Here is a 53,030-nt window from a genome sequence, read left to right as displayed (position 1 = left end):
TGTTGCTTGCGGTGGCGTGAGCTGGGTATGCGGGTGAATATCCGAAAGAGGTGTCTGTTTTCTATAAAGGGAACCACTTCCCAAAAGGTGGGTTGAATGGAGGGTACATGAAGATCGCGTACATAGCACACGTTAATTTTTCAAGAAGCAGTGGGGTTGTAAAGAAAATACTGTCACAGGCTACTTGGTGGAGGCAGTTTGGGCATCTCGTGCGGGTATTCTGGCTGACCAGGAAGGAGGAATTGCAGGCCGGAGCTTCGGAGTGGGAAGAGTTTATTGTGTATAAGGGTGGCCCCATGTCTGCTTCGCGCCATCTGGCATTAAGGGACCTGGGGTACCGCGTCCGAAGCTGGTCCCCAGACTTGGTATATTTGAGAAGAGACATGGTGTACCCCACCTATGTGGCTCTAGCGGAGGCATTCCCAACGGTAGTTGAGATTAACTCCGATGAGCTTGCAGAGTTACGCTTATACAAGCAGTTTGCCCACTACGTCTACCACTCTTTATCGCGGCCTCTCTTGGACAGGAGGGTAAAAGGATTTGTATTCCCTACAAGAGAGCTTGCATATTCCTCTTATTACAGGAGAGTCTTGGCTCATAAGAAAGTTATTGCCAATGGCATTGATTTTAGGGTTATCCCAACCCTACCCCCAGCGGTGAATGAGAAGCCTGTGCTGGTATTTCTTGGGGAGGTTGCACCGTGGCACGGCATAGATAAGATTTGCCGGTTAGCCCTTGCATTTCCTGATTGGAAGTTCCACTTGATCGGGGTGGAGAAGGTGGTGTGCGCTTCGGCAAATGTAGTTGCCCACGGCTTTCTCACAAAAGAACAGTATTTGCCTATAATTGCCACAGCCGATGTGGGGATAGGTACCCTTGCCCTTCATCGGAAGGGTATGAACGAAGCATCACCCCTAAAGGTGCGTGAATACCTGGCTTTAGGACTGCCAGTTATCATCGCTTATGACGATACGGATTTTCCAGAGGGTGCCCCCTTTATTTTGCGCTTGCCGAATACGGAAAATAATATAGAAGGCTCTTTAACGGAGATTAAAAGGTTCGTGGAAGAGTGGAAAGGTAGGCGAGTTTCAAGGAGTGCGATTTCCCACTTGGACCTAGCAGTTAAAGAGAAAGAAAGGCTTTTGTTTTTTGAACAGGTGCTTGCATCGAGTGATCGCACCTAAGAGACGGTTGTAAAAGTCTTGCACCCTTGAAGGGCGCAGAGGACACGCCCATCCCACCCCAGCGACCTCAGCGATGAGGAATGGGCCATCCTTGAGCCCCTGATCCCCGCTCCCAAGCCCGGGGGTCGCCCCGCCAAGGTGCCTCGCCGAGAGATCGTCTTTGGGGCCCCCACCCCAAAGGAACCGCAACTACTTCCGCAAGGGGCAAAAAGGTCAGCCGAAGGCTAGCTTGTAAGGGTTTGGGAGAGGGCAGCTCAGGCCCTGGTCCGGCGGGACCGGGAGAGAGAAAGGCGGTATGCCTCTCCCAGCGCCCTGGTGGTGGACAGCCAATCGGTGAAGACCACGGAAAAGGGGGGCCCCGAGGCAACGACGGGGCCAAGAGGGTGAAGGGGCGGGTCAGCCGAAGGCTAGCTTGCAACGCCAGGTGGTGGTGGATACCGGGGGGAGGATGCTCTGGGCGTACGTTCGCCCTCCTTACGCCAGGCTATGCCCGTGACCAAGCCGTTGCCCAAGCGGTGGGGGATGGGGCGGACGTTGGCGTGGTTGGGGAGGAACCGGAGGTTGAGCAAGGATTACGAGCAGCATCCTTCCGTCAGCGAGGCGTGGTTGTACTTGGGCATGCTACGCTTGCTGGTGAAGCGGCTGGCGAGGGCCGCGTAAGGTGTGGTGGGGGACTTTTACGACAGCCGCTGGTGATGGAAGCTTATACTTTACTTTCCTGTCGAGGGGCAGTGCCCGCACCCATGCATGGTGCGCTTATTGGCGGTACGGCTAGGTAGGTTCAATAGGGAGGTGCTGCGTGGTGTACATTGCTGGGTGGTTGCTGAGTTATTGGGGTGCGATGCTGTGGTATATGGGCTTGCGGAGTAAGTTGGTTTTCCTGCCTGCCCTTCTTTATGTAACAATCGTAATTGTAATACGCTACAGCGGTACTGATACCTTTGGAATCTATGAGCAGTTGCTGGGGCAACTTTTAAGGGGTGAGCAATCTCTTTTCCTTAGCGGGTGGGAGCCTGCCTTTGTAGCGGTTTCGAAAATTTTCTTGCATATAACCCAATCTGAGGTCTGGTCGGTACGTGCCATTGGGTTGCTCTTTATGGCTATGTTGACTCTCTTTTACATGAGAGCCGACAAAACAGAACAAAAAGTCTTTTTCCTTTACCTTTTCCCTGCTTTTGTGTATCAGCTGGGTATGAACGCTGTTCGCTTTGGGCTTGCTTTTACCTTCATTTTATTGGGGTGGCAAGCCTTAAGGCGAGGAAAGTTTTGGGCATATGTTGTTCTTAGTTTGACAGCCACTTTGTTCCACTACTCTGCTGCTGTTATCGCCCTTTTGCTCTTTCTATTGGAAATAAACTTGAAAAGGCCGGCAGTTGTGGCTGGAGCGACGGTCTTTTTGGTTGGGCTGCTTCTTTTAGCGGTAAGTAGGCAGGAGTATTTGGAAGCAAAGCTATTTCTATATGCGGATTACGCCTCACCATCCGTGTGGTCGGGCTTGTCCCGCTCGTTTGCAGTCACTACAATCCTTTTTGGATTCATTATGCCATTTGATGTACGGAGAATGAAGGTAGCGACCTTGCTGCTTATGCTAACCCTTTTGGGGCAAGGTCTTGCTCTTTTCTCCTACGCCGGATTGCGCATCCTGGACATATTGGCTGCTAGTATCCCCCTAGTTCTTTTACGCTGGCTTGATCGTAACGGACTAGCCCCCTCTAAAGCCTTTTGGTTAGGTTTGACCCTAGCAGGTATAGCAAGTTGCTTCTTCTTGTACAGGAATTTCCTTTCCGATTACGATGGCCAGCTGACGGGTACGTTAACACCCTTCTTGCCGTATAGGACGGTTTTCAACTACAATCCCTGAGGGGTCGCCATGAGACCTGACATAGCTGTTTTAATCCCCGTATATAACAACCAGGAAGGTCTCGAGCGCAGCCTAGCTTCCATAGACGAGAACTTTCCCCTCGATGTCGTAGTGGTGGACGACGGGAGCGATCCCCCGATTCAGTTGAGGGGGCTTCCTCAGCCGCACCGAGGGTTTGTCTTACGGTTAGATGCAAACATGGGCATAGAACACGCGCTCAATTATGGTTTAAGTTGGATTCTACAAAGGGGTTACCGTTATGTGGCTCGCTTGGATGCAGGCGACCTTTGCTATCCGGGAAGGTTTTTCAAGCAGAGAGATTTTCTAGAAAAAAACCAAGAATACGCCCTTGTTGGGGGCCAGGTGCGATTTGTGGATGACAGCGGCGTTGAATTGTTCCCCGAAAAGTTCCCGACGAGCCACGAAGAAATTAGCCGAATTATGCATGCTAGAAGCTGCTTCATTCATCCAGCGGTGATGTTGCGGTCGTCCGCCCTTCAGGAGGTGGGTTTTTACTCCGAGCATTTTCCTGCGGCTGAGGATTATGAGCTGTTTTTCAGACTGACCAAGCGTTACAAAGTTGCTAACCTGCCCGACGTGGTGCTGACATACCACGTGAATCCAAGGGGTATTTCGCTGACCAAGCGTAGGCGGCAGATTTTGAGCCGAATAAAGGTTATGTTGAAGTACTTTGAGCCTCGCTACAAAGAAAGCTGGCTTGGCTTGATGAAAAGCATCATTCTTTTAGCCGTGCCTGTACCTGTGGTGCAGTTCTTGAAAAGGCGTTTGGCAAGGTGGCGCGGGTGGCTATAATGCGAGTGCTTCACATCTTGGAAGCTACTGCGGGTGGAACGGCCCGGCACGTGGCGCAGTTGTTGCCCGGGCTTGCGAGGGAGGGGGTAGAGAACCACTTGGCCTACTCCCTCCTGCGGGCGGACGCCTTTATGTTGGAGGCTCTGAACGCCCTGCGGGAGGCGGGGGTTTCCCTTGTGGAGATCCCTATGCGTCGTTCTCCCCATCCTTCAGACCTGCGGGCTTGGGCGGGGCTGGTGGGGTATGCCCTGCGTCGCGGCCCCTTTGACATCGTCCACGGGCACAGCTCCAAGGGGGGTGCTCTGGTGCGCCTTCTTAAGCTGGCTTTCCCTCGGTCTAAGGTAGTGTACAACCCGCATGCGTTTGTAACGCTGTCCCCCTACCTAAAACCCGCAGAGAGGTGGCTTTACACCGCAGCAGAAAGCGCCCTAGCCCGCCTTACCGATGGCTTCATCCTGGGTTCAACCTATGAGCACCGGGAGTACGAGCGCCTAGGGTTTTCCAAGGTGCCCTTCAGGATCATTCCGCCAGCTGGTTTATCCCTAGAGCCCCCATCCCCGGTCGAGCGAGAGTTCCTCCGCCGTTCCTGGGGCCTCCAAGGGGACGAGGTGGTCTTCGGCTTTGTAGGGCGCTTGGACCTTCAAAAGGCCCCTGAGGTGGCCCTAAGGGCTTTTGCCGAGTTTGTCCCTCGCTTCCCGGGAAGGGCTAAGCTGGTGCTCGTGGGGGATGGGCCCCTTCGCCCCTCCCTCGAGGCCATGGCCAAGGACCTCGAGATTGCGCACGCCACGCTTTTCCTGGGCTATCAGGAGGGGCGTTTGGCCATGCGCGGATTTGACGCCTTCGTGCTCTCTAGCGCTTATGAATCGGCGGGCATTGTGCTGTTGGAGGCTGCCGGTGCGGGCTTACCCATACTCACCACCCCGGTGGGATGGGCTACGGATATCGTTACGCAAGGGGTTAATGGGTTTATCTATCCGGTTGGCGACGCTGTATCCCTGGCCCGTTTCATGGGCATTCTAGCGGCAGATCCAGCCCTGCGGCGAAGGATGGGGGAGGAGAGCCGAAAAAAGGCTTCGGGTTTCACCGTGGAGAGGATGGTACAGGAAACCCTGGCCTTCTATGGGGAGGTGCTGGAAGCATGCAGCAGGGACCGGTTGTGATGGCGCCTCGGAGGGCGCCTTTGGCGGAGCGCTTTGGGATCGTGAGGCGGGTGGCCCCGCTTTTGGGACTGCTGGTGGCGGACCTTCTGGCCCTGGAGCTTTCCCTTTTGCTCGGCTACACTCTGCGGCTGGCCTTAGATGCATTTCTGCCCGCCAAGGTGCCCCCCCAAATCCCGGGTTCCCTTGCCTTGGCCCTTCTCCTCTTCCCCCTGGGCTACGCCCTGGCGGGCCTCTACCCCGGGTACGGGCTTCCCCCGGTGGAGCGGATGCGCCGGAAGGTGCAGGTGACCTTGCTCATGTTCCTGGCCCTCATCGCCTGGGAATGGCTGTTTCTGCGGGAGGGGTGGTCTCGAGGGGTCCTGGCCTTTGCCTTTGCCTTTGCCCTGGTCCTGCCCCCCTTAGCTGAAGCACTGATGAGGGAGGGGCTCGTGCGCCTGGGCCTTTGGGGAACGCCGGTCCTTATCCTGGGGGCGGGCAAGACGGGGGCGTTGGTGGCCCAGGCCCTCCTGCGGGAAAAGGCCTTGGGGCTGAGGCCCGTGGGTTTCCTGGACGACGACCCCGCAAAGCGGGAGAAGGAGGTGGAGGGCCTGCCCGTCTTGGGGACCTTGGCGGAAGCGGAAGCGTGGGCCCGGCGGGGGGTGAGGACGGCCGTCTTGGCCATGCCGGGGGTGGGCAGGAGGCGCTTATTGGAAGTCCTGGAAGGCCTCTCCTTTCCGCAGGTGATCTTGGTGCCGGACCTTTTGGAGATGCAAAGCCTCTGGGTCTCTGCGCGCGATTTGGGAGGTACTTTGGGGCTGGAGATTAAGAAGAATTTGCTTTTACGCCGCAATCAATTGACAAAGCGTGTTTTAGATTTGAGTTTGAGTGTGCCCTTGTTTCTGCTTAGCCTGCCCCTCATGGCCATACTGGGCCTTCTGATTATCCTCGTGGACAGAGGACCCTTCTTGTTTTTCCAAGAGCGCATTGGCTACGGGGGCAAGCCCTTTCGTATTTGGAAGTTGCGCACCATGTATTTAGATGCGGAGGAGAGGCTGAAAGTTCTTCTAGAAGAAGACCCCAAAGCCAAGGAAGAATGGGAAAGATTTCGCAAACTAAAAAACGACCCGAGGGTGTTGCCGGTGATAGGCAAGGTTTTGCGTAAAGCGAGTTTGGACGAGCTACCCCAACTGTGGAACGTAATACGCGGGGATATGAGTTTGGTAGGACCTCGCCCAGCTTTTAAGGAAGAGCTCGAGACATATTATGGTCCTCTTGCGAAGCTGTATGAAAGTGTGCGTCCAGGGATAACGGGACCATGGCAGGTAATGGGGAGGAATCAACTTGAATTTGCTGACAGGGTGGCCCTAGAAGCGTATTACGTTCGCAACTGGTCCCTTTGGCTGGACTTTTATATTCTGGCCCGTACGGTCTGGGTGCTTCTGACGCGCAAGGGTGCCCACTAAGGGTATACTGGCCCGAGTATGCTGCAGGCGCCTCAGGACGAGCTTTCCCTTCGGGACGTGGTGGCCATTCTCGGGCGGCACCGCCGTCTGCTTTGGGCTTTTCCCTTGGTCTTGGCTGTGGTGGCCCTCATCTACGCCTTCTTCATCGCCGAGCCCCGCTACGCCTCCACCGCCACGGTGAACGTGGCCCCGGTGCAGGTGCAGGCCCAGCTGGAGCAGCGCATCCAGGTGCAGGGGCAAAACCTCCTCACCTTTGAGGGCCTGAAGGCCATCGCCTTCTCCGAGGAGGTGACGCGGGAGGTTTGGGAGGCCCTGAGGCGGGAGGGCAAGCTCCCCACCGCCTGGCAGGACCAGGGGAGCACCCCGGGCCTGGAGCGGATGGTGAAGGACTTCAAGATCAAGAACGAGTCCCCCAGGCAGCAGGCGGTGCCCCAGGGCCAGGTGCCCCCGGTGGTGGCTTCCCTCACGGTGGAGGCCCCTGCCCCCGAGGTGGCGGCCCGGGCGGCCAACCTGTGGGCGGAGGCGGTCACCAAGCGAGTGAACCGCATTCCCTTGACCCGCCTGGAGGCCAACCTCCAAGCCCTGGAGGAGCAGATCGCCCCGGCGGAGAGGGCCTACCGGGAGGCCCAGGGCCGCTGGGAGGCCTTTCAGCGCGCCACCACCTTGGCTCAGGACAAGGCGGAGCTGGATGCCAAAACGGGGGAGCGGGTGAGCCTGGACCAGGAGCTTTCGGCCCTGGATAGGGACCTGGCGGCGGTGCGGGGAAGGGTGGAGGCCCTGCGGGCGGAAGCCCGGAGGCAGGCCGCCTTGGTGCCCATCGGCACCAGTCCCGAGCAGCTGGCCATCATCGGCAGGCAATTGGAGGCAGCCAAGGCCAACCTGAAGCGGGAAACGGAAAGAGCGCAGCAAAGCTATGCCGCCGCCGCCCAGTCCTTAGAGAAGTTCAAAGGGCGTGAGCGCATTCCCGTGTGGCAGGCAGAGCTCAGCGCTTATGTGGAGGGTTTTGCCTCCGCCCAATCCCGGTTGCTGGGCATCCGCAAGGAGCTGGCTGTCCGGGAAACCCAGCTGCGGGAGGCGCAGGCCCGCCTGGAGGAGTATAAGGCCGAGCTTCCGGGCCTATCGCTGGAGAACCTGGTGGCGGGTTTGACGGTAAAGGAGGCGGAGGCTTTGGTGGCGGAGCGCCTCCGGGAGGCGGATGGTCGGCTGAAGGCGGCGGAGGCTGCGTGGCAGGCGTACCAGCGTGAGAGCCAGTTGGCGGTGTTGAAGCAGCAGCTGGGGGGCTTTACCGACCGGGTGGCGGGGATCAGGCAGCGCCTTGAGAGGATCCCCACGGAGCGAGCCGTGCTCCAAAGGCGCCTTGCGGAAGCGGAAGCGGAACTCGCTAAAGAGCCCAAGCTTCTGGCCTTGGAAAGGGAAGTGGTGGCGGATCCGGCGGTGGCTGCGGTCCTGGCCCGTGGGGGAGATCTTCAGGCCTTGGTGGGGTTGAAGTTGCGGAACCAGGAGCTGAACCCCACCCATCAAAAGCTTCTCTTTACCGCTTTGGACCTTCGGGCCGATCTGGCGGCTTTGGAGCGTGAAGAGGCGGCTTTGCAAGACGAGGCCTCGCGGCTTGAGCCGCAGGTGCAGTCGTTGCAGGAGCGGATAGCGGAGGAGGAGGCGAGGCGGGCGCGTTTGGCCACGGAGTTGGACGTGGCGCGGGACATTTACAATGCGGTTTACCGGTATGCGGAGAACCTGAAGCGGTTGGCGGCGAAGCCGGACACGCGGCTTCGGGAGGTGAGCCCGGATGTCCTGCGCTTCCGGGACCAGGTGGTGGCCCTCGAGGCCGAGCGGGCGGCTTTGGAAGCCGAGCGCCAGGCGCTGGAGCGCAACCTCCAGGAGTACGAGCGCCGCATCCAGAGCCTGCGGACCCAGATCGCCGTTCAAGAGCGGGAAAAGGAGGCTATTCTTCTGGAATACAACACCAAGAAGGCGGCCTACGAAGCCTTCCGTTCACGCTACGACCAGATCGCCAACCTCACCGCGCAGGACCTGGCCTTTGACAACCCCAACCCCGAGTACCAACGCCTGCGCTCGGCCCTCATCGACGCTAAGGCGGAGGAGGCGAGGCTTTTGGCCCGGAGGGCGGCCCTTCAGGCCCGTATTGCCCAGGTGGAAAGCCGCATCAACCTCCTCAAGGAGCGGGTGGCCCGGGCCCAGGTGGAGCAGGACCGGCTCAGCCAGGCCTTGGAGCTGGCCAAGAACGCCTACCTGGCCCTTTCCCAGAAGAAAACCGACCTGCAGATCGAGCTGGCGAGCTCCCAGAACGCCCTGGCCCAGGTCATCGCCCCGGCCTATCCCGTCTACGAGAAGGTGGCCCCCAAGCGGGGCCTCATTTTGGCCTTGGCGGTGGCCCTGGGGCTCATGCTGGGGGTGATGGCGGCCTTCGTGGCGGAAGCCCTGAAGTCGCCCAAGCCGGAGGCGGCAGGGTAGCCTGGGGGGCCTTGCTTGAAGGAAGGCCCAGGGTTGGGTATAGTGGAAAGCCGGTAGCCCCTTCGGGGGCTTTTGGGAAGGGGAAGCCATGTTCGCGATCGTCAAGACCGGCGGCAAGCAGTACCGGGTGGAGCCCGGGCTGAGGCTTCGGGTGGAGAAGCTCGAGGCCGAGCCCGGAAGCCTGGTGGAGCTTCCCGTCCTCCTCCTGGGGGGCGAGAAGGCGGTGGTGGGGGCTCCCGTGGTGGAGGGGGCCAAGGTGGTGGCCGAGGTCCTGGGCCACGGGAAGGGCAAGAAGGTGACCATCTCCCGCTTCAAGGCCAAGGTCCAGTACCGCAGGAAGAAGGGGCACCGCCAGCCCTACACGGAGATCCTCATCAAGGAGATCCAGGGGTGAGCCATGGCACATAAAAAGGGTTTGGGTTCCACCAAGAACGGCCGCGACTCCCAGGCCAAGCGCCTCGGGGTCAAGTGCTACGGGGGCCAGGTGGTGAAGGCCGGGAACATCCTGGTCCGCCAGCGGGGCACCCAGTTCAAGCCCGGGAAGAACGTGGGCATGGGCCGGGACTTTACCCTCTTTGCCCTGGTGGACGGGGTGGTGGAGTTCCAGGACAAGGGGCGGCTGGGCCGCTTCGTGAGCGTGCGCCCCTTGGCGTAGGCCCAAGGGGCGTGCCCGGATGTTCCAAGACGTCCTGCTGATCACCGTCGCCGCCGGAAGGGGTGGCGACGGTGCCGTCTCCTTCCGGCGGGAGAAGTTCGTGCCCAAGGGGGGCCCGGACGGGGGGGATGGGGGGCGGGGGGGGAGCGTCTACCTCCGGGCCAAGGGGAGCGTGGACTCCCTTTCCGAGCTTTCCCAGCGCACCTATAGGGCCGAGGACGGGGAGCACGGCAAGGGAAGCGGCCAGCACGGACGCGCGGGGCGGGACCTCTACGTGGAGGTGCCCCGGGGCACCCGGGTCTTCGATGCGGACACGGGGGAGCTTCTTGGCGACCTCACGGAGGAAGGCCAGGTCCTCCTGGTGGCCCGTGGGGGAGAGGGAGGGCGGGGTAACGCCCACTTCGTCACCCCCACCCGCCAGGCGCCCCGCTTTGCCGAGGCGGGGGAGGAAGGGGAGAGGCGCCGCCTGAGGCTGGAGCTCATGCTCATCGCCGACGTGGGGCTGGTGGGCTACCCCAACGCGGGGAAGAGCAGCCTCCTCGCCGCCACCACCCGGGCCCACCCCAAGATCGCCCCCTACCCCTTTACCACCCTGAGCCCCAACCTGGGGGTGGTGGAGGTGGGGGAGGTGGAGAAGGAGCGCTTCACCCTGGCGGACATCCCCGGCATCATCGAGGGGGCAAGCCAGGGAAAGGGCTTGGGCCTGGAGTTTTTGCGCCACATCGCCCGCACCCGGGTGCTCCTTTACGTCCTGGACGCTACCCAGGAGCCCCTCAAGACCCTCCATACCCTGCGCCAGGAGGTGGGGGCCTACGACAAGGACCTCCTCAGGCGGCCAAGCCTCATCGCCCTCAACAAGGTGGACCTCCTTTCCCCGGAGGAGGTGAAGGAAAAGGTGGCGGAGCTGGCGGGAGAGGGGCTTCCCGTCCTGCCGGTGAGCGCCCTCACGGGGGAGGGCCTGGAGGCCCTGAAGGAAGCCCTTTTGAGCCTGGTGAAGGCCACCCCTGCCCCCGAGCTTCCCAAGCCTGCGCCAAAGGCGGTGGTGGAGGCCGGGGTGGAGGTGGTGCCGGTGGCGGAAGGGGTCTACGAGGTGCGGGCCCCGCAGGTGGAGCGCTACCTGAGGCGGCTCAAGGGGGACCTGCAGGAGGCGGCGGGCTACCTTCAGGAGGTGTTCCGGCGCCACGGGGTGGAGGCGGCCCTCAAGGCCAAGGGGGTGCGGGCGGGGGACCTCGTGCGCATCGGGGACAAGGAGTTTGAGTACATCCCGGAGGTTTAGCGGTGCGCATTGGCCTTTTCGGCGGCAGCTTTGACCCCATCCACCTGGGGCACCTCCTGGCCGCCAGCGAGGCCGCAAGCGCCTTGGGGCTGGACCGGGTGCTCTTCGTGGTGGCCGCCAGGCCGCCCCACAAGACCCCGGTGGCGCCCCCAGAGGCCCGCTACGAGATGGTCCTCCTGGCCACGGCGGAGGAGGGGCGCTTCTTCGCCTCCCGCCTCGAGCTGGACCGCCCCGGGCCCAGCTACACCGTGGACACCCTGGAGGAGGCCCGGAGGCTTTTCCCAGGGGACGAGCTCTTCTTCATCACCGGGGCGGACGCCTACCGGGACGTCCTCACCTGGAAGGAAGGGCACCGGCTTCCCGAGCTGGCCACCCTGGTGGCCGTGGCCCGGCCCGGCTACCCCTTGGAAACCATGCCGGTGCCCGTGGTGCCCCTTCTGGTCCCGGAGGTGGGGATATCCAGCAGCGAGATCCGCAGGCGCATCCGGGAGGGGAAAAGCGTGCGCTTCTGGGTGCCCAGGCCCGTGGAGGTGTACCTTGAACGGCACGGTCTCTACCGCTGAGCTTCTGGAGAAGGTCAAGGCCTTGGTCCGTCCCGAGCGGTGGGCCCACATCCAAAGGGTGGCGGCCCTGGCCCGGGAGATCGCGGAGAAAAACGGCCTGGACGGGGAAAGGGCCTATCTGGCGGGGATCCTGCACGACGCCGCCCGGGACCTTCCCCTGGAGGAGCTGGCCCGCCTGGCCCCTCCGGAAAACGAGGTGGAGGAGGCCCATCCCCTATCCCTCCACGGCCGGGCGGCCCGGGTTTTGGCCGAGGCCTGGGGGGTAGAGGACAAGGAGGTCCTCGAGGCGGTGGAGGGGCACGTGTACGGGGTGGACCCAAGAAACGGCCTCGGCATGGCCCTTTACATCGCCGACGTCTCTGAGCCCGGCCGGGGGGTGAACGGGGAGATCCGGGAGCTCGCCCTTTCGGGAAACCTCCTCGAGGCCTACCGCCAGGCGGTGCGCAACAAGGTGGAGTACCTGAAGGGCAAGGGGATCCCCGTCCACCCGAGGACCCTGGCGGTGTACCAGAGCCTGCTCCATGCGTCCTAGGACCTCCTTCCTCCTGTTGGCCCTGAGCCTTTTCGCCCTGGGATTGGCGCTTTCCTGGCCCCGACCGGGGGAGGAGGAAGGGGTGCGGCCCAGGAGGGTTGGGGCCTTGCCCGAGATGGGAGTGGTGGTGGCGGCCCGGGACATCGAGTACTGCGGCTACCACACCCCTTGCGGCCCGGGAAGCCGCACGGACACCATCTTTTACGTGCGCCTAAGGGGAGGGGAGGCCAGGGCCTTGGCCATTCCCCGGGACCTCTATAGCCCCATGGTGGGGGGCAAGATCAACGCCGCCTACGCCCGGGGCGGGGCAGAGCTCCTCAAGCGGGCGGTGGAGGAGGCCACGGGCCTGGTGGTGGAAAGGCACGTCATCCTCACCCTGGAAAGCGTGGCCCGGATGGTGGATGCGGTGGGAGGGGTGGAGGTCTACCTGGAAAGGCCCATGCGCTACACCGACCGGGCGGCGAAGCTTTTCATCGACTTCCCCGCGGGAAGGCTTCACCTAAATGGGGAGGACGCGGTGAAGTACATGCGCTTCCGCATGGACGCCCTGGGGGACTACGCCCGGCTGGACCGCATCAAGGGGGTGGTCTCCCAGGTGCTCAAAAAGGCCCAGGACCCCCGCACCTGGCCGGCCGTGACCCTGGCCCTAAGGGAGGCCTGGCGGGAGCTGGACACCGACCTTTCCCTGGAGGAGGTTTTGGCCCACCTCCCCGGAATCCGAGGCCTTAGGCTTTCCCTTGCCACCCTGCCCACCCAGGAGGGGAAGGGGACCTTCCTCTATGTGGACGAGCGGGCCAAGGCCCAGTTCCTGGCCGCATGGATGGGCATGGCCCTGCCCTCATCCCCGCCGCAGGTTCCCGTGCGCCTACGGGGGGAAAGGGACCTGATCCTTTGGGGCCAGGCCCTTTTGGCCCGGGAGGGGGTGGAGGTGCAGGTGGAGGAGGCGGAGGTGGCGCGGAGCGCCGTGTACGCCAAGGACCTCGAGGCGGGAGGCTACTTTGCGGAGCTCTTTCATCTGCCTCTTTTGGTCCCCCACCAGCCGGTTCCCGGGGTGGTGGTGGAGCTCGGGCGGGACCTGCTACAATAGGGGTAGATGGTAAAGACCCTCGAGGCAGTGGAGCTGGTAGCCAGGATCAAGGATCTCCTTTGGGAAAAGAAGGCGGAAAAGGTGGTGGCCCTGGACCTCCGGGCGGTGTCCGAGAGCCTGGACTACTTCGTCCTGGCCAGCGCCACCAGCACCCCTCACCTGCAGGCCCTGGAGCGGCACGTGCAGGAGAAGCTGGAGGAGGAGGGCCTCCGCCCCCGGCCCACGGAGGGGCAGAGCCCCCGCTGGGTGGTCCTGGACTACGGGGAGGTGGTGGTCCACCTCATGACCCCGGAGGCCCGGGAGTACTACGACCTGGAAGGCTTCTGGGCGGACGCCGAGAGGATCTGACTACCCCAGGGCCGAGTAGAGGGCCTCGAGGTCCAGGGAAGTGTCCAGACAGGGCAGGGGCACCTGGCCCCCGCGGTAGCGCCTTAGGCTGAACCCCTTTCCCTCGCGGAAATACCCCTCGAGGCCTTTCCGTTCGGGGTCCAGGAGCAGATAGGCCTGGAGGGTTTCCAGGCCCAGATAGGCCCGCATCTTCTCCCAGCGGTCCTGGGCCTCTGTGGAAGGGGAGAGGACCTCCAGGACCAGGCAGGGGCGCTCTTCCCAGAAGGGGTTTTCCCCGGGGGGGCCGCAAACCACCATGACGTCGGGGTAGTAGACGGTGTCGGGGGCCACCTTGAGCTTGAAGGTTTCCGCATGGACCCGACACCCCTTTTCCCGGGCTCTGGGGAAGAGGGCCGCCACCAGGGCCACCACCAGGAGGTTGTGGCGGCGGCTGGCCCCAGCCATGGCCCTGGGGAAGCCCCGGACCAGCTCGTGGCGCACGGGGCTTTGGGCTTCCTCCTCCAGGTAGGCCTCGAGGGTCAGGGGGCGCTGGACCTCCGCGGGCTCAGCCATCGGCCCTCATTTTATCCGGGGTGGGGCCAAGGGCCCCATGATGAAGCGCTGGAAGAGCAGGTAAAACCCAAGGTAGATGAGGATCTGGAACCACGTGCTCTGAGCCCAGGGGAGGCCTATGGCGGCGGTAAAGAGGATGAGGGTGGTGGCCGCCATCACCACCAAGGTGGTGCGAAGGAAGAGGCCGGGGAAGTACCTCAGGGCTTCCCGGAAGGTCTTGGGCCGCCTCTCCTCCCATTCCTTAAGGGCCTTTTTCTTGAGCCTTTCCTCCCGCTTCTTCTTGCCCACGGGGAAAGTATACTGAGCCCCGTGAACGTGGTGGGCACCGTGGCGGAACTCCGGGCGGCCCTGCCCCGGGAGGGGGTGGGCTTTGTCCCCACCATGGGCTACCTCCACCGGGGGCACCTGGCCCTGGTGGAACGGGCCCGGAAGGAAAACCCCTTCGTGGTGGTTTCCATCTTCGTCAACCCCCTGCAGTTCGGCCCGGGGGAGGACTACCACCGCTACCCCAGGGACCTGGAGCGGGACCGATCCCTTTTGGAGGAGGCGGGAGTGGATCTCCTCTTCGCCCCCAGCATGGAGGAGATGTACCCGGCAGGCTTCGCCACCCGGGTTTCCGTGGAGGGGCCCCTCACCGCCTTGTGGGAAGGGGAGGTGCGCCCCGGCCACTTCCAGGGGGTGGCCACGGTGGTGGCCCGCCTCTTCCTCCTGGTGCGCCCGGAGCGGGCCTACTTCGGGGAAAAGGACTACCAGCAGCTCCTGGTGATCCGCAGGATGGTGCGGGACCTGGGGTTCCCCCTCGAGGTGGTGGGGGTGCCCACGGTGCGGGAGGAGGACGGCCTGGCCCTTTCCAGCCGTAACGTCTACCTCTCCCCGGAAACCCGCGGGAAGGCCAACCTCCTTTACCGGGCCCTTTCGGCCATGCGGGAGGTGGCCCAGGCGGGCGGGAGTGTGGCCGAGGCCCTGCGGGCCGGGGAGGGGGTTTTGGCCGAGGTGCCCGGGTTCCGCAAGGACTACCTAGCCCTGGTGCACCCGGAAACCCTCCTTCCCCTTGCCGACTGGGTGCCTGGGGCCCGGGGGATCGCTGCCGGGCGCTTTCCCGAGGTGCGCCTGATCGATAACCTGGAGGTGTACCCATGAGCGAGGCTTCTCCCCAGGAGGGCAAGCAGAGCCTCTTGGAGATGTTCAAGGCCATGGTGCAGGCCCGGGCCTCGGACATCCACCTGCAGGCGGGGGCCCCGCCGGTGATCCGGGTGGATGGGAAGCTCCGCCCCTTCGGCAACCGCCCCCTCACCCCCAAGGACACGGAGGCCATCGCCAAGGCCCTCCTCACCCCGGAGCAGTGGGAGGAGATGGAGTACCGCAAGGAATTGGACTTCGCCTACACCATCCCCGGGGTGGCCCGCTTCCGCTGCAACCTCCTGAGGCAGAGGGGAAGCTTCGGCTTGGTGATGCGGGTGGTTTCCGAGGTCATCCCCAGCTTCGAGGCCCTGGGCCTGCCCCGGGAGGTGATGGAGGGGCTGGCCGCCAAGGAGCGGGGGCTTATCCTGGTGACCGGGCCCACGGGTTCAGGGAAGAGCACCACCCTGGCGGCCCTCATCGACCACATCAACCTGCACTACGCCAAGAACATCATCACCATCGAGGACCCCATCGAGTTCTTGCACAAGCACAAGAAGAGCCTGGTGGTCCAGCGGGAGGTGGGGCTGGACACGGACAGCTTCTACTCGGGCATTAAGTACGCTATGCGCCAGGACCCGGACGTGATCCTCATCGGGGAGATGCGGGACAAGGAGACGGTGGAGGCTGCCCTCATGGCCGCCCAGACCGGGCACCTGGTGCTTTCCACCCTGCACACCCTGGACGCCTGGCGCACCATCAACCGCATCATCGACTTCTTCCCCCTGCACGAGCACCAGCAGGTGCGCATCCTCCTGGCGGAGTCCCTTCTTGGCATCCTCTCCCAACGCCTTCTGCCCCGGGCCGATGGCAAGGGGCGGGTCTTGGCCCTCGAGGTCCTCATCGCCACCCCCTACGTGCGGGAGCTCATCAAGGACGAGGACAAGACCCCCCAGATCAAGGAGGCCATGATGGAGGGCTCCATCCACGGGATGCGCACCTTCGACCAGCACCTGGTGGAGCTCTACACCGGGGGGCTCATCTCCCTGGAGGATGCCCTTTCCGCCGCCACCAGCCCCCACGAGTTCCGCCTCCTCCTCACCAAGGCCACGGGCCAGGCCTACTGAGGCCGCTTTGGGGCCTGGGCAATAGCTTGCCCGGAGCTTCCGCCCTGGCGCAGGCCGCGGCGACCCACTTGGGCGGGGTAGGTGGGGCTTTCCATGTTTCCATGAGCGGCCGGGGTAGAATCCCGGCGGAGGCGCTTATGTTGGTGACCGGTTTGGAAATCCTGAAGAGGGCGCGGGCGGAAGGCTACGGCGTGGGGGCCTTCAACACCAACAACATGGGCTCACCCAGGCCATCCTCGAGGCCGCCGAGGAGCTAAGTACCCGCACGCAAAGGTTGCCCCACCGGCCAAAGCCAAAGTGGCGTGCTCATGGCCTTTTTGGGGCCCCCGTCGTGGCGCAAGCCACGACGGGGTACTTAGCGGTGGCCGTCGGCACCAGCCACGGGGCCTACAAGGGGAAGGGGCGGCCCCTCATCGACTTCCCCCGCCTGGAGCGGATCGCCGGACTGGTGGAGGCCCCCCTGGTCCTGCACGGGGCAAGCTCCGTGCCCCCTGAGCTCATCCAGCGCTTCCGCGCCGCCGGGGGGGAGATCGGGGAGGCGGCGGGCATCCACCCCGAGGACATAAGGAAGGCCATCGCCATGGGCATCGCCAAGATCAACACCGACACCGACCTGCGCCTGGCCTTTACCGCCCTCATCCGCGAGGGCCTCAACAAGAACCCCAAGGAGTTTGACCCCAGGAAGTACCTGGGCCCGGCCCGGGAGGCGGTGAAGGGGGGGGTGAAAAGCCGCATGGAGCTCTTCGGCTCCGTGGGGAAGGCGTAGCCCCTAGGGCCAGGCCACCCGCACCCCGGGGAAGTGAAGGGGCTCTGCCTCCTCCCCGGGGAGGAGCACCCGGTGTTCCGTGTAGAGGCCCTCTTTGGGGGCGCGGAAGACATGGAGGCGGTTTCCCTGGAGGTCCAGAAGCCACACCTCGGGGATGCCCGCTTGGGCGTAGAGGGGGAGCTTCACCTCCCGGTCGTACTCCAGGCTGGCGTCGGCCACCTCCACCAGGAGGAGGATGTCCTCAGGGGTGGGGAGGCTTTCCCAGTAGTCCTTGGGCTTGAGAAGGGCGATATCGGGCTGGGGCTCGGAGCCCGGGGGCAGGCGCACGGGATTTTGCGGCCAGACCAAGGCCCGGTCCCCCAAGGCTTCCGTGAGCCTTTTCACCATGCGGGCCACTACCAGCGCGTGCTTAGGGCCAATCGGGCTCATCTGGTACACCTCCCCATCCAGAAGCTCCACCCCCGTGACCCCTTGGAAGAGGCGCTCGAACTCCTCGATGCCAAAGCGGTACCGCCGGGCCATGGCCTTAGCGTAGCATGGGCCCATGAACCCCGTTTTCTTCATCCGGGAAAAGCGCGAGGGGGGCAAGCACCGCCGGGAGGACCTCGAGGCCTTCCTCCTGGGCTACCTGCGGGAGGAGGTGCCGGACTACCAGGTGGCGGCCTGGCTCATGGCGGCCTTCCTCAGGGGCCTGGACCCGGAGGAAACCCTCTGGCTCACGGAGACCCTGGCCTACTCCGGGAAGGTGCTGGACCTCTCGGGCCTGCCCCACCCGGTAGACAAGCACTCCTCAGGAGGGGTGGGGGACAAGGTGAGCCTGGTGGTGGGGCCCATCCTGGCGGCCAGCGGGTGCACCTTCGCCAAGATGTCGGGCCGGGGCCTGGCCCACACCGGCGGCACCATCGACAAGCTGGAGTCGGTGCCGGGCTGGAGGGGGGAGATGACCGAGGCGGGGTTTTTGGAGCGTGCCCGGCGGGTGGGCCTGGTCATCGCCGCCCAAAGCCCGGAAATGGCCCCCCTGGACGGGAAGCTCTACGCCCTAAGGGACGTGACCGCCACGGTGGAGAGCATCCCCCTCATCGCCAGCTCCATCATGAGCAAAAAGCTGGCCGCTGGGGCGAGGAGCATCGTCTTGGACGTGAAGGTGGGCCGGGGGGCCTTCATGAAGACCCTGGAGGAAGCCCGGCTTCTCGCCAAGACCATGGTGGAGATCGGCCGGGGGGCGGGCAGGCGGGTGCGGGCGGTGCTCACCGGCATGGAGGCCCCCTTGGGCCGGGCGGTGGGGAACGCCATAGAGGTCCGGGAGGCCATAGAGACCCTTAAGGGGAAGGGGCCGCAAGACCTCCTGGAGGTGGCCCTGCGCCTTGCGGAGGAGGCCCTAAGGCTGGAGGGGCTGGACCCGGGCCTGGCCCGCCGGGCTTGGGAGAGCGGGGAGGCCCTGGAGAAGTTCCGGGCGTTCCTCGAGGCCCAAGGGGGGAACCCCCGGGTCGTGGACGACTTCTCCTTGCTTCCCCTGGGGGAGGAGTTCCCCCTGCGGGCGGAGGGGGAGGGCGTGGTGCAGGAGGTGGACGCCTACCGGGTGGGCCTGGCCGTCTTGGCCCTGGGGGGTGGGCGGAGGAAGAAGGGGGAGGCCATCGACCACGGGGTGGGGGTCTACCTTCTGAAGAAGCCCGGGGACCGGGTGGCGGGGGGCGAGCCCCTGGCCCTGGTCTACCACCGAAGCCGGGGCCTGCAGGAGGCCTTGGACCACCTGCGCGCCGCCTTCCGCCTGGGGGCGGAGGCCAGGCCCCTGCCCCTGATCCTGGACGTGGTCTGAAGGCCCCCCTGGTATACTGCTCGGGATGAAGCGGCGGCCCATGCGCTATACCCTCCTCCTGGCCCGAAGCGGCGGGGGGAGCCGCGCCCTTTCCCTGCCGGGGTGGGCCCTTCTCCTCCTCCTCGCCCTCCTCGGCCTGTGGACCGGGGCCAACCTCTACTTTTGGCAAAGGAGCCGGGAGGCCCGGGCCCTCGAGGCTCGCCTCCAGGCCCTTTCCCAGGAGACCCGGAGGCTTTCCCTGGCCCTCGAGGCGGAGAGGGCCAAAAACGGCGCCCTCACCGAGGAGGCCAGGCGCACCCAAAAGGAGCTGGAGGCCCTCAAGAAGGCCATCGAAGAGCTCCGCCGCCGGGCGGGGCTTCCCCCCCTAAATGTCCTTCCTGTGCGCTACCAGGAGGGCGGGAAGGGAGGGGCTTCCTCCCCGGAGGAGGCCCTGGCCCTCTGGGGGGAGGTGCGGGCGGGGGTTTTGGACCTGCAGCGCCAGCTTAAGGAGGTGGCCCCCGCCCTGGAGCGGACCTTGGAGGTGGAGCAAAGCCTGCCCCGGGGCCTGCCCCTGAGGGGGTATGAGGGGATCACCTCCTTCTTCGGCATGCGGAAAAACCCCTTCGGCCCGGGGTACGAGTTCCACGACGGCCTGGACTTCGCCGCGCCCTACGGGGCCCCCGTCTACGCCACGGGGAGCGGGGTGGTGGCCCGCACGGGGTGGATGGGGGCCTACGGCCTGGCGGTCCTCCTGGACCATGCGGAAGGGTACCAGACCCTCTACGGCCACCTCTCCCGCCTGGCGGTGCGCCCCGGGCAGAGGGTGGAGCGGGGGCAGGTCCTGGGCTACGTGGGCTCCACGGGCCGCTCCACCGGCCCCCATCTCCACTATGGCGTCTACCGCTACGGTGCCCCTGTGGACCCGAGGCCCTACCTAGACCCCCTTTGGGCCTCCCGTTAAAATGGGGCGGATGCTGGGGAGAAGGCAGGCGGGGACCCTCACCTACCTGGGGCCCGACACCGAGGTCCTGGGGGACCTGAGGGCCAAGGGCCAGGTGCGCATCGATGGCCTGGTGAAGGGCTCGGTTTACGTGGAAGGGGAGCTGGAGGTGGGCCGCACGGGCCGGGTGGAAGGGGAAAGGGTGGAGGCAGGGAGCGTCCAGATCCACGGGGAGGTGAAGGCGGACCTGGTGGCCCAGAAGGTGAGCCTCTCCAAGACGGCCCGCTTCACCGGCACCGTGCGGGCCCAGGCCCTGGACGTGGAGGCAGGGGCGGTCTTCATCGGCCAGAGCCTGGCGGGGGAGACCAAGGCCCTCGAGGCTCCCAAGGAGGCATAGGCGTGGCCCTGGAGCGGCTTTTCCGAAGAAAAAGGCCCAGTGGGGTAAACCGGGACGTCCCCGAGCTCTGGACCAAGTGCGAGGCCTGCGGGGTCCAGCTTTATAAAAAGGAGTTCCGGGAAAACCTCTACGTCTGCCCCAGGTGCGGCCACCACCACCGCATGCCTGCTTCCGAAAGGGTGGAGATGCTGGCCGATGCCGGCACCTTCCAAGAGACCACGGGGCTTAAACCCCTGGACCCCTTGGGCTTCGTGGACACCAAGCCCTATGCGGAAAGGCTCAAGGCCTACCAGGAGGAGACCGGCCGCCAGGACGCCATCCTGGGGGGCACCTGCACCATCGGCGGGGTGCCGGCGGTCCTGCTGGTCATGGACTACGCCTTCGCCGGGGGTTCCATGGGGAGCGTGGTGGGGGAGGAGATCGCCCGGGGGGCGGAGCGGGCGGCGGCGGAGGGAAGGGCCTTGGTGATCGTGGCGGCCTCGGGCGGGGCCAGGATGCAGGAGGCGGCCCTTTCCCTCATGCAGATGGCCAAGACGGTGATGAGCCTGGACCGCCTTTGGGCAAAGCGCCTTCCCTACGTTTCCATCCTCACCGACCCCACCACTGGGGGGGTTACCGCCAGCTTCGCCGCCCTGGCCGACGTGATCTTCGCCGAGCCGGGGGCCCTCATCGGCTTCGCCGGGCCCCGGGTCATCCGCCAGACCATCCGCCAGGAGCTTCCCGAGGGCTTCCAGCGCGCGGAGTTTTTGCTGAAGCACGGCATGGTGGACCGGGTTACCGACCGCAGGAAGCTCAAGGGCGAGCTGGTCCGGGCCCTTCGTCATCTGCACCCTGGAGTTCCCTATGCCGTTGGAGTTTGAAAAGCCCATCCTGGAGCTGGAAAAACGCATTGCCGAGCTCAAGGAGACCGCCCGGTCCACGGGGGTGGACCTCGAGGCGGAGATCCGCCTCCTGGAAGAGCGCCTGGCCCGGCTCAAGCAGGAGATCTACGGCAACCTCACCGCCTGGCAGAGGGTACAACTGGCCCGTGCCCCTGGACGGCCCACCACCTTAGACGTCCTGGAGAAGGCCTTCCAGGACTTTTTAGAGCTCCACGGGGACCGGGCCTTCGCCGACGATCCCGCCATCGTGGGGGGGCTCGCCTATTTGGAGGGCCAGAAGGTGGTGGTGGTGGGCCACCAGAAGGGGCGGGACACCAAGGAAAACCTCTACCGCAACTTCGGCATGCCCCATCCCGAGGGCTACCGCAAGGCCATGCGCCTCATGGACCTGGCGGACCGGTTCGGTTATCCTTTCCTCTCCTTCATTGACACGCCGGGGGCCTACCCGGGGGTTTCCGCGGAGGAGCGGGGCCAGGCCTGGGTCATCGCCCAGAGCATCCAGCGGATGAGCCGCCTTAAGGTGCCCGCCATCGCCCTCATCCTGGGGGAGGGGGGCAGCGGGGGGGCCCTGGCCATCGGGGTGGCCAACCGGGTCCTCATCCTGGAGAACGCCTGGTACTCGGTGATCAGCCCCGAGTCCTGCGCCGCCATCCTCTGGCGGGACGCCAAGGAGGCCCCCAAGGCCGCCGAGGCCTTGAAGCTCACCGCAAGGGACCTCCTGGCCCAGAAGGTGGTGGACGCCATCATCCCCGAGCCCGAGGGCGGGGCCCACAAGGACCCCCTTAGGGCCATCCAGAACATCAAGGAAGCCCTTCTCAAGACCCTCGAGGAGCTCAAAGGGCTTTCCCCGGAGGAGCTTTACCAGGACCGTTACCGCCGCTTCCGCGCCTTGGGGGCCTACGCGGAGTCTTAAGGGGCCTTGCCCCTTTTCCCTCAGGATTTTCACAGGGAAGCTTTAGCCTGAGGGTGGAGGTGAGGCCTATGCGGAAGCTTCTTTTGGCGGCGTTGGGCCTGGGTGTGGCCCTGGCGCAGCAGATCAGTCCCCAGGGCATCCTCGTGAACCCGGTGCCCACCGACCTCGTGGTGAAGGTCTGGGTGGACAAGGACCCAGCGAAGCGGGGGAATGCGGTGTACCAGGTGGGGGAGCCCATCTACATCTACGTGAACGTGAACCGGGATGCCTACGTCTACCTCTTCAACATCAACGCCGATGGACGTATCGACCCCATCCTCCCCAACGCCTTTGAGCGGGAGAACTTCCTCCGGGCTGGGGAAACCCGGCGCTTCCCCCCGGAAGGGGCCCGCTACCGCTACACCGTGACCGGTCCCGAGGGTGAGGACCGCATCCTGGCGGTGGCGAGCCGGCGCCCCCTTTCCCTGGGGGAGATCCTGGACGTGGAGGGAAGCCGGGTCCGGGTCCAGGGGGCGGAGGGTTTGGCCCGGGCCCTTTCCATCGTGATTGAGCCCCTGCCCCCTAGGGACTGGGTCACGGACGTGGCCCGCTACTTCGTGGGCCGGGTGACAGCTCCACCCTCCACCCCCGCCACGGCCACCCTGGCGGTGGACTCGAGGCCCCAGGGGGCGGAGGTCTACCTGGATGGGCGGCTTTCCGGGCGCACCCCGGTTAGCCTGTCGGTGAACCCTGGGCGGCACGAGGTGGAGCTTAGGCTTTCCGGCTACCAGCCCTACCGGGTCACGGTGAACCCCAGGCCCGGGGAACGGGTGCAGGTCTTCGCCCAGCTGGTGCCGGAGCGCAGGCAAGGGACCCTGGCCGTTACCTCCAGCCCTTCTGGGGCCGAGGTGTACGTGGAGGGGGCCCTCAGGGGCCGTACGCCCCTTTCCTTAAGCCTGCCCGAGGGGCGGTATGCGGTGGAGCTTAGGCTTTCCGGCTACGAAACCTACCGGGCCACGGTGCAGGTGCGCCGGGGGGAGACCACGAGGCTGGACGTGCGCCTGAACCCCATCCCTCGCACCGGCACCCTTCTTCTGGAGTCCAGCCCCACGGGGGCTGAGGCCTACGTGAACGGCGCCTTCCGGGGCCGCACCCCCTTGCGCCTGGTCCTGGATGAGGGGACGTACCGGGTGGAGCTCCGCGCCCCGGGCTACGAGCCCTACCAGGCCACGGTGCGGGTGGAGCGGGGGCGGGAGACCAGGCTTTCCGCCAGCCTTAGGCCCATCCGCACCGGGGAGCTCTTCCTGGAGGCCAGGCCCGAAGGGGCCGAGGTCTACGTGGATGGGCGCCTGGCGGGCCGCGCTCCCCTAAGGGTGACCCTCGAGGCGGGCCTGCACGAGGTGCGGGTCCTGGCCCCCGGGTACGCGGAGTACCGGGCCCAGGTGGAGGTGCGCCCCGCCGAGACCCTCCGGCTTTTCGTGGAGCTGGTGCCGGTGCGGGCGGTGCTGGAGCTTTACCTGAACGCCGAGGCCCGGGTCTTCCTGAACGGGGAGGAGGTGGGCCTGGCCCGGGGAGGCTACCTGCGCCTCGAGGCCCCCTTCGGCGACCACGAGCTCACCCTGGTGGCCCCCGGCTACCGCACCCTGGTGCAGGAGATCCGCGTTACGGGCAATCAGGTGCTGCGGCTTACCCTCAGGCCCCTATAGGGCCAGGGGGCAGGGTAGGGGCCCTGGGGGGTCATTCCCCCTGGGCCCCTTTCCGCCAGGCCAGGTAGGAGAAGAGGACCAGGTGCACCCCCACGGCCAGCAGGGCGGCCAACCACACCCAAAGCCAGCCTCCCCCTAGAAGGGCGGCCCCCCAGGCCAAAAGGCCCAGGAGGGCGAAGATCCACCCTGCCCGGCGGTGGACCTCCCGCCACACCTTTGGGCTTTCCAGGGTCCAGGGGGTGCGCACCCCGGCCAGGTGGTTGGGGGGCAGGCGGGGAAGGAGGAGGCCCAGGACCAGGAAGACCAGGCCCACCGCCCCCAGGATGGCCCGCTCCCCGGGGAAGGGGCGGCCCTGGGCGTGGCTCCAGGCGGCGTAGAGGAAGGCTCCTTGGATAAGGGCGAAGGTCCAGACCACCGCTGCCAGAAGCCAGGGCCAGACCGGGGGAGCCTGGCTCCGGAGCTTGGGGTCCAGCCGGGGGGCCAGGGCCAGGAGGGGGTAGAGGAGGAGGGTGAGCACGAGGGGGAGGAGGAAGACCTCGAGGCGGCTCCCGTACCGGGTTACCTCCCCTTGGGCGTTCCAGTGGGCGGGGATCCTCTCGGGGAGCTGGAAATAGGCCCAGAGGGTAAGGGCCCAGGTGAGGAAGAGGCCCAAAGGGGCAAGCCACTTTCCCATGTCCTCACGGTAGCATGGGGGGGTGGAGGCCATCGTCCTAGGAGGCGGCGAGGAGGCTTGGGCGGGGAAGTACGGGGTGCGGAGCAAGGCCCTGGTGCCCTACCGAGGAAGGCCTTTGGCGGCGTGGGTGCTCTCTGCCCTCGAGGAGGCGGGGCTTTCCGCCATCTACGTGGGGGAGAACCCCGGGCTTTCCCCCCCGCCCCGCCTCACCCTCCCCGACACGGGAAGCCTGCTGGGGAACCTGGAGGCCGCCTTGGCCCACGTGGAAGGCCGGGTCCTGGTGGCCACCGCCGACCTCCCCCACCTCACCCCGGAGGCGGTGCGCTTTGTGCTGGAAAACGCCCCACAGGCCGCCCTCGTCTACCCCATCGTGCCCAAGGAAAGGGTGGAGGCCCGCTTTCCCCACACCCGGCGCACCTACGCCCGCCTGCGGGAGGGGGTTTTCACCGGCGGGAACCTGGTGCTTCTGGACAAGGGGCTTTTCTACCAGGCCCTGCCCCTGGCGCAAAAGGTGGTGGCCCTGCGGAAAAAGCCCCTGGCCCTGGCCCGGCTCATCGGCCTGGACATCCTCCTTAAGCTCCTCATGGGGCGGCTTTCCCTCCCCGAGCTGGAGGCGCGGGCGCAGAGGATCCTGGGGGTGGAGGCCCGGGCCCTCATCACCCCCTATCCCGAGGTGGGGGTGGACGTGGACCGGGAAGAGGAACTGGTAAGCTAAGCCCATGCGCACGGTGAAGGAGCTCCGCCTGGCTGGGCTTTTCGCCTACCTGGCCGCCTTGGTGCTGGGCCTTCTCTTCTCCTACCTCCTGCACGCCCTCCTGGGGGGCAGCGGCCGCCTGGGGTGGGGAAGCTTCAACTTTTTCGGGCTTCTCGAGGGGCTGGGCTTCCTCCTCTTCTTCACCTTCGCCCTCTACGTGGCCAAGCGGGCGGTGCGGGTGCCCTGCACCACCCTGCTCACCGCTGGCCTTTTCTGGCCCACCCCGGCCCGCCGCCTGGCCAAGCCCCTGCCCCAGGTGGAGGCCCTCGAGGCCTACGAGGGCCGGGGGGTGGCCCTCTTGGTGCAGGATGGGCGCCCGGTGGGCCTTTTGGGCCTCGCTGACCACATCCTGCCCCTGGAGGAGGTGCCCAGCGTGGAGGCGGAAGTGGCGGTAAGCGAGCTTTCCCCCCTCTTCCTGCGGCAACCCTTGGTCCTGGTGGTCAAGGGGGAGGAGGTGGTGGGGGCCATTTCCCGGGAGGCCTTCTTCCGGCACCTGGGGGCCTAGAGAAAAGAGGGGCGTGGGGGGGCTATAATCCCCCGGTTTTCAAACCGGGGATACATGGACTCCCCCACGTCCGCCGGAGGCGGACATAGCATAGCGGGCTGCGGATGCGCTAGCATATACACGTGCCTGAAGAACGCACAGCTTACGGGGATGGCGCCGAGAATGCGTAAGGCTTTCAAGTACCGCCTCTACCCCACCAAACCCCAGGCCCGCGACCTGGAGCGCACCCTGGAGCTTTGCCGCCAGCTCTACAACGCCGCCCTGCAGGAACGCAGGGATGCCTACCGCAAGGCGGGCAAGGCGGTGGGCTTCTACGAGCAGAAGCGCCATCTTCCCGTGATCCGCAGGGACCTGCCGGAGTACAAAGGCATCCACTCCCAGGTTCTCCAGGAGGTGATCCAGCGGGTAGACAGGGCCTTCCAGGGGTTCTTCCGGCGGGTAAAACAGGGACAGAAGCCGGGCTATCCCCGCTTCAAGGGGAGGAATCGCTACGACAGCTTTACCTTCCCCCAGGCCGGGAGTACTGGGGTCAAGGTGCAGGAGGGCGGGAAGCGGGTGTTCATTCACGGCATCGGCTCGGTGAAGGTGAAACTCCACCGCCTGCTGGAAGGCAAGCTCAAGACCGCCACGGTCAAGCGGGAAGGGGAACATTGGTACATCGTCTTTGTCTGCGAGGTGGACCCCAAACCCCTTCCCCCCAACGACCGGGCTGTGGGGATAGACCTGGGCACCAACCCCCACTTCCTGGTGACCTCCGAGGGCGAGATGGTGGAGGCACCCAGGCACTACCAGAAGGCCCAGGTGAAGCTTGCCCGGAAGCAAAGGGAGCTCTCCAGGAAAAAGAAAGGCAGTTCCCGCTGGAAGAGGGTGAAGAGGGAACTGGCCAAGCTTCACCGCAAGATCGCCAACCAGCGCAAGGACTTCCACCACAAGGTGGCCAGGGGGCTGGTCAACCGATATGGCGTCATTGTTCACGAGGATCTGAATGTTCTCGGCCTGGCCCGAAGCCACACCGCCAAGGGGGTGCTGGATGCGGGCTGGGCACAGTTTCTCTCTATCCTCGCCTACAAAGCGGAAGAGGCTGGTAGGCGGGTGGTGGGGGTAGACCCCAAGTATACGAGCCAGGACTGCCCGGTGTGCGGCCACCGGGAGAAGAGGCCCCTGTGGGTCAGGGAGTATACCTGTTCCGCCTGTGGGACTCCCCTGTATCGGGACGTGGCCGCCGCACAGAACATCCTGGCCAGGGCTCGGGCGGAGCCTTCGGGGATGGATACGGCGAGGGCCGTTCCATGAGAACCGAGAAGCCCCGCTCTGAAGAGCGGGGAGTCGTCACGCGGTTGACAAAGGGCTTTCTCCCCTAAAATAGGGGGGAGCGGTAGCTCGGGAGGTGAAGGATGCCGCACGTGATTTGTGAACCCTGCATCGGCGTAAAGGACCAGTCCTGCGTGGAGGTCTGCCCCGTGGAGTGCATCTACGATGGGGGGGATCAGTTCTACATCCACCCCGAGGAGTGCATCGACTGTGGGGCCTGCGTGCCCGCCTGCCCGGTGAACGCCATCTTCCCCGAGGAGGATGTCCCCGAGCAGTGGAAGTCCTACATTGAGAAAAACCGCAAGCTGGCCGGTTTGGGCTAAGGGGTAAACGCCCGGCCCAATGGGCCTGAGACCCTCGCCAGGGTAGGAACCTTGGCGGGGTTTTTTATAACTCCCGCACGTACCAGCTTAAGGTGGGGCCCCCGTCCTTCACGTGACGGAAACCCTGGGCTTGGAAGAAGGCCTTGGCCCGCGCGTTGTTGCCGTAGACCACCGCATAAAGCCGCTCGGCCCCCGTCAGATGGTGGAGAAGGTGCTCCAGGGCCCTTCGTCCTAGGCCCTGCCCTTGGCGGTCTTCCCGAATAAGGAGGAGGCTTAGGGTGGCGTCCTCAGGCTCGGGGTAGTGGAGCTTGTAGTCCAGGTAGCCCACCGCCTCCTCCTCCAGGAAGAGGAGGAAGGCCCGGCGGCGCTCGTCCTTCTCCAGGGTGGCCAGGTCCCGGGCCACGTCCTCGAGGGCCGGGGGTTCCATGCCGATCAGGGCGAAATACCCAGGGCTTCGCAGGAAGAGCTGGTGCAGGAGGGAAGCGTCCTCTGGGAGCACCGGACGTAAGCTGAGGTTAAGGGTCCGCATCCCTCCCATGCTACCGGCTGGGGTCTGAGAAAGGGGTGATAGCTACCCCAAAAGGAAACCGCCGTGGGGGAAACCCACGGCGGTCCGGGTTGCCCTTTACCTGCGGGCCGGCTCCACCACGGTGACGTTCACCGCCTGGGGGCCCTTGCCGTTCTTGCCCGGCTCCACGTCAAAGGTGACGATGTCGCCCTCGTTCAGGGTGCGGAACCCCTTGGCGTTGATGGCGCTGAAGTGGACGAACACATCCGTGTCGCCCTCGCGCTCAATGAAGCCGTAGCCCTTCTCCGCGTTGAACCACTTGACCCGACCCTTCTGCATACCGCTCCTTCTCTTCCGAGCCCCAAGGGCTCGCATCCGGGGCCTTAGGGGTTGCTTTAGACCCAAGGGGCCACCCTATAGCGACCCGGAATGCCTTACTATACCACGAAAGACCTACTTGCGGAAGAACCCCCGTAGCCTCTCAAAGAAGCCTTCGGGGGCCACCTCCTCCCCCACCTCCTTGGCGTAGGCCCTGAGGAGTTCCTTGGCCTTGGGGCTGAGGTGCTTGGGCACGGAAAGCTCCACCACCACCCGAAGGGCTCCCCGCCTGGCCTCCCCCGGGTAGGGAAGGCCTTCTCCGGGAAGCTCAAAGACCTCCCCGTGTCCCGTCCCCGGGGGGACCTCCAAGGGGATGGGGCCCGAGAGCCCAGGGATTTCCACTCGGGCGCCCAAGGCCGCCTGGGCCAGGCCCAGCTTGAGCCGGTAGACCAGATCCGCCCCTTCCCGCTCCAGGTGGGGATGGGGGCGGACCTTGAGGCGCACGTACAGGTCCCCGGGCCCACCGGGTCCCAAATTTCCGTAGCCCGGTACCCGCAGGAGGTGGTTCTCGTCCATGCCTGGGGGGATGCGTACCCGGGCCCGTTCCTCCCGCGCCACCCGGCCCCGGCCCCGGCAGACGGGGCAGGTTTCCGCCAGGAGGTGGCCCTGCCCCTTGCAGTGGGGGCAGGTGGAGCGGGTGACGAAGGCCCCGAAGAGGCCATGGCGGTAGGTTTCCACCATCCCCCGCCCCCCGCAGGTGGGGCAGGCGACCCGCTTGCCCCCCTGGCCGCCGCAGGCCTCGCAGGGGACGAGGCGGGCGTAGGCCACCTCCACCTCCTTCCCCTTGAGGAGGTCTTCCAGGTCCACCTCCACCTGGGCCTCGAGGTCCTCCCCCCTGGGGGCGGTGCGCCCCGTGCGGAAGCCGAAGACCTGGGCGAAGAGGTCAAAGAGGTCCTCGGTGCGGAACTCTGGCTGCCCCAGAAGCCCCCGGTCGTACTGGGCCCGCTTCTCGGGGTCGGAGAGGACGGCGTAGGCCTCGTTGATCTCCTTGAAGCGCTCCTCCGCCTCCTTGTCCCCGGGGTTGCGGTCGGGGTGGTACTGGAGGGCGAGCCTCCGGTAGGCCTTCTTGATCTCCTCCTGGGTGGCCTCCCGGCCCACCCCCAGGATGGCGTAGTAGTCCTTCATCCAGGTAGCACTTTACAAGGAAAGGGGCCTTGGGCTAAAGTGGGCCTCAATGAGGCTCCTGCGAGCTATCCGGTAGGGGGCCCCTTCCTTCGGGAAGGGCCCCCCCGGCTTGGCCGCGGGGGCCTCTCCTTTTAGAGGAGGTAAGTCAGGATGCTCCTTTTGACTCCCGGTCCCACCCCCATCCCCGAACGCGTGCAGAAGGCCCTCCTGCGCCCCATGCGGGGCCATTTGGACCCCGAGGTGCTGAAGGTGAACCAGGCCATCCAGGAGCGCCTCCGAGCCCTCTTTGACCCTGGCGAGGGGGCTTTGGTGGCGGCCCTGGCCGGATCGGGCAGCCTGGGCATGGAGGCGGGGCTGGCGGGCCTGGACCGGGGCCCGGTCCTGGTGCTGGTGAACGGGGCCTTCTCCCAAAGGGTGGCGGAGATGGCGGCTCTGCACGGCCTCATGCCCACGGTGCTGGAGTTTCCCCCGGGGGAGCCGGTGGACCCGGAGGCCGTGGCCAAGGCCCTCAGGGCCAAGCGCTACCGCATGGTGGCCCTGGTCCACGGGGAGACCTCCACCGGGGTGCTGAACCCGGCCCGGGAGATCGGGGCCCTGGCCAAGGAGGCCGGGGCCCTTTTCTTCCTGGATGCCGTCACCACCCTGGGGATGCTTCCCTTCTCCATGCGGGAGATGGGGGTGGACTACGCCTTCACGGGAAGCCAGAAGTGCCTCTCCGCTCCCCCGGGCTTGGCCCCCATCGCCGTGAGCCTCGAGGCCCGCAAGGCCTTCACCGGCAAAAGGGGCTGGTACCTGGACCTAGAGCGGGTGGCGGAGCACTGGGAGCGGGGCGGCTACCACCACACCACCCCCGTCCTCCTGCACTACGCCCTGCAGGAGGCCTTGGAGGTGGTCCTGGAGGAGGGAGTGGAGGCCCGGGAGAGGCGGGCCAGGGAGGTGTATGCCTGGTTGCTGGAGGAGCTTAGGGCCCGGGGCTTTAGCCTTTACCCCAAGGCCAGCCCCTTGCCCACGGTGCTGGTGGTGCGTCCCCCCGAGGGGGTGGAGGCGGACCGCCTGGTGAAGGCCCTCTACGCCCAGGGGGTGGCGGTGGCCGGGGGCATCGGCCCCACCCGGGGGCAGGTCCTGCGGCTCGGCCTCATGGGGGAGGGGGCCAGGAAGGCCTACTACCAGGTCTTCCTCGAGGCCCTGGACCGGGTGCTGGCCCTAGCGTAGGAAGAAGTAGGCGTAGACCAAGGCCAGGGCCATGCGGTAGTAGGCAAAGGGCCTAAAGCCGTGGCGCTCCACAAAGGAAAGCATCCAGCGCACGGTGAGGAGGGCGGTGACTAGGGCGGCGAGGAAGCCTATCCCAAGAAGGGTCCAGCCCCCGTTGGGCACCGTGGGAGCGCTTTTCAGGAGGTCGTAGCCCGCGGCGGCCAGCATGGTGGGAAGGGCTAAAAGGAAGCTGAACTCCGCCGCCGCCTTGCGCTTTAGCCCAAGGAGGAGCCCCCCCAGGATGGTGGCCCCGCTCCGGCTGGTGCCCGGGAAAAGGGCGGCAAGACCCTGGAAAACCCCGATCAGGGCTACCCGGACCAGGGGGAGCTCTAGCACGTCCCCATGGCGGGCCCGGTCCGCCAGGCGGTCCGCCAGGAGGAGGACCAGGCCCACGGAGAACAGGAAGAAGACCACGATGCCGTCATCCCCCAGGATCCTCCCCTTGATGAGGGGGTAGAGGAGGAAGCCCATGGCCGCGGTGGGCAGGAAGGCCAAGCCGATCCTGAGCCAAAGGGCCCGGTCCACGGCGAAGCGGCGGCCGTAAAGGAGGAGGATGGCCAGGATGGCCCCCAGCTGGATGGCGATGAGGAAGGTCTTGAGGAAGTCGTCCTCCTGGATGGGCAGGTCCAGGAGGTGGAAGAGGAGGGTCAGGTGGCCGGTGGAGGAGACGGGCAAAAACTCCGTGAGACCCTCCACAACACCCAAGAGTAGGGCTTCCCAAGCGCTCACGCGGCCCATGCTACCATGAGGGGCGTGGAGGTTTCCGTCCTCATCCCCGCCGCCGGGAACGGGGAAAGGTTGGGCCTGGGGCCCAAGGCCTTCCTGCGGGTGGGGGGGAAGACCCTCCTGGAGTGGGCCCTGGAGGCCTTCAAGGGGGCGGCGGAGGTCCTGGTGGCCCTGCCCCCTGGGGCTCCCGTTCCCAAGGGGCTTCGGGCCACCTTTATGGAGGGGGGCAGAACCCGGCAGGAGTCGGTTTCTCGCCTCCTGGAAGCGGCGAGCCTCCCCCTGGTCCTGGTCCACGACGTGGCCCGGCCCTTCGTGAGCCAGAGGCTGGTGGGGCGGGTCCTCGAGGCCGCCCGGGCCACGGGGGCGGCGGTGCCGGTCTTGCCCCTCCCCGACACCCTCATCCGTCCGGAAGGGGAAGGGTATGGGGAGGTGGTGCCCCGGGAGGCCCTGCGCCTGGTCCAGACCCCCCAGGGCTTCTTCACCGCCCTCCTCCGGGAGGCCCACGCCTACGCCAGGAAGCGGGGGCTTTCCGTCACCGACGACGCCCAGCTGGTGCGGGCCCTGGGCTACCCCGTGGCCCTGGTGGAGGGGGAGAGGGCCGCCTTCAAGATCACCTACCCGGAGGACCTTCCCCTGGCGGAGGCCTTGGCAAGGGTATGGAACGCCTAGCGGTGGCCAAGGTGAACCTGGGCCTTTCCCTCTTGGGGAGGAGGCGGGATGGCTACCACGAGCTCCACACCCTCTTCGCCAGCCTGTCCTTCGGGGACCGGCTTTTCCTGGAGCCTATCCCCGAGGGGATCGAGTTCCGGGGGCGGTACGGTCGGAGGAACCTGGCCTACCGGGCGGCGGCGGCCTACCTGGAGGCGGCGGGGTGGCCTGGGGGGGTGCGCATCGTTCTGGAAAAGGCCCTGCCCGAGGGGGCGGGCCTGGGCGGGGGGAGTTCGGATGCCGCCCAGGTGCTTCTGGGCCTGAGGGAGCTCTACCCGGCGGAGGTGGAACTTTTCCCCCTGGCCCTTTCCCTGGGGGCCGACGTGCCCTTCTTCCTCCAGGGAGGGGTGGCAGAGGCCCGGGGGGTGGGGGAGCGGCTTAGGCCCCTTTCCCTTTCCTCTTTGCCCGTGGTGGTCTTCTCCTCGGGGTTGCGCCTCCCCACCCCCAAGGTGTATGCGGAGGTCAAGCCCCACGACTTCGGGCCCGAGCTTCCCGTGGAGGAGATCCTTAAGGCCCTGGAAAAGGGGGAGGAGCCCCCCTACTGGAATAGCCTCGAGGGCCCCGCCTTCCGGCTTCATCCGGAGCTGAAGGAGGTGAAGGCCCGGCTTAAGGCCTTGGGTTTGAGGGGCGTTTTGATGTCTGGCTCGGGGAGCGCCTTCTTCGGCCTGGCAGAGGATGAGGCCCAGGCCAAGAAGGTGGTGGAGGCCCTTAAGCACGCCGGTTATGCCCGGCACGGAACTCTGGGGGGAGGGTATGGAGCTATTTAGGGCGCTTTTTGGTTGTTGCCCGGATGCCTTGGAGGAGATCAAGGCCTTGCCCCTCCGCTGGGACGAGAAGCGGTTCAGCTTCTGGCTTAAGCAGGATTTCCCCTTCGTGGAAGCCCTGTACCGCTTTCAGGTGGGGCTTCTTAAGGAAGCTCCTCATCCCCACCGGGCTCCTTTGGTCCAGGCCCTCATGGCCACGGTGGAGGAGCTGGACTGGCTTCTCTCCCAAGGGGCGGACCCCAAGGAGCCGGTTCACCCGGTGCGGCAGGAGTACATCGCCCTGCTCCAGGAGATGGAGGGGTTTTCCTATCCTTACCGCCTGGTCTTCTTTTACTTCCTGAACCGCCTTTTCCTGGAGGCCTGGAACGCCCACGTGGAGGGGGATGGTCCCTGGCGGGAGCTTACCGAGCACTGGTCCGCCCCCGAGTTCCAGGCGGTGCTCTTTGACCTGGAGGTGATGGCCCAGGGCCAGGTGGGGGGGCTGGATCCTGGGGTGGTGGAGCGCTACCTGGCCCGTATCCTGGAGATGGAGAAGAAAACCTGGAGCCTGTTGCTTTAAGCTGGTTTTTGGCGGCTGAGGAAGCCAAGGCGAGGCGAAATAGGGCCCCGGAAACCCGGGGCCCTGGTTGGCCCAAGGGTTTTCAGTTCAGCTCTTCGCCCCAAGCCTCCTCGAAGAGGCGTTTGGCTTCCTGCACGGTGATCTCCAGGGTCTGGGAAACCTCCTCCGCCAAGAGGTAGATGGCCCGCCTGAGGGCCTGGCGGTCCAGGTCCGGCAGGCCCCGTTCCAGCTCCCAGGCCCTGAGTTGCCCCGCCATCTGGGCGATGCGGTAGGGGTTCCCGTCCGCCAGGATCTCGCTGGTCTTGCGGTGCCGGGCGGCCCACTGCTTGGGCAGGGGCATGCGCCCGTTCTTTAGGAGGTCAAGGATGACCGGCACCTCTTCTGGGGCCAAGGCCTTGCGCATGCCCACGCTCTGGGGAGCCTCCACGGGTACGTAGGCCTTGGAGCGGGAACCGGGAAAGTCCACCTGGTAGTAGGCCCGGTTGATGCCGCTCACGCTCCTCTGGGCTATGCCCGCCACCACGCCGACCCCGTAAGGGGGCAAGACCACCTTGTCGCCGGGACGGAACTCTTTCACGGCGCGACTCCTTTCCGGAGCACCTCCATGAGGTGCTCCAAATATGCCTCCACCTCCAGCTGGGGGGTGCACCCCAAGGCCGCGATCACGTGGGCGGTGGCCCTGGGGGCAAGCTCGGGGCGCACGGCCCCTTCTTCCTGGCCGCTTCGCACCAGCTCCTCCAAGAGGTCCAGGTAGTGCTGGTGGAGCCCCTTGAGCCAGGGGGTGGGGTCCTCCATGGCCTCCCGGGCTACCGCCGCCCAAAGGCCCCGCCACTCGGCGATCCAGGCCAGGCGCTTCTTCAGGAGGCCCTCGAGGCGCACAAAAAAGGGCGCCTTTTGGCGCACCACCTCTTCCACCTCCCGGTAAAAGGCCCAGGTGCGTTCCTCCACCAGGCTTTTCAAGAGGTCCTTCTTGTCTCGGAAGTAGAGGTAGATGGTACCCTTGCCCACCTCCGCCCGCCGGGCCACCTCCTCCATTTTCAGCCCGGAAAGCCCCATCTCCCGGAGTATTTCCAAGGTGGCCTCGAGGATGGCCCTCTTTTTATCCTTGGAGAGCGCCCCCGGGGGGGATACCATCGCGGCCACGCCCTTAAGTCTACCACACCACCCTTTTGCTTTCATGAGGAGGGGATTACCCTAAAGGTATAGGAGGTCAGGTATGCGTCAGGGCTTTTTCGCCTTGCTGACCGCTGATCCCCTTCGGGGGGCCTTGCGCTCGGTGGAGGCCAGGCTCTTGGAGGAAGCCCGGGGGGAGGCCCTTTTTCTCGTGCCCTATCCCTTGCGGGACCTGGCGGAGGCCTGGCGGCTCGCTTACCGGAGCCTGGGCCTGAGGCGGGGGAGGGTTCTCTACCTCAGGCGGCGGGAGGAGGCCTTCGACCCAGAGATAGCCCAAAGGGTGGCGGCGAGCCCCCTGGTGCTTCTGGCCGCTGAGGGGCTGCCAGAGTTTTTGGATCTCATCCGGGGAAGCCTCCTTCTCCAGGCCCTTTTGGAGGTCCACCGCCAGGGGGGTGGGGTGGTGGCCTTGGGGGAGGCGGCGGGCCTCCTGGGCGAGGCGGCCTTTTACTCCCTGGAGGGGGAGGTTAAGGCCGCCTTGGGCCTGGCCCTGCTTCGGGGCTTGGTCCTCCTCCCCCGGGTGGAGGAACGGGGGCGGTTCCTGGCCCTTTCCCGCCTGGTGGCCGACAACCCCGACCTGGTGGGCTTAGGCCTTCTGGAGAACACCGCTCTTCGCCTCCTAAAGGGCCTGGGGGAGGTCTGGATGGGAGGGGTGACCCTGGTGGACGCCGGGGGGGCGGAGTACACGGGCCGGGGGGTGAAGGGGCTCAAGGTGGACGTCCTCTCGGCGGGGGAGCGCTTCTCCCTGCCCGCCCTTTGAGGAGGGCGGGATCTCCTTCTCCGGTAACATGGCCCTATGCCCTCGGGGCGGGTGCACGAGGCCATCAACCTGGCGGTCCTGGGCGGGGGGGCGGTGGTCTACCTGGCCTACGGGGGCTCGCCGGAGGACCCCCAGGGCTTGGCCTTCACCCTGGCTTATCTGGCGGGTACCTTCCTCCTTTCCCCTGATCTGGACCTGGCGGAGAAGGGCACGCGGTCCCAGCGCCGCTGGGGCCTTTTGGGCCTTTTCTGGCGCCCTTATGGCTGGCTTTTCCGCCACCGGGGGCTTTCCCACACCTGGGTCCTGGGGCCCCTGACCCGGTTGGGCTACCTGGCGGCCCTCCTCGGAGGGCTTTTCCTCCTGGCCCAGGGGGTGGCGGCCCACTTGGGGATGCCCTTTACCCTCCGCCTCCCCCCCTGGCCCCCCGAGGTCTGGGGCTCGGCCCTCCTGGGCTACTACCTTTCCCAGTGGCTCCACCTGGTGGCGGATGGCATCTGGCCTGACCACGACCTTAAGCGCCTGCGGCGGCCAAGGTGAGGTGGTTTACATACCCATCCCCGCTAGGGTAAACAATGGAAGCATGGTCAAGCGATGGCTAGGGGGAGTGGGTTGGTTGCTTCTCGGCCTGGCTCTTGCGGTGCAGCCGGGCCAGCGCCTGCCCGAGTTCGCCCTTCTGGATCCCAAGGGCAACCTTATTACCCCCGCCACCATGAAGAAGCCTGCGGTCATTGTCTTCTGGGCCAGCTGGTGCCCGGTGTGCAAGGCGGAGTTCCCAGGGCTTTACCAGGTGGCGGAGGAAACCCGGGTGCCCTTCTATGTGATCAGCCGGGAGCCCAAGGACACCAAGGAGGTGGTGCTGGAGTACATGAAGGCCTTTCCCCGGTTCATTCCCTTGCTGGCCTCGGAGAAGGACAAACCCCCCGAGGTGGCCAACCGCTTCAAGGTGGTGGGCCAGCCTTGGACCTTCGTGGTGGATGCCGAAGGCAAGGTGGTGGCCCTATTCGCCGGGCGGGCCGGGCGGGAGGCCTTGCTGGATGCCCTCCTCCTGGCCGGGGTGGAGGTGCCATAGCTCGGCCCGGCGCACCTCCCCTTGGGGGCTGAAGCGCAGGAGGAAATCGGCCTCGAGGAGGCCAGGGTCCCCCCACTCCACCAGGAGAAGGCGGGCCCCTTCCCGGGCGGCCTCCAGCTGGGGCAGAAGGGCCCTCTGGTCATTTAGGCGGTAGAGGTCCGCATGGGCCAGGGGGCCTTCCGGGGTGGGGTAGGTGTGGATGAGGGTGTAGCTGGGGCTGGTCACCCTTCCCTTAAAGCCCAAGGCCTCGGCCAGAAAGCGGACGAAGGTGGTCTTGCCCGCACCCAAAGGGCCCTCCAAGACCACCAGGGCCCCCGGGGGAAAAAGGGCCAGGGCTTCCCGGGCCAGGGCCTGGGTGTCCTCGAGGGTCTTGAGGGTGCGCTCTAGGAGAAGCCGCATAAAGGAAAAAGGCCCCAAAGGGCCTCTTTGGTGCCGGGAGCGGGACTTGAACCCGCACGCCCTTGCGGGCACCACCCCCTCAAGATGGCGTGTCTACCAGTTCCACCATCCCGGCAGGGTGCGCCTTACGCGCAAGCCTTAGTTTAGCAAAAGCCTCCTCCTTGTCAAGGTTTGCCGGAGTTTGGGACATTTGTCCCTTCCCCTTTCCGCTAGTGTACCCATTAGAAGACCTTGCTAAAGGGTAGGCACGGGTAGGTTCCATTCGCTTATGAAAAAACCCACGCCCCTTGATTGACCCCTTGCCCCTTTGCCCGTAGCCTTGGCCCTTAAGACCGGAGGTGGCATGCGGCGGCGCAACCGATGGGTAAGGACCCTCTTCTGGGGAACGGTTCTGGGGGTATTTGCGCTACTGGTGGTGGTCTTTTCCGGGGTGGCGGTGGGGGCTTTTGAGTACCGCACCCAGCCCGTGGAGCAGCCCGTGCCCTTCAGCCACGCCTTCCACGCCGGAGGCTTGGGGCTTTCCTGCCGCTACTGTCACTCGGCCGTGGAACATGCTGCCTACGCCGGACTTCCCTCCACAGAAACCTGCATGACCTGCCACACCTTCATCAAACCCGATAGCCCCAACCTGGCCCTGGTGCGGCAAAGCTGGGAAACGGGGGAGCCCTTGCGCTGGAACCGGGTCATCAACCTGCCGGACTTCGTCTACTTCCACCACGGGGCCCATGTGGCCAAGGGGGTGGGGTGTGCCGAGTGCCATGGCCGGGTGGACCAGATGGTGGTGGTCCGCCAGCCCCAGGCCTTCACCATGAAGTTCTGCCTGGACTGCCACCGCCAGCCGGAAGCCCACCTCAGGCCGAGGGAGCAGGTCTTCAACATGGCCTACACCCCGGATCCCGAGCTGGGCAAGAAGCTCAAGGAACTCTATAAGGTGCGCTCGGCGGAGGCCCTTACCAGCTGCAACACCTGTCACCGCTAGGAGGCTTCATGAGGGAACGGCGCGGTTATGAAGAGGCTTTGGAGCGGGAGCTCTTCCGTGAGGAGTTTCCCTTTGGCCCTGTGTCCCGGCGGGGGTTCTTGGCTTTGGGGCTTTTGTCCCTGGCCGCCTGTACCCCGGTGGTGCGGCGGAAGGGGGTACCCTACGTGCGCCAGCCGGAATGGGTGGTGGAGGGGGGAGAGGCGGAGTTCGTCACCGCCACGGTCCATGCCGGCTTTGCCGAGCCGGTGCGGGTAAAGGTCTACCAGGAAAGGCCCCTCTTCCTGGCGCCTTTGGAAAGGGCCATGAGCCCCTATCCCCTGGCGGGGCTATACGCCCTCTACGACCCGGCCCGCCAGGGGAAGACCCCGGATTGGGAAGGCTTCTACCAGGCCTGGCGGAAGGCCTTGGCGGAGGGGGAGACCCTTCTGGTCCTGCCCCGCACCACCTCCCCTAGGCTCGAGGGCCTGTTGGAAAGAGCCCAGGCCCGCTTCCCCAACCTCCGGGTGGCCCGGTTTGAGGCTTGGAGCCTGGAGAACCTCTACCTGGGAGCGGAGCTGGCCTTCGGGCGGAGGGCCTGGCCCGTGTACACCCCGGAGCGGGCGGGGACGGTGCTCCTTCTGGATGTGGAGGCGCACGAGCACCCGGCGGGTTACCTCTGGTGGGCGGCCCTAAGCCAAAGGCGCCTTCCCCCCATGAACCGCATCTATGCGGTGGAAAGCGGGGCAAGCCTTTTGGGCAGCATGGCGGACCACCGCTTGGCCTTGAAGCCCAGCCAGGTGGAGGCCTTTGCCCTGGCCCTGGCCCAGACCCTGGGGGTGGTCCAGGGGACCCCCGCCTCGGACTACGGGGGGTTTCTCTCGGCCTTGGCGGAGGACCTGCAAAGGGGCGGGGTGGTCTTGGCCGGGCCCCAGCTTTCCCCGGGGGCCCAGGCCCTGGTCATGGCCATCAACCAGGTCCTTAAGGCCCCGGTGCGCTATGTGGAGCCCCCGGAGAAGGAGGCGGCTACCCCCAAAGCCTTTTCCCAGGCCGAGGGGGCCGAGCGCCTGGTGTGGGCGGCGGAGGGACCCTTGCCCAACCTTTCGGGCAAGGCCTTTTCCGCAGTCCTTTCCCTCTATCCCCACCAGGGGGCCGGTTGGAGCCTGCCCTTGGCCCATGCTCTTGAGGCCTCCGGTCAGCACCGGGATGCCGAGGGCCGGCTCTGGCCTGCCCAGGCCCTCATCCAACCCCTCTGGGGCGGGAAGAGCCTGGAGGAGGTGCTGGCGGGGCTTTTAGGGGAGGAGCTGCCCGCCCTTTCCCCCGAGGAGAAGCGGGCCCTGACGGAGGGGAGGCCCTTGGCGGAAGCGGAAGAGGTGCCTGTGGCGGTACGCCCTGGGCTAGAAGGCCGCCTGCCCCCCTTGCGGGCGGAGGCCCCCCTGGAGCTCACCCTCCGCCCCGACTTCAGCCTCTTTGACGGGCGCTACCGCGACAACCCCTATTTGCAAGAGCTACCCCGGCCCCTGAGCCGCCTGGTCTGGGATGGGGCCCTGCTCCTTGGGGAGGAGGATACCGAGGCCCTGGGCCTCTTAGGGGATATCCGGGCCAGGGAGCGGAAGGCGGATCCCAAGCGCCCCCTCCTACGGGTTAAGGCGGGGGGGAAGGAGGCCCTTCTGCCCCTTTGGCCTCTGCCCGGTCTGCCCAAGGGGAGCGGGGTGGCTCCCCTCTCCCACTTCTTCCACCCTGAAGGGGTGGTCTGGCCCATGGAGGTGGCTGCCACGGGCCGGCATTACCCCTTGGTGTCCACCCAGTACCACGGGTACTTGGGCGAGGTGGAGGCGGTGAAGGTGATGGAGGAGGCCCAGGCCCTCGAGGCCGAGCCGGAGAAGGAGAAGCGGATCTCCTTCTACCCCCCCTGGCCCCAGGGGGAACACGCCTGGGCCATGACCGTGGACCTCAGCCGCTGCCTGGGGTGTGGGCTTTGCACCCTGGCCTGCCAGGTGGAGAACAACATCCCCGTGGTGGGCAAGGAGGAGGTGGCCAAGGGGCGGGAGATGCACTGGATCCGCGTGGACCGCTACTTCGCCGAGGAGGGGGTGGTGCACCAGCCGGTGATGTGCCAGCACTGCGAAAAGGCACCCTGTGAGGCGGTCTGCCCAGTGGCGGCCACGGAGCACTCCAGCGAGGGCTTGAACCTTATGGTCTACAACCGCTGCGTGGGCACCAAGTACTGCTCCGCCAACTGCCCCTACAAGGCGAGGCGCTTCAACTTCTTCCCCTACGGGGAGGCCTTCGTGGGCAAGGGGGACCCCAGAAGGGCTAAGGAAAGCCCCCTCTCCCTCCTCATGAACCCCGAGGTGACGGTGCGGAGCCGCGGGGTGATGGAGAAGTGCACCTACTGCGTGCAGCGCATTGAAACCACCCGGGCCCGGGCAGCTCAGGAGGGGCGGAAGATCCGCACCGGGGAGATCAAGACCGCCTGCCAGGAGGTCTGCCCGGGGAAGGCCATCCACTTCGGGGACCTCCTGGACCCCGAGGACCCCATCCAGTCCCACCGCAAGGAGGGGCGGCACTACACCCTGCTGGAGGAAGCCAACACCTGGCCCCGCACCACCTACCTGGCCCACCTGAAAAACCCCAATCCCAAGCTGAAGGAGGGGAAGCATGGCGCATAAGGAACCCCACCCCGACCGCGACCTGATCCAAGGGGAGTGGACGGAAAGGACCCTGGTGGAAAAGCTCTTGGAGCCCGTGGAAAAGCCTCCGCCCCGGCCCTGGAAGGTGGTGGTGGCCGTGGGGGCGGCCCTGACCCTAGTCTGGCTCTACGCCATCTTCGTCACCTTCGTCAAAGGCCTGGGCACCTGGGGCATCAACCAGCCCGTGGCCTGGGGGCTGGACATCGTGCACTTCGTCTGGTGGATCGGCATCGGCCACGCGGGGACCCTGATCAGCGCCATCCTGGTCCTCATGCGCCAGAACTGGCGGGACTCCCTGAACCGGGTCACCGAGGCCATGACCTTCTTCGCCATCCTGGCCGCGGCCACCTTCCCCCTCATCCACATGGGCCGGCCCCAGCACTTCTACTGGGTCATGCCCTACCCCACCCACATGGCCCTCTGGCCCCAGTACAAGAGCCCCCTCTCCTGGGACGTGCTGGCCATCATGACCTACATCACCATCTCCACCCTCTTCCTCTACCTGGGCCTGATCCCCGACCTGGCCCTGTTGCGGGAGCGGAGCAGGGGGTGGCGCCGTAAGTTTTACGGTTGGCTTTCCCTGGGCTGGACGGGCAACGCCGTCCACTGGCAGCGCTACCGGGCGGTGTACGTGCTCCTGGCAGGCCTGGCTACCCCAGTGGTGATCTCCGTGCACTCGGTGGTGAGCATGGACTTCGCCTATGGCCTGGTGCCGGGATGGCACCTCACCGTCTTCCCCCCCTTCTTCGCCGCAGGGGCCATCTACTCGGGCTTCGCCATGGCCCTGACCCTCATCATCCCCCTAAGGAAGTGGTACCGGCTGGAGGGGGTGATCACCGACCGCCACCTGGACTGGATGGCCAAGGTGACCCTGGCCTCGGGGCTTGGGGTGGCCTACATCTACCTCCTGGAGATCTTCATCGCCTGGTACGCGGGGGAGCCTGCGGAGTGGGCGCAGCAGGTTTGGCGCATGACCGGGCCTTATGCCCCCTACTACTGGGCCATGATGCTCATCAACGTGGTCCTCTTGCAGACCCTTTGGTTCCCCCGCTTCCGCAAGAACCTCACCTGGCTTTTCGTCTTCTCCATCCTGGCCAACGTGGGCATGTGGCTGGAGCGCTTCGTGATCGTGGTGATCAGCCTGTCCCACGACTTCCTCCCCGGGAACTTCCAGCTTTACTACCCCACCTGGGTGGACTGGACCCTCTTCCTCGGGACCATCGGCTTCTTCCTCTTCGGTCTTTCCCTTTTCATCCGCATCTTCCCCCCCATCGCCGTGGCGGAGATGGTCCACCTGTTCCACCGCCTGAGAAAGCACTAGGAGGGGCCCATGCTGTATGGACTCATGGCCTACTTTGACTCGGCGGAAAGGCTTTTGGAGGCCTTGAGGGTGCTCAAGGGAAGGGGATACCGCCACCTCGAGGCCCTCGCCCCAAACCCCGTGGAGGGCATAGAGGAGGTGCTGGGTGGGGACGGGCGCATTCCCTGGATCGCCTTCGGTCTGGGGGTCTTGGGGGTGGGCCTGGGGCTTTTCCTCCAGATCTACACCACCTTGGACTATCCCCACAACGCCGGGGGCAAGCCCCTGTTGGGCTGGCCCGCCTTCATTCCCGTGACCTTTGAGCTCACCATCCTCACCATCACCGTGGGGATCTTCCTCTTTCTCCTGTACATAAACGGCCTCCCCCTGGCCGCCCACCCCGCGGTGCGGGCCAAGGAGTACGTGCGGGTCCTTTTGGACGAGTACGGGGTCTTCGTCTACGCCACAGACCCCCGGTTCGACCTGGAGAGCACCAAGGCCCTTCTGCGGGAACTGGGGGCGGAGGTGGAGGAGGTGCGGCGTGATTAGGCTCCTCCTTCTCCTTCTTCCTCTCCTTTCCGCCTGCGGCTGGATGTGGGACCAGCCCAAGGTGAAGCCCTTTCGGGAAGCCCCTTTGCAGGTCCAGGTGGCCCCGGAACGGGTGCGCTTCGGGGAGAACCTGAACCTGGAGGTGCGTACCGGGCTCAAGCCCGAGGGGGGGTTTGCCGACAACCCCTTCACCTTCACGGAGGGGGAGCTTTTGCGGGGCAAGGTCCTCTACCGCTCCTTCTGTGCCATCTGCCACGGGCTTAACGGGGAGGGGGACGGGCGGGTGATCCCCTTGGGGATGCCCAAGCCCCGCTCCTTGCTGGATCCAGCGGTGAAGGCCATGCCCGAGGGCTACTTCTACTTTGCCGCCACCAACGGCTTTGGCCGCATGCTCTCCTACAAGAGCCGCATCCCGGAGAGGGAGCGCTGGCTCATCGCCCGCTACATCAAGCAGTGCCTCCAGATGGAGGCCTGCCCCCTGGAGGTGGTGAATGCAGAGGTCTATTGAAGTGGGCCGCTCTGGAGCCTTTTACCTGGGCCTTCTGCTCTACGCCTTGGCCTTCCTCTTCGGGGCCCCCGCCGCCTACTTCCCCTTCGCCTTCTTCCTCCTGCTTTCCCTGGGGGCGCTTTTGCTCCTCCTCCTGCACAACGCCCTGCAGAGCCGCTGGGGGGTACCCTTGGAGCCTTACCTCTACCCCCTGGCCCGGACCCTTCCCCTCATGGGCTTGTTGGGCCTTCCCTTCTTCCTCTTCCTGCCGGAGCTCTTTCCCTGGGCCCGGCCGGGGGCCAGCCTGGACCCCATCCTGGCCCACCGCGAGGGGTACCTGAACGCCCCCTTCATGCTCCTGCGCTACGTCCTCTTCTTCACCCTCTTCTCCTGGGTACTCCTGAAGCTGAAACCCGGGGAGCACCGCTCCGAGGTGGGGGCCTGGGGGCTGCCCCTCACCTTCGCCGCCGCCACCTTCCTCACCTATGACCTCTTCATGGCCCTCGAGGCCCACTTCTACTCCGCCTCCTTTGGGGCCATCCTCCTCCTCTCCGCCACCCTCCTGGCCCTGGCCGTGGCCGTGGCCTTGGCCGCCCGCCAGGGTACGGCGGCCCTTATGGGCCAGGCCCAGAACCATACCAACCTCCTTCTGGCCCTGTCCATCATTTGGATCTACGTGGAGGCCACCACCCTCATCATCGTCTGGGGCGGGGACCTGCCCCACGAGGTGGAGTTCTACCTGAAGCGGCTGGAGGGTCCTTGGGGAGGGGTGGCCGCCCTATGGGCCGTAGGTGGGTTCCTCCTCCCTTTCCTCTACCTTCTCACCAACCTGCCCAAGCGGGAGGCCCGGTTTCTCCTGCCCGTGGCCCTTTGGATTCCCCTTTTCCGCCTTCTGCACCTGGCCTGGTACGTGCTCCCCGCCCTGGGGCGGGGGGTGGGGATCGGGGAGGTGCTGGGTTTCCTGGGCCTTGGCCTCTTCTTCCTCCAGCGCCTGCGGAACCCCTCCTGAGGATTCCCTAAACCAGGGATGGCCCCGCCCAGAGGGCGGGGCATTTGCACCTACCTTCACAAAGAGGATGGGTGCATCCTGGACTTAGGGGTACACGGTAAGGGTACCCGGGAGGTGGAAGATGGCGACGAAGGTTCTGGTTCTGGGAGGCGGCTCGGGTGGCCTGGTGGCGGCCAACAAGGTGAAGAAGCTTTTGGGCCGCGAGGTGGAGGTCACCCTGGTGGACAAGAACGCCTACCACGAGTTCATGCCCGCCTACCCCTGGGTGGCCTTCGGCATGCGGGAGCCCGAGCAGGTGAGGAGGCCCCTGGCCAACCTGGAAAAACGGGGCATCCAGTACCTGCAGGCCATGGTGGAGGCCCTGGACCCGGCCAACAACAAGGTGCGGACCAGCGCCGGGGAGCTCGCCTACGACTACCTGATCGTCTCCCTGGGGGCCGAGCCGTTGCCTTCCCCCGCCCAGGACAGCTACGCTCCCTGGAGCTTGGAAGGAGCTTTGAAGCTCCGGGAAGCCCTCAAAGGTTTCAAGGGCGGCAGGGTGGTGGTGGGGGTTTCCTCCCCCTACTACCCCTGCCCTCCCGCCCCTTATGAGGTGGCCGGCCAGGCGGAGTTTGCCCTGAAGGTCAAGGGGGTGCGGGAAAAGAGCACCGTGGACGTTTTCCACCTGAACCCCTTGCCCCTGGCGGGCATGGGTCCGGTGATCTCGGGGAAGGTCATGGAGATCCTCCGTTCCAAGGGCATCGCCTTCCACGGGGAGTTTGAGCCGGTGGCCTTTGAGGGGGGCAAGGTCAAGGCCAAGGACGGGCGGGAGCTTCCCTACGACCTCCTCATCCTCACCCCGCCCTTCGCCCCCAACCGGGTGGTGCGGGAGTCCCCCCTGGCGGGGCCTCAGGGCTTCCCCGAGGTGCACAAGTCCACCTTCCGCTCCACCAAGTTCCCCAACGTCTTCGTCATCGGGGACACGGTGAACCCCTCCCTGATGCTGCCCCCCGCCGGGGTGGTGGCCCACTTCCAAGGGGAGTACGTGGCCGGGGTCATTGCCTCCGACCTCAAGGGGGCCTATATCGGCGAGCCCTTCAACCCCGTGGCCATGTGCATCATGGACTTCGGCGATAACGCCCTCCTGCCCCAGTGCTCCTTTGAGCGGCTCCTGGCGGGCACGGGTATGCCCTCCTGCGGCGTGATGGCCGTGGGCAAGTGGGTGCGGGTGACCAAGATGCTCTTTGAGGGCTTCTGGTTCGCCACCTTGATCGAGTAGGAGGGGCTATGGAAAAGATGCTTACGGTGGAAGAAAGGCTAGCCCACATAGAGGAGGTCTTGGAAAAGAGTGGGCTCGGCCTCCTGGCCCAGATGGGGGCCGGGGAGACCCTTGCCGAGAACCTGGGCCTTCTCTTGGACCCCAAGAACCTGCAGCTCATCTCCCTCCTGGCCCGCTTCCTGGACCAGGCCGAGGCCCTGGAGAAGCTAGCGGAAACCTTAGAGAAACTGGAGAAATCGGGGGCCCTGGCCTTCTTGGGCCACCTCTCGGAGAACTTCGGGGAGGGCTTGGGGATGCTCATGGAGCCCCAGCTCCTAAGGCTCCTCTCCCATGGGGCCAACGTCCTGGACATCCTTTCCCGCATTGAGCCCGCGGCCATCGGCATGATGGCGGGCGCCCTGCAGCGGGGCCTCTCCGAGACCTTCACCCCCGAGGTGATGCGGGATCCGCCCCGGGTAGGCCTCACGGGGGTCTTGAAGCAGCTTTCTGACCCCGAGGTGCAGAAGGCTTTGGGCGTCCTCTTCTTGCTCCTGAAGGCCTTGGGTAAGGCTTTTGGCCACCTCAACGAGGACATGAAGGCCCTCGAGGCCCTCATGGCCAAGATGATGCCCAAGAAGTAAGGGCCAAGCGCGCCCCTCTTCTTGGGGCCCCCGTTGCGGCGCAAGCCGCAACGGGGTTTTAGGCCAGGGTCACCCGGTCCCGCCCGGTTTCCTTGGCCCGCAGGAGGGCGTAGTCGGCCTTCAGGATCCAGTCCTCCACCTGCGCTTCCCCTTCCGGCACCTCTCCGCCGGCGATGCCCGCGGAGAGGGTGAGGGGGTAGGGGATGGGTTCCACCCGTTGGGTGCGGAAGCGGTAGCGGATGCGTTCCACCACCTCCTTGGCCGCTTCGCGGTTGGCCCCGTAGAGGAGGAGCAAAAACTCCTCCCCCCCGTAGCGCACCGCCAGGTCTTCGCGGCGCACGCTGGCCTGGAGAATGCGCCCCAGGAGCCTTAGTACCTCATCCCCCACGGGGTGGCCGTAGGTGTCGTTCACCCGCTTGAAGCGGTCGATGTCCAGCATCACCACGCTCACGGGGGCCCCGTAGCGGCGGGCCAGGGCCAGGAGCTTGGGGAGCTCCACCTCCAGGCCCCTCCGGTTCAGGAGGCCCGTGAGGGGATCGGTGAGGGCCAGGGTACCCCACTCCACCTGCTTCAGCACCTGTTTGATGCGCTCCCCCAGGAGGGAGAGGAAGCCTTGGGGTACGGGTTCTTCCGGGGGGGTGCGCAGGTAGAGGTAGGCGGCGTCCCCGTTTAGGGGGATGGTCAAGGAGTGGGGGGTACGCTCCCCCACCAGGCCCCGCCTTCCCCGCACCTCGAGGCCCACCGCCTGGGGAACGAGGTGCTGGGCTGCCCCCAGGGCCTCCAGGAGGACTCCTTCTGGGCTCAGGGTCTGGGTCACGCTGGGGGAAAGGCGGGCCAGCGCCTCCAAGAAGTGGGTCCAGCGGACCCGCTTCTCCTCGGTGCGCCGCCACTCCAGGTGGAGGGCATAGAGAAGGCCTAGCGCTCCCACCAGCCCCCCGTAAAGGGCCAGGAGCCGGACACTCCAGGGGGTGGGGTCGTTGAGAAGGACGGCGGGCATGAAAAAGAGGCTGCCCAGGGCCAGGGCTTGCCCCAAAAAGGAGGCGCGTCCTTCCCGCTCCTCCACCACCCCCAGGGCCAGGAGGAGGTACCCCAAGGTCCAGAGGAGGTGGACGGGGTGGCCCGTGGGGTAGCCGCCCGCCGCTTCCAGGAAGGCGTAGGCCATGTCCGCTACCAAGAAGAGGAGGAAGCCCACCCCCCAAAGGGCCCGTCCCCCCGGAAGGCCTTCCTGGAACAGGGGCTCCAGCCTGAGCAGAAGAAGGAGAAGGAGGAGGGCATCCCACACGGTGTAGATCCGGTCTATGCCCAGTTCCGGCTTCAAAGCAGAGGCCAGGCCCAGAAGGGCCAGGGGCATCAGAAGGAGGCTTAGGCGAGGCTTCTCCCCGGGGATCTTGAGAAGAGCCCAGGTTAAGGCGGCATACCCCACCACGTAGGGGAACTCCAGGTACAGGCCTCGGGGTAGGCTCTTCAGATCTTCCAGGGTCCAGGCCAGGTCCCCGAGCCCCAGGAAGAGAAGCCCCAGGCCCCAGGATTCCTGCCGGTGCCTGAGAAGGAAAACCCCCCCTCCCAGGGCCACCAGGGGGGTGAGGAAGCGCTCGCTCCACGGGGCGGTGGGGGGGAATAGACCCAGGAATACAAGAAGGGCGACAAGCCCTAACCCATAGGCGACCACGGCCACAGTTTAGCCTAGGACTGGCTCCGGTGGGTGCGTTTTGGCCAGGGCCTCGAGGGCTTCCCTAAGCGCTTCTATTCCTTTCAGGAACTCCTCCACCTCTATGTGCTCGTGGGGGGTGTGGTCCAGGGTGGAGTCCCCCGGGCCGTAGGCCACCATGGGCACCTTCCAATGGGGCGCCAGGACGTTCATGTCGCTGGTGCCGGTCTTCAGCTTGAACACGGGCTTCCCCCCGGCCTTGCGGATCCCCTGGCGCAGGGCCCGGGTGAGGGGGGTGTCCTTGGGGCCCAGGTAGGGCACCTCCCGGCCGAAGAACTCCAGCTCGATGGTAGGAGGGGCGTAGGCGGTGAGGTGGCGGATGGCCTCTTCCGGGGGAAGCCTAGGGGGAAGGCGCAGGTCAAAGAACATCTCCGCCACCTGCTTGAGCTCTGCGGGGTGGACCCGGAAGTCCCGCAGGGTGTACTGCACCTGGTCGAAGGCCCTTTGCCCCACGTTCATGGCCTCGGCCCAGGCCTTGATGGCCACGAAGTAGCTGATGAGTTCCTCCGCGGCGTTGGGCTCGTGGTGGGCGGAGTGGAAGTTGTCCTTTTCCCGCCTGGCCTTCACCAGAAGCCTCCCCTTGTAGCCCAGGGTGATGCCCTCCCAGCCCGAGGGCTCGCCGATGACCACATAGTCCGGCTTGAGCCTGGGGGCCACGAAGCGGGCCCCCTTGGAGCTCGGGGCCTCCTCCTCCGTGGCCCCCACCAGGTGGACGGTGAGGCGCTTCCTGGCCTCCTGGGAAAGCCCCGCCGCGGCGAAGACCATGGCCACGAAAGGGCCCTTGGCGTCCACCGCCCCCCGGCCGAAGAGCTTGCCGCCCTCCAGCCTGACGGGCACCACCCCGGGCACGGTATCGATGTGGCCCAGGAGGACCACCTGCACGGGGCCTTCCCCCACCTGTCCCCGGGCGTTGTCCGCTTCGTCCACGAAGCCCCTAAGGCCCAGCCGCTTCATCCCCTCCGCCAGGTACTCTGCCACCAGGCGTTCTTCCCCTGAGGGGGAGGGGATCTCCAGGGCCCCTTTGAGGAACTCCACGGGGTCTAAGGTGTCCGCCTTCATCTCAGGAGGTAAGCACCGCCCGCACCGCCTCCACCACCCGCTCCAGGTCAGCCTTCTCGATCACCAAGGGGGGCAGGAAGCGGATCACCGTGGGGCCCGCCTGCAGGGTCAGCACCCGGTGTTCCTTCTCCAGGCGCTCGATGTAGGGGGCGGCCTTCTCCTTGAGCTCGAGGCCCACCATGAGGCCCAGGCCCCGCACCTCCCGGACCTTGGGGGAGGGTATCTCCTTGAGCTTCTCCATGAACCAGGGGCCTAGCTCCGCCGCCCGCTCCCAAAGCCGGGTGCGCTCCAGGTAGCGCAGGGCGGCCACCCCCGCGGCCATGGCCAGGGGGTTCCCGCCGAAGGTGGTGCCGTGCCCGCCTTTGGGCATGCTCCTGGCCACCTCCTCCCGCATCACCGCCGCCCCTATGGGCACCCCGCCCCCCAGGGCCTTGGCCAGGGTGAGGATGTCGGGCACCACCCCGTAGTGCTCAAAGGCGAAGCGCCGCCCCGTGCGGCCCATGCCGGTCTGGATCTCATCCAGGATGAGGAGGGCACCCTTTTCCCAAGTCACCTCCCGGGCGGCTTGCAAAAACTCCGGGGTGGCGGGGCGCACACCCCCTTCCCCTTGGACGGGCTCGAGGATCACCGCCGCGGTTTCCTCGTCCACCGCCCGCCTCAGGGCCTCCACATCGTTATAGGGGATGAACTCCACGGGGCCTAGGAGGGGCATAAAGGGCTCGCGGTACTTGGGCTCCCAGGTGACGGAAAGGCTCCCCAGGGTGCGGCCCGAGAACCCCCGCATGGCCGCCACCAGCTTCCGCCTCTTGGTGTGGGCCCAGGCGAACTTGATGGCCGCCTCGTTGGCCTCGGTGCCGGAGTTGGTGGGGAAGACCCGGTTGAGCTCGGGGGGAAGGAGGCTTACCAGGGTGCGGTAGAACTCCCCCCGCATGGGGGTGGGCAGGGTCTGGGGCATGGAGAGGAGGGTTTCCGCCTGCTTCTTGATGGCCTCCACCACCTCGGGGTTGGCGTGGCCCAGGTTGGCCACCCCGTAGCCCCCCACGCAGTCGATGTACTCGTGGCCCTCGGCATCCCAGACCCGGGCTCCCTGTCCCCGTACCAAAAGGAGGTCGTGCTTGGTGTAGACGCCGGTGTCCAGGCTCTTTTCCGCTTCTAAAAGCGTCCGCCAGTCCTCCTTCACCATGCCTTCCTCCCAAAAGAAAAGCCCCCGGGCGGGCCCGGGAAGCCAGGCTTCCCAGGCCCCATCAGGTTTTGCCCCGGGCGGCCATCTCCCCTTCAGGGTAGGGGGGCGGGACCACCTTGTCAACGGATAGACTGGGGAGGTGCTGGCCTATGTGGGCTTGGGTTCCAACCTGGGGGACCGGGCGGGCTATCTTTTACAGGCCCTTTCCCTCCTTTCCCGGCTCCCCGAGACCCGGCTTCTGCGGCTTTCCCCCGTGTACGAAACCGATCCCGTGGGCCCGCCCCAGCCTCCTTACCTGAACCTGGTGGCGGAGGTGGACACAGGGCTTCCTCCCCAGCGCCTCTTGGAGGCCCTCCTCGAGATCGAGCGGGCTTTGGGGCGGGAGCGTAAGGAGCGCTGGGGGCCTCGGACCATTGACCTGGACCTCCTTCTCTATGGGGACTGGGTCCTGGAGGAGGAGGGCCTCGAGGTGCCCCATCCCCGGCTCCACCAGCGGGCCTTCGTCCTGGTGCCCCTGGCCGACCTCATCCCGGAGGGGCGCCACCCGGTGCTCGGGCGCACCTTTGCTGAGCTCCTCGCCCTCCTGGACCGCAAGGGGGTGCGGCCCTTTGTGCTATAGTGGGGGCATCGCGGATCCTAGCCGCGCAAAGGGAGAAGGAAAGTGGAGCTAGAAGCTGGAAGCGTTGTAGAGGGTCGGGTGGTGCGGGTTACGGATTTTGGCGCCTTTGTGGAGCTCCCGGGGGGCGAGCAGGGGCTGGTGCATATCTCCCAGATCGCCCACGAGTTCGTGAGGAACGTGCGGGACTTCCTCAATGAGGGGGACATCGTCCAGGTGATGGTGAAGGGACGGGATGCCAAGGGCCGTCTGGACCTTTCCATCAAGGACCTTACCCCCGCCCCGGAAGGGGCTCCGCCCCCCAGGCCCCGGCGCCTGCCCAAGCAGTCCCCGGAGTTTGAGAACAAGCTCAAAAGCTTCCTCCGGGGTACCGGGGGCTTTGGCGGCAAGGGGGGCAAGAAGGGCGGTAGGAGGAAGCGCTAGCCCAAAGGGTTCCCCGGGGGTGTATGCCCCCGGGGTTTTGCTTTAAAGTGATGGGGTATGGCGAAGCCCATAGAGGTTACCGACGCCAACTTTGACCAGACCTTAGGCGGACACCCCCTGGTCCTGGTGGACTTCTGGGCGGAGTGGTGCGCTCCTTGCCGCATGATCGCTCCCATCCTCGAGGAGCTGGCTAGGGAGTACGAGGGGAAGCTCTTGGTGGCCAAGCTGGACGTGGACGAAAACCCCAAGACGGCCATGCGCTTTAGGGTCATGAGCATCCCCACGGTGATCCTCTTCAAAAACGGCCAGCCGGTGGAGGTCCTGGTGGGGGCCCAGCCCAAGCGCAATTTTGAGGCCAAAATCCAAAAGCACCTGCCCCCAAGCGCATGAACGTGAGGATCGCCCTGGACGCCATGGGGGGGGACCGGGGCCCCGGGGTCACGGTCCAGGGGGCCCTCCTGGCGGCAAAGGAGGGGGTGGAGGTCCTCCTGGTGGGGGAGGAGGTCCGCCTGCGGGCCGAGCTTGCCCGCCTGGGGGCTTCCTTGCCCATCCACCATGCTCCGGACTGGATCCCCATGGAGGAGCACGCCACCGAGGTGAGGAGGCGCCGGGAAAGCTCCATCATGGTGGCCATGGACCTCCTGAAGCGGGGCGAGGTGGAGGCGGTGGTTTCCATGGGCCACACCGGGGCCACCATGGCCGCGGCCCTCTTTACCCTGGGGCGGGTCAAGGGGGTGGAACGGCCTGCCCTCTTGGTGGAGTTCCCCAGCCAAAGAGGGCGCACCTTCCTCCTGGACGGGGGGGCCAACGCCGACTGCAGGCCCTCTTTCTTGGTGCAGTTCGCCGCCATGGGCCTGGCCTATGCCGAGGCCTCGGGGCTTCCCGGGGCCAAGGTGGGCCTCCTCTCCATCGGGGAGGAGGAGGGGAAGGGCAACGCCTTGGTGCTGGAGGCCTACCCCCTCCTCAAGGCGGCCTTGGGGGAGCGCTTCTACGGCAACGTGGAGGGGCGGGACATCTTCTTGGGCACCGCGGAGGTGGTGGTCACCGACGGCTTTACCGGTAATGTGGTCCTGAAGCTGGCGGAGGGGGAGGCCAAGGTCCTCCTCAGCTGGATCAAGGAGGCCCTCACCTCTACTCCCCTGGCCCGGCTCGGGGCCCTCCTGGCCCGGGGGGCCTTGCGCCGGGTGCGGGAACGGGTGGATCCCGCCCAGTACGGGGCCATGCCCCTTCTGGGGGTGGAGGGGGCGGTCTTTATCGGCCACGGTTCCGCCGACGCTTTGGCGGTGAAAAACGCCCTTCTTCGGGCCAGGAGCCTGGTGGCGGCAGGGCTTTTGGACCGGGTGCGGGCGGGTCTTTCCGCCCTACACGTCTAGGATCACCTGGGCCTTCCATGCTCCGTTTTCCCGGCTCACCTCCAGGCCGTGGAAGGTGGCGCTTTTCACCTCTCCCTGGAAGCCAAAGCTCTCCTGGAAGGGTTCACCCCAAAGGGTGGCGGTAAGGCGGTAGCCCCCGGCTTCCGTTTGTACCCGTACCCGTGCCTTCCCGGGCACGAAGCCCTTGGTCTGGATCAGGTAGATGAGCTCGTTCAGGAAACGAACCAGGAGGGTTTCCAGGTCCTCCGCCTCCAGGGAAAGGCGCCTGCGCCGGCTTCCCCCTTTGGGGGGAGAGAGGAACATCACCTGGAGAAGCCCTTTCAGGGCGGCCTGGAAGAGGCCCTCGAGGCTTTCTGCCTCCAGGAGGAACCCCACGTCGGCGGTGTGGTCCAGGGGCTTTACCACCATGGCCCCTCCTGGGTGCCCTCCGTTCCGGAGAGGTGGAAGGTTTCCGTCCAGAGTCTTTCCGGATACCTTTCCATAAAATCCAGCAAGGACAGGGCCTGGGTCCGGTGCTGGGCCAGGGCCTTGAGCTTTCGGGCCAGGGCCCACTCGGGTAGGTGTAGGCGGTGGGTGACGGGCCAGGGGCCTTCGGGCCGCACGAAGTATGCCACCCGGGCCAGGCCCTCTGCCGCCCGGGTAGCGTAGCGGCTTGTGGCCACGTGGTCGGGGTGGCCGTTGATGCCATCAGGGGGAAAGGTCAGGACATAGCGGGGCCTTTGGGCAAGAAGCCTTTCCCGGATGGCCGCTTCCGCCTCGGGGTGGTCGAGGAGGCCTTTTCCCGAGGCTAGCCCGCGGGGTCCCTCCGCCGCCCCTTTGGGGCCCCTGTGGTCCAGGTGGGCCGCCTGGGGTAGGGCGTTGGGGAAGGAGAGGACCTCGAGGAAGTCCACCTCCAGGATCTCTGCCGCCCGCTCAAGCTCTTGGGTCCGCACCCTGGGCAGTTCCTCAGGGGGGCAAAGCCCCAGGGTTCTTCCCGCCTCCCCTCGGGTGAGGGTGAGGATGCCCGTCCTGAGCCCCTCCTTTTTGGCCAGAAGGAGCGCTCCCCCAGCGCCGAAGCTTTCGTCGTCGGGATGGGGGACCACCACCAAGAGGTCCAACATGCCCCCATCTTGACAGAAATGCCCCTGCCTGGTACATTCAATGTTGCGCCGGTTGGACCGGCGGGGGATCTTGAAAGCGCAGGAATAGGGCAACCCACGAGACAAAACGCCTTCGGGCGTTGATTTTATTGGAGAGTTTGATCCTG

General features: G+C 65.7%; 61 protein-coding genes, 1 tRNA gene and 2 pseudogenes (1 of these 64 running past the window's edge). 47 read left to right on the top strand and 17 right to left on the bottom strand.

Going from position 1 to position 53,030, the window contains the following annotated elements; genetic code table 11:
- The 15 genes and pseudogenes from L1087_RS11325 to rsfS all read left to right on the top strand — a co-directional run.
- Positions 1–20, top strand: partial view of a hypothetical protein gene (locus L1087_RS11325; protein ID WP_234558987.1) — the 3' end only. 322 nt of this gene lie to the left of the window's left edge; only the last 20 of its 342 coding nucleotides appear in the window; its start codon lies off the left edge, out of view; the stop codon is at positions 18–20.
- Positions 21–107: 87 nt separating this feature from the next.
- Positions 108–1,184, top strand: coding sequence for a glycosyltransferase family 4 protein (locus L1087_RS11320; protein WP_234558986.1), 1,077 nt, complete (start codon positions 108–110; stop codon positions 1,182–1,184).
- Between the two features lie 276 nt (positions 1,185–1,460).
- Positions 1,461–1,559, top strand: a pseudogene (locus L1087_RS13415) (IS5/IS1182 family transposase); the annotation flags it as partial.
- Between the two features lie 424 nt (positions 1,560–1,983).
- Positions 1,984–3,045 carry an EpsG family protein gene (locus tag L1087_RS11315; RefSeq protein ID WP_234558985.1) on the top strand — a complete coding sequence of 354 codons (1,062 nt, stop codon included), beginning with the start codon at positions 1,984–1,986 and terminating at the stop codon, positions 3,043–3,045.
- Positions 3,046–3,054: 9 nt separating this feature from the next.
- On the top strand, positions 3,055–3,858 hold the full coding sequence (locus tag L1087_RS11310) for a glycosyltransferase (protein WP_234558984.1): 804 nt from the start codon (positions 3,055–3,057) through the stop codon (positions 3,856–3,858).
- A 5-nt stretch (positions 3,859–3,863) separates the two neighbouring features.
- Positions 3,864–5,018: a glycosyltransferase gene (locus tag L1087_RS11305; RefSeq protein ID WP_234558983.1), complete on the top strand. Its 1,155-nt coding sequence runs from the start codon at positions 3,864–3,866 to the stop codon at positions 5,016–5,018.
- Positions 5,019–5,038: 20 nt separating this feature from the next.
- The gene (wbaP, locus tag L1087_RS11300; protein ID WP_234558982.1) at positions 5,039–6,460 is read left to right on the top strand and encodes an undecaprenyl-phosphate galactose phosphotransferase WbaP; all 1,422 of its coding nucleotides are present in this window, start codon (positions 5,039–5,041) and stop codon (positions 6,458–6,460) included.
- 18 nt (positions 6,461–6,478) lie between these two features.
- A complete protein-coding gene (locus L1087_RS11295; RefSeq protein ID WP_234558981.1) occupies positions 6,479–8,932 on the top strand; it encodes a Wzz/FepE/Etk N-terminal domain-containing protein in 2,454 nt (817 codons plus the stop codon).
- Positions 8,933–9,020: 88 nt separating this feature from the next.
- Positions 9,021–9,326: a 50S ribosomal protein L21 gene (gene rplU / locus L1087_RS11290; RefSeq protein ID WP_038040467.1), complete on the top strand. Its 306-nt coding sequence runs from the start codon at positions 9,021–9,023 to the stop codon at positions 9,324–9,326.
- A gap of 3 nt (positions 9,327–9,329) precedes the next feature.
- Positions 9,330–9,587 (top strand): 50S ribosomal protein L27, encoded by a 258-nt coding sequence (gene rpmA / locus L1087_RS11285; protein WP_135260682.1) that lies wholly within the window; start codon positions 9,330–9,332, stop codon positions 9,585–9,587.
- 19 nt (positions 9,588–9,606) lie between these two features.
- Complete coding sequence (gene obgE, locus L1087_RS11280) at positions 9,607–10,863, top strand: GTPase ObgE (protein ID WP_234558979.1); 1,257 nt, start codon at positions 9,607–9,609, stop codon at positions 10,861–10,863.
- A gap of 2 nt (positions 10,864–10,865) precedes the next feature.
- The gene (nadD, locus tag L1087_RS11275) at positions 10,866–11,426 is read left to right on the top strand and encodes a nicotinate-nucleotide adenylyltransferase (RefSeq protein WP_038040460.1); all 561 of its coding nucleotides are present in this window, start codon (positions 10,866–10,868) and stop codon (positions 11,424–11,426) included.
- Positions 11,401–11,958, top strand: a complete 558-nt coding sequence (gene yqeK, locus L1087_RS11270) for a bis(5'-nucleosyl)-tetraphosphatase (symmetrical) YqeK (RefSeq protein WP_234554592.1) — start codon at positions 11,401–11,403, stop codon at positions 11,956–11,958. Before nadD ends, yqeK begins: the two co-directional genes overlap by 26 nt.
- Complete coding sequence (locus L1087_RS11265; protein ID WP_234558977.1) at positions 11,948–13,045, top strand: LCP family protein; 1,098 nt, start codon at positions 11,948–11,950, stop codon at positions 13,043–13,045. The genes yqeK and L1087_RS11265 overlap by 11 nt, the downstream gene beginning before the upstream one ends.
- A 6-nt stretch (positions 13,046–13,051) precedes the next feature.
- Positions 13,052–13,393 carry a ribosome silencing factor gene (rsfS, locus tag L1087_RS11260; protein ID WP_105318048.1) on the top strand — a complete coding sequence of 114 codons (342 nt, stop codon included), beginning with the start codon at positions 13,052–13,054 and terminating at the stop codon, positions 13,391–13,393.
- Here the strand turns inward: rsfS and L1087_RS11255 are convergent, their stop codons facing one another.
- Together L1087_RS11255 and L1087_RS11250 are read right to left on the bottom strand one after the other, a co-directional pair.
- Positions 13,394–13,945 (bottom strand): Uma2 family endonuclease, encoded by a 552-nt coding sequence (locus L1087_RS11255; RefSeq protein ID WP_135260677.1) that lies wholly within the window; start codon positions 13,943–13,945, stop codon positions 13,394–13,396.
- Between the two features lie 6 nt (positions 13,946–13,951).
- Complete coding sequence (locus tag L1087_RS11250; protein WP_234558976.1) at positions 13,952–14,233, bottom strand: hypothetical protein; 282 nt, start codon at positions 14,231–14,233, stop codon at positions 13,952–13,954.
- 21 nt (positions 14,234–14,254) lie between these two features.
- Between L1087_RS11250 and panC the strand changes: the two genes are divergently transcribed.
- From panC to L1087_RS11235, 3 genes and pseudogenes are all read left to right on the top strand, one after another.
- On the top strand, positions 14,255–15,085 hold the full coding sequence (gene panC, locus L1087_RS11245; RefSeq protein WP_234558975.1) for a pantoate--beta-alanine ligase: 831 nt from the start codon (positions 14,255–14,257) through the stop codon (positions 15,083–15,085).
- Entirely contained in the window at positions 15,082–16,191 is a 1,110-nt protein-coding gene (locus L1087_RS11240; protein ID WP_038040436.1) for a type IV pilus twitching motility protein PilT, read from the top strand. Before panC ends, L1087_RS11240 begins: the two co-directional genes overlap by 4 nt.
- A gap of 137 nt (positions 16,192–16,328) precedes the next feature.
- Positions 16,329–16,957 (top strand): annotated as a pseudogene (locus L1087_RS11235) (class II fructose-bisphosphate aldolase).
- Between the two features lie 3 nt (positions 16,958–16,960).
- On the opposite strand, the gene L1087_RS11230 reads toward L1087_RS11235, so the two are convergent.
- On the bottom strand, positions 16,961–17,479 hold the full coding sequence (locus L1087_RS11230) for a Uma2 family endonuclease (protein WP_234558973.1): 519 nt from the start codon (positions 17,477–17,479) through the stop codon (positions 16,961–16,963).
- Positions 17,480–17,501: 22 nt separating this feature from the next.
- On the opposite strand from L1087_RS11230, the gene L1087_RS11225 reads away from it, so the two are divergent.
- From L1087_RS11225 to L1087_RS11200, 6 genes are all read left to right on the top strand, one after another.
- Positions 17,502–18,773, top strand: a complete 1,272-nt coding sequence (locus L1087_RS11225; RefSeq protein ID WP_234558972.1) for a thymidine phosphorylase — start codon at positions 17,502–17,504, stop codon at positions 18,771–18,773.
- 25 nt (positions 18,774–18,798) lie between these two features.
- Entirely contained in the window at positions 18,799–19,713 is a 915-nt protein-coding gene (locus L1087_RS11220; protein ID WP_234558971.1) for a peptidoglycan DD-metalloendopeptidase family protein, read from the top strand.
- Positions 19,714–19,723: 10 nt separating this feature from the next.
- On the top strand, positions 19,724–20,089 hold the full coding sequence (locus L1087_RS11215) for a bactofilin family protein (RefSeq protein WP_015716245.1): 366 nt from the start codon (positions 19,724–19,726) through the stop codon (positions 20,087–20,089).
- Positions 20,090–20,091: 2 nt separating this feature from the next.
- Entirely contained in the window at positions 20,092–20,949 is an 858-nt protein-coding gene (accD, locus tag L1087_RS11210) for an acetyl-CoA carboxylase, carboxyltransferase subunit beta (RefSeq protein WP_038040428.1), read from the top strand.
- Positions 20,933–21,883 carry an acetyl-CoA carboxylase carboxyltransferase subunit alpha gene (locus L1087_RS11205; protein WP_038040425.1) on the top strand — a complete coding sequence of 317 codons (951 nt, stop codon included), beginning with the start codon at positions 20,933–20,935 and terminating at the stop codon, positions 21,881–21,883. Before accD ends, L1087_RS11205 begins: the two co-directional genes overlap by 17 nt.
- Positions 21,884–21,951: 68 nt before the next feature.
- Positions 21,952–23,568, top strand: a complete 1,617-nt coding sequence (locus L1087_RS11200; protein ID WP_234558970.1) for a PEGA domain-containing protein — start codon at positions 21,952–21,954, stop codon at positions 23,566–23,568.
- 31 nt (positions 23,569–23,599) lie between these two features.
- Here the strand turns inward: L1087_RS11200 and L1087_RS11195 are convergent, their stop codons facing one another.
- The gene (locus L1087_RS11195; RefSeq protein ID WP_135260666.1) at positions 23,600–24,241 is read right to left on the bottom strand and encodes a DUF1648 domain-containing protein; all 642 of its coding nucleotides are present in this window, start codon (positions 24,239–24,241) and stop codon (positions 23,600–23,602) included.
- Positions 24,242–24,263: 22 nt separating this feature from the next.
- Between L1087_RS11195 and L1087_RS11190 the strand changes: the two genes are divergently transcribed.
- The 4 genes from L1087_RS11190 to L1087_RS11175 all read left to right on the top strand — a co-directional run bounded on the left by L1087_RS11190 (position 24,264) and on the right by L1087_RS11175 (position 27,134).
- Positions 24,264–24,956: an NTP transferase domain-containing protein gene (locus L1087_RS11190; protein WP_234558969.1), complete on the top strand. Its 693-nt coding sequence runs from the start codon at positions 24,264–24,266 to the stop codon at positions 24,954–24,956.
- 4 nt (positions 24,957–24,960) lie between these two features.
- Complete coding sequence (locus L1087_RS11185) at positions 24,961–25,500, top strand: CBS domain-containing protein (protein ID WP_234558968.1); 540 nt, start codon at positions 24,961–24,963, stop codon at positions 25,498–25,500.
- A 162-nt stretch (positions 25,501–25,662) separates the two neighbouring features.
- Positions 25,663–26,793 carry an RNA-guided endonuclease InsQ/TnpB family protein gene (locus L1087_RS11180; protein WP_234558967.1) on the top strand — a complete coding sequence of 377 codons (1,131 nt, stop codon included), beginning with the start codon at positions 25,663–25,665 and terminating at the stop codon, positions 26,791–26,793.
- 101 nt (positions 26,794–26,894) lie between these two features.
- The gene (locus tag L1087_RS11175; RefSeq protein ID WP_015716251.1) at positions 26,895–27,134 is read left to right on the top strand and encodes a ferredoxin; all 240 of its coding nucleotides are present in this window, start codon (positions 26,895–26,897) and stop codon (positions 27,132–27,134) included.
- A 64-nt stretch (positions 27,135–27,198) separates the two neighbouring features.
- On the opposite strand, the gene L1087_RS11170 is transcribed toward L1087_RS11175, so the two are convergent.
- The 3 genes from L1087_RS11170 to L1087_RS11160 form a co-directional block, all read right to left on the bottom strand.
- Positions 27,199–27,672: a GNAT family N-acetyltransferase gene (locus tag L1087_RS11170; protein ID WP_135260663.1), complete on the bottom strand. Its 474-nt coding sequence runs from the start codon at positions 27,670–27,672 to the stop codon at positions 27,199–27,201.
- A gap of 87 nt (positions 27,673–27,759) precedes the next feature.
- The gene (locus L1087_RS11165; RefSeq protein WP_014516375.1) at positions 27,760–27,981 is read right to left on the bottom strand and encodes a cold-shock protein; all 222 of its coding nucleotides are present in this window, start codon (positions 27,979–27,981) and stop codon (positions 27,760–27,762) included.
- Between the two features lie 114 nt (positions 27,982–28,095).
- Positions 28,096–29,145 (bottom strand): DnaJ C-terminal domain-containing protein, encoded by a 1,050-nt coding sequence (locus L1087_RS11160; protein WP_234558966.1) that lies wholly within the window; start codon positions 29,143–29,145, stop codon positions 28,096–28,098.
- 150 nt (positions 29,146–29,295) lie between these two features.
- Here L1087_RS11160 and L1087_RS11155 point away from each other — a divergent pair, with 150 nt between their 5' ends.
- Entirely contained in the window at positions 29,296–30,357 is a 1,062-nt protein-coding gene (locus tag L1087_RS11155) for an alanine--glyoxylate aminotransferase family protein (RefSeq protein ID WP_234558965.1), read from the top strand.
- Here the strand turns inward: L1087_RS11155 and L1087_RS11150 are convergent.
- On the bottom strand, positions 30,349–31,134 hold the full coding sequence (locus tag L1087_RS11150; RefSeq protein WP_038040412.1) for an undecaprenyl-diphosphate phosphatase: 786 nt from the start codon (positions 31,132–31,134) through the stop codon (positions 30,349–30,351). The two genes, L1087_RS11155 and L1087_RS11150, sit on opposite strands and share 9 nt — an antisense overlap.
- Positions 31,135–31,140: 6 nt before the next feature.
- Between L1087_RS11150 and ispD the strand changes: the two genes are divergently transcribed.
- The 3 genes from ispD to L1087_RS11135 are packed head-to-tail and all read left to right on the top strand — an operon-like array spanning position 31,141 to position 33,153.
- The gene (gene ispD, locus L1087_RS11145; protein WP_167764564.1) at positions 31,141–31,791 is read left to right on the top strand and encodes a 2-C-methyl-D-erythritol 4-phosphate cytidylyltransferase; all 651 of its coding nucleotides are present in this window, start codon (positions 31,141–31,143) and stop codon (positions 31,789–31,791) included.
- Positions 31,779–32,597: a 4-(cytidine 5'-diphospho)-2-C-methyl-D-erythritol kinase gene (ispE, locus tag L1087_RS11140; RefSeq protein WP_234558963.1), complete on the top strand. Its 819-nt coding sequence runs from the start codon at positions 31,779–31,781 to the stop codon at positions 32,595–32,597. Before ispD ends, ispE begins: the two co-directional genes overlap by 13 nt.
- Positions 32,584–33,153, top strand: a complete 570-nt coding sequence (locus L1087_RS11135; RefSeq protein ID WP_206201743.1) for a hypothetical protein — start codon at positions 32,584–32,586, stop codon at positions 33,151–33,153. Before ispE ends, L1087_RS11135 begins: the two co-directional genes overlap by 14 nt.
- Before the next feature lie 82 nt (positions 33,154–33,235).
- Here the strand turns inward: L1087_RS11135 and L1087_RS11130 are convergent, their stop codons facing one another.
- On the bottom strand, positions 33,236–33,730 hold the full coding sequence (locus tag L1087_RS11130; RefSeq protein ID WP_135260656.1) for a CarD family transcriptional regulator: 495 nt from the start codon (positions 33,728–33,730) through the stop codon (positions 33,236–33,238).
- Entirely contained in the window at positions 33,727–34,296 is a 570-nt protein-coding gene (locus tag L1087_RS11125) for a TetR/AcrR family transcriptional regulator (protein WP_234558962.1), read from the bottom strand. The genes L1087_RS11130 and L1087_RS11125 overlap by 4 nt, the downstream gene beginning before the upstream one ends.
- Before the next feature lie 73 nt (positions 34,297–34,369).
- On the opposite strand from L1087_RS11125, the gene L1087_RS11120 reads away from it, so the two are divergent.
- Genes L1087_RS11120 through L1087_RS11110 form a run of 3 tightly spaced genes read left to right on the top strand, consistent with a single transcriptional unit; the run spans position 34,370 to position 36,152 of the window.
- A complete protein-coding gene (locus L1087_RS11120; protein WP_234558961.1) occupies positions 34,370–35,083 on the top strand; it encodes a type 1 glutamine amidotransferase family protein in 714 nt (237 codons plus the stop codon).
- 36 nt (positions 35,084–35,119) lie between these two features.
- The gene (locus L1087_RS11115; protein WP_234558960.1) at positions 35,120–35,620 is read left to right on the top strand and encodes a metal-binding protein; all 501 of its coding nucleotides are present in this window, start codon (positions 35,120–35,122) and stop codon (positions 35,618–35,620) included.
- A gap of 43 nt (positions 35,621–35,663) precedes the next feature.
- Positions 35,664–36,152, top strand: a complete 489-nt coding sequence (locus tag L1087_RS11110; RefSeq protein ID WP_038040398.1) for a TlpA family protein disulfide reductase — start codon at positions 35,664–35,666, stop codon at positions 36,150–36,152.
- Here L1087_RS11110 and tsaE read toward each other — a convergent pair.
- Together tsaE and L1087_RS11100 are read right to left on the bottom strand one after the other, a co-directional pair.
- A complete protein-coding gene (gene tsaE, locus L1087_RS11105) occupies positions 36,081–36,551 on the bottom strand; it encodes a tRNA (adenosine(37)-N6)-threonylcarbamoyltransferase complex ATPase subunit type 1 TsaE (RefSeq protein ID WP_135260652.1) in 471 nt (156 codons plus the stop codon). The two genes, L1087_RS11110 and tsaE, sit on opposite strands and share 72 nt — an antisense overlap.
- Positions 36,552–36,579: 28 nt before the next feature.
- A tRNA-Leu gene (locus tag L1087_RS11100) sits at positions 36,580–36,666 on the bottom strand.
- A 228-nt stretch (positions 36,667–36,894) separates the two neighbouring features.
- Between L1087_RS11100 and L1087_RS11095 the strand changes: the two genes are divergently transcribed.
- The 8 genes from L1087_RS11095 to L1087_RS11060 all read left to right on the top strand — a co-directional run bounded on the left by L1087_RS11095 (position 36,895) and on the right by L1087_RS11060 (position 45,422).
- A complete protein-coding gene (locus L1087_RS11095) occupies positions 36,895–37,530 on the top strand; it encodes a cytochrome c3 family protein (protein ID WP_234558959.1) in 636 nt (211 codons plus the stop codon).
- Positions 37,531–37,538: 8 nt separating this feature from the next.
- A complete protein-coding gene (locus L1087_RS11090) occupies positions 37,539–40,178 on the top strand; it encodes a 4Fe-4S dicluster domain-containing protein (protein ID WP_234558958.1) in 2,640 nt (879 codons plus the stop codon).
- Positions 40,168–41,520: an NrfD/PsrC family molybdoenzyme membrane anchor subunit gene (gene nrfD, locus L1087_RS11085; RefSeq protein WP_234558957.1), complete on the top strand. Its 1,353-nt coding sequence runs from the start codon at positions 40,168–40,170 to the stop codon at positions 41,518–41,520. The genes L1087_RS11090 and nrfD overlap by 11 nt, the downstream gene beginning before the upstream one ends.
- Positions 41,521–41,529: 9 nt before the next feature.
- Positions 41,530–42,048, top strand: a complete 519-nt coding sequence (locus tag L1087_RS11080) for a DUF3341 domain-containing protein (protein WP_135260648.1) — start codon at positions 41,530–41,532, stop codon at positions 42,046–42,048.
- Positions 42,044–42,556, top strand: a complete 513-nt coding sequence (locus tag L1087_RS11075; RefSeq protein WP_234558996.1) for a c-type cytochrome — start codon at positions 42,044–42,046, stop codon at positions 42,554–42,556. The genes L1087_RS11080 and L1087_RS11075 overlap by 5 nt, the downstream gene beginning before the upstream one ends.
- Positions 42,540–43,544 carry a hypothetical protein gene (locus tag L1087_RS11070; protein WP_234558956.1) on the top strand — a complete coding sequence of 335 codons (1,005 nt, stop codon included), beginning with the start codon at positions 42,540–42,542 and terminating at the stop codon, positions 43,542–43,544. The genes L1087_RS11075 and L1087_RS11070 overlap by 17 nt, the downstream gene beginning before the upstream one ends.
- A 121-nt stretch (positions 43,545–43,665) precedes the next feature.
- On the top strand, positions 43,666–44,802 hold the full coding sequence (locus tag L1087_RS11065) for an NAD(P)/FAD-dependent oxidoreductase (RefSeq protein WP_234558955.1): 1,137 nt from the start codon (positions 43,666–43,668) through the stop codon (positions 44,800–44,802).
- Between the two features lie 8 nt (positions 44,803–44,810).
- Positions 44,811–45,422, top strand: coding sequence for a DUF1641 domain-containing protein (locus L1087_RS11060; RefSeq protein WP_167764563.1), 612 nt, complete (start codon positions 44,811–44,813; stop codon positions 45,420–45,422).
- A gap of 58 nt (positions 45,423–45,480) precedes the next feature.
- Here the strand turns inward: L1087_RS11060 and L1087_RS11055 are convergent, their stop codons facing one another.
- From L1087_RS11055 to lysJ, 3 genes are read right to left on the bottom strand one after another with little or no spacing between them, the layout of a single operon-like run.
- Entirely contained in the window at positions 45,481–47,097 is a 1,617-nt protein-coding gene (locus tag L1087_RS11055; protein ID WP_386083620.1) for a GGDEF domain-containing protein, read from the bottom strand.
- 3 nt (positions 47,098–47,100) lie between these two features.
- Complete coding sequence (locus tag L1087_RS11050; protein WP_234558951.1) at positions 47,101–48,189, bottom strand: [LysW]-lysine hydrolase; 1,089 nt, start codon at positions 48,187–48,189, stop codon at positions 47,101–47,103.
- 1 nt (position 48,190) lies between these two features.
- Positions 48,191–49,372: a [LysW]-aminoadipate semialdehyde transaminase LysJ gene (gene lysJ / locus L1087_RS11045; protein WP_234558950.1), complete on the bottom strand. Its 1,182-nt coding sequence runs from the start codon at positions 49,370–49,372 to the stop codon at positions 48,191–48,193.
- 139 nt (positions 49,373–49,511) lie between these two features.
- Between lysJ and folK the strand changes: the two genes are divergently transcribed.
- The 4 genes from folK to plsX are packed head-to-tail and all read left to right on the top strand — an operon-like array spanning position 49,512 to position 51,784.
- Positions 49,512–49,991, top strand: coding sequence for a 2-amino-4-hydroxy-6-hydroxymethyldihydropteridine diphosphokinase (gene folK / locus L1087_RS11040; RefSeq protein ID WP_038040378.1), 480 nt, complete (start codon positions 49,512–49,514; stop codon positions 49,989–49,991).
- 42 nt (positions 49,992–50,033) lie between these two features.
- The gene (locus tag L1087_RS11035) at positions 50,034–50,411 is read left to right on the top strand and encodes an RNA-binding protein S1 (protein WP_038040376.1); all 378 of its coding nucleotides are present in this window, start codon (positions 50,034–50,036) and stop codon (positions 50,409–50,411) included.
- Positions 50,412–50,468: 57 nt separating this feature from the next.
- Positions 50,469–50,801 (top strand): thioredoxin, encoded by a 333-nt coding sequence (gene trxA, locus L1087_RS11030; protein WP_038040375.1) that lies wholly within the window; start codon positions 50,469–50,471, stop codon positions 50,799–50,801.
- A gap of 2 nt (positions 50,802–50,803) precedes the next feature.
- The gene (plsX, locus tag L1087_RS11025) at positions 50,804–51,784 is read left to right on the top strand and encodes a phosphate acyltransferase PlsX (RefSeq protein ID WP_234558995.1); all 981 of its coding nucleotides are present in this window, start codon (positions 50,804–50,806) and stop codon (positions 51,782–51,784) included.
- Here the strand turns inward: plsX and L1087_RS11020 are convergent.
- Positions 51,773–52,192, bottom strand: coding sequence for an archease (locus tag L1087_RS11020; protein WP_234558948.1), 420 nt, complete (start codon positions 52,190–52,192; stop codon positions 51,773–51,775). The genes plsX and L1087_RS11020 overlap by 12 nt on opposite strands.
- Positions 52,183–52,884, bottom strand: coding sequence for a PIG-L deacetylase family protein (locus L1087_RS11015; RefSeq protein WP_167817000.1), 702 nt, complete (start codon positions 52,882–52,884; stop codon positions 52,183–52,185). Before L1087_RS11015 ends, L1087_RS11020 begins: the two co-directional genes overlap by 10 nt.
- Positions 52,885–53,030: the final 146 nt, after the last annotated feature.

Origin of the sequence: Thermus tengchongensis, from assembly GCF_021462405.1 — a bacterium.
Taxonomy (GTDB): Bacteria; Deinococcota; Deinococci; order Deinococcales; family Thermaceae; genus Thermus; species Thermus tengchongensis.
This window is presented reverse-complemented; position numbering and strand designations above follow the sequence as displayed.

What these genes read in the sequence shown, in the direction of transcription:
- L1087_RS11255 (WP_135260677.1), bottom strand. Translation starts at nt 13,945, where the DNA reads ATGGCTGAGCCCGCGGAGGTCCAGCGCCCCCTGACCCTCGAGGCCTAC.
- L1087_RS11160 (WP_234558966.1), bottom strand. Translation starts at nt 29,145, where the DNA reads ATGAAGGACTACTACGCCATCCTGGGGGTGGGCCGGGAGGCCACCCAG.
- L1087_RS11205 (WP_038040425.1), top strand. Translation starts at nt 20,933, where the DNA reads ATGCCGTTGGAGTTTGAAAAGCCCATCCTGGAGCTGGAAAAACGCATT.
- L1087_RS11070 (WP_234558956.1), top strand. Translation starts at nt 42,540, where the DNA reads ATGCAGAGGTCTATTGAAGTGGGCCGCTCTGGAGCCTTTTACCTGGGC.
- L1087_RS11230 (WP_234558973.1), bottom strand. Translation starts at nt 17,479, where the DNA reads ATGGCCCGGCGGTACCGCTTTGGCATCGAGGAGTTCGAGCGCCTCTTC.
- L1087_RS11060 (WP_167764563.1), top strand. Translation starts at nt 44,811, where the DNA reads ATGGAAAAGATGCTTACGGTGGAAGAAAGGCTAGCCCACATAGAGGAG.
- ispD (WP_167764564.1), top strand. Translation starts at nt 31,141, where the DNA reads ATGAGGGGCGTGGAGGTTTCCGTCCTCATCCCCGCCGCCGGGAACGGG.
- rpmA (WP_135260682.1), top strand. Translation starts at nt 9,330, where the DNA reads ATGGCACATAAAAAGGGTTTGGGTTCCACCAAGAACGGCCGCGACTCC.
- L1087_RS11080 (WP_135260648.1), top strand. Translation starts at nt 41,530, where the DNA reads ATGCTGTATGGACTCATGGCCTACTTTGACTCGGCGGAAAGGCTTTTG.
- L1087_RS11110 (WP_038040398.1), top strand. Translation starts at nt 35,664, where the DNA reads ATGGTCAAGCGATGGCTAGGGGGAGTGGGTTGGTTGCTTCTCGGCCTG.
- L1087_RS11050 (WP_234558951.1), bottom strand. Translation starts at nt 48,189, where the DNA reads ATGAAGGCGGACACCTTAGACCCCGTGGAGTTCCTCAAAGGGGCCCTG.
- L1087_RS11220 (WP_234558971.1), top strand. Translation starts at nt 18,799, where the DNA reads ATGAAGCGGCGGCCCATGCGCTATACCCTCCTCCTGGCCCGAAGCGGC.
- L1087_RS11195 (WP_135260666.1), bottom strand. Translation starts at nt 24,241, where the DNA reads ATGGGAAAGTGGCTTGCCCCTTTGGGCCTCTTCCTCACCTGGGCCCTT.
- L1087_RS11065 (WP_234558955.1), top strand. Translation starts at nt 43,666, where the DNA reads ATGGCGACGAAGGTTCTGGTTCTGGGAGGCGGCTCGGGTGGCCTGGTG.
- L1087_RS11015 (WP_167817000.1), bottom strand. Translation starts at nt 52,884, where the DNA reads ATGTTGGACCTCTTGGTGGTGGTCCCCCATCCCGACGACGAAAGCTTC.
- L1087_RS11200 (WP_234558970.1), top strand. Translation starts at nt 21,952, where the DNA reads ATGCGGAAGCTTCTTTTGGCGGCGTTGGGCCTGGGTGTGGCCCTGGCG.
- L1087_RS11215 (WP_015716245.1), top strand. Translation starts at nt 19,724, where the DNA reads ATGCTGGGGAGAAGGCAGGCGGGGACCCTCACCTACCTGGGGCCCGAC.
- trxA (WP_038040375.1), top strand. Translation starts at nt 50,469, where the DNA reads ATGGCGAAGCCCATAGAGGTTACCGACGCCAACTTTGACCAGACCTTA.
- ispE (WP_234558963.1), top strand. Translation starts at nt 31,779, where the DNA reads ATGGAACGCCTAGCGGTGGCCAAGGTGAACCTGGGCCTTTCCCTCTTG.
- L1087_RS11095 (WP_234558959.1), top strand. Translation starts at nt 36,895, where the DNA reads ATGCGGCGGCGCAACCGATGGGTAAGGACCCTCTTCTGGGGAACGGTT.
- L1087_RS11020 (WP_234558948.1), bottom strand. Translation starts at nt 52,192, where the DNA reads ATGGTGGTAAAGCCCCTGGACCACACCGCCGACGTGGGGTTCCTCCTG.
- rplU (WP_038040467.1), top strand. Translation starts at nt 9,021, where the DNA reads ATGTTCGCGATCGTCAAGACCGGCGGCAAGCAGTACCGGGTGGAGCCC.
- L1087_RS11225 (WP_234558972.1), top strand. Translation starts at nt 17,502, where the DNA reads ATGAACCCCGTTTTCTTCATCCGGGAAAAGCGCGAGGGGGGCAAGCAC.
- obgE (WP_234558979.1), top strand. Translation starts at nt 9,607, where the DNA reads ATGTTCCAAGACGTCCTGCTGATCACCGTCGCCGCCGGAAGGGGTGGC.
- tsaE (WP_135260652.1), bottom strand. Translation starts at nt 36,551, where the DNA reads ATGCGGCTTCTCCTAGAGCGCACCCTCAAGACCCTCGAGGACACCCAG.
- L1087_RS11265 (WP_234558977.1), top strand. Translation starts at nt 11,948, where the DNA reads ATGCGTCCTAGGACCTCCTTCCTCCTGTTGGCCCTGAGCCTTTTCGCC.
- L1087_RS11150 (WP_038040412.1), bottom strand. Translation starts at nt 31,134, where the DNA reads ATGGGCCGCGTGAGCGCTTGGGAAGCCCTACTCTTGGGTGTTGTGGAG.
- L1087_RS11295 (WP_234558981.1), top strand. Translation starts at nt 6,479, where the DNA reads ATGCTGCAGGCGCCTCAGGACGAGCTTTCCCTTCGGGACGTGGTGGCC.
- L1087_RS11170 (WP_135260663.1), bottom strand. Translation starts at nt 27,672, where the DNA reads ATGGGAGGGATGCGGACCCTTAACCTCAGCTTACGTCCGGTGCTCCCA.
- L1087_RS11120 (WP_234558961.1), top strand. Translation starts at nt 34,370, where the DNA reads ATGCGTCAGGGCTTTTTCGCCTTGCTGACCGCTGATCCCCTTCGGGGG.
- L1087_RS11185 (WP_234558968.1), top strand. Translation starts at nt 24,961, where the DNA reads ATGCGCACGGTGAAGGAGCTCCGCCTGGCTGGGCTTTTCGCCTACCTG.
- L1087_RS11310 (WP_234558984.1), top strand. Translation starts at nt 3,055, where the DNA reads ATGAGACCTGACATAGCTGTTTTAATCCCCGTATATAACAACCAGGAA.
- L1087_RS11165 (WP_014516375.1), bottom strand. Translation starts at nt 27,981, where the DNA reads ATGCAGAAGGGTCGGGTCAAGTGGTTCAACGCGGAGAAGGGCTACGGC.
- L1087_RS11135 (WP_206201743.1), top strand. Translation starts at nt 32,584, where the DNA reads ATGGAGCTATTTAGGGCGCTTTTTGGTTGTTGCCCGGATGCCTTGGAG.
- nrfD (WP_234558957.1), top strand. Translation starts at nt 40,168, where the DNA reads ATGGCGCATAAGGAACCCCACCCCGACCGCGACCTGATCCAAGGGGAG.
- L1087_RS11155 (WP_234558965.1), top strand. Translation starts at nt 29,296, where the DNA reads ATGCTCCTTTTGACTCCCGGTCCCACCCCCATCCCCGAACGCGTGCAG.
- L1087_RS11115 (WP_234558960.1), top strand. Translation starts at nt 35,120, where the DNA reads ATGCCCTCGGGGCGGGTGCACGAGGCCATCAACCTGGCGGTCCTGGGC.
- L1087_RS11175 (WP_015716251.1), top strand. Translation starts at nt 26,895, where the DNA reads ATGCCGCACGTGATTTGTGAACCCTGCATCGGCGTAAAGGACCAGTCC.
- L1087_RS11180 (WP_234558967.1), top strand. Translation starts at nt 25,663, where the DNA reads ATGCGTAAGGCTTTCAAGTACCGCCTCTACCCCACCAAACCCCAGGCC.
- L1087_RS11320 (WP_234558986.1), top strand. Translation starts at nt 108, where the DNA reads ATGAAGATCGCGTACATAGCACACGTTAATTTTTCAAGAAGCAGTGGG.
- L1087_RS11240 (WP_038040436.1), top strand. Translation starts at nt 15,082, where the DNA reads ATGAGCGAGGCTTCTCCCCAGGAGGGCAAGCAGAGCCTCTTGGAGATG.
- rsfS (WP_105318048.1), top strand. Translation starts at nt 13,052, where the DNA reads ATGGTAAAGACCCTCGAGGCAGTGGAGCTGGTAGCCAGGATCAAGGAT.
- lysJ (WP_234558950.1), bottom strand. Translation starts at nt 49,372, where the DNA reads ATGGTGAAGGAGGACTGGCGGACGCTTTTAGAAGCGGAAAAGAGCCTG.
- L1087_RS11090 (WP_234558958.1), top strand. Translation starts at nt 37,539, where the DNA reads ATGAGGGAACGGCGCGGTTATGAAGAGGCTTTGGAGCGGGAGCTCTTC.